Consider the following 56,762-nt stretch of genomic DNA (forward strand, 5'->3'; position numbering starts at 1 on the left):
TCTGTGTTTCTATTCTTCCAGACGAAGGTCGAAGCGTAGTGACCACAAAAAATTTATTCGTGACCAGCATTTTTCGGGCTGCGGTGAGTAGCGCTGAAAGAACTGCCTTTCTCAGGCCGCCTGAACGGGATGCGCCTCGGTCAGAATGGCATAGAGCTTGGCAGGGTCCAGATTGGCCCTGAGCTTGTTGCAGATCGACTGGTCCCGCAACGTGCGGGACACCAGTGCCAGCGCCTTAAGGTGGTCGACGCCCGCGTCTTCGGGCGCAAAAAGCGCAAAGGCGATATCGACGGGGGCCCGGTCCACCGCCCCGAAGTCGATCGGTTTCTCCAGCAGGATGAACACACCCGATACCCGGTCAAGCGTAGACAGGCGGGCATGGGGCAGGGCCACGCCGTGCCCAACGCCGGTTGGCCCAAGGCTCTCGCGTTCCAGCAAGGCTTCGACCGTTGTTTCTGGATTCTGACCAAGTGTGGCGAATGCCAGATCAGCGATCTCCTGAAACAAACGCTTCTTGCTCGAAGCCGTTGAGAATACCCTCACGGCTTCGGGTCTGAGGATGCTTGAAAGCTCCATCTGTGCTTGCTCCACATTTTGTGTCACCGCTTGCGGTGACACCTTTGTTCGTTTCTTGCCTATTACGGATCGATCCAGCCGATGTTGCCGTCTTCGCGGCGATACACGACGTTCAACCCATCTTTGTTCTCGTTCCGAAACACCAGCACCGGGGCGCCCGCCAGTTCCATCTGCATCACTGCCTCACCTACCGACAGGGATGGAATCTGCGTTTCCATTTCCGCCACAATGATGGGTTGCAGCGACGCGGGTTCCGCAGCCTCGCCCGATTCTTCGGAAGCGAGGATATAGGACGATGCTCCGAAAAGTTCAACCGGCTCCGAGCGATCCTTGTGGTGGTCCTTCAACCTGCGCTTGTATCTGCGCAGCTGGGTTTCCATCTTGGCGCAGCACCCCTCAAATGCTGCATAGATTTCAGTGGCATGGGCCTTGGCCTGGGCAGTCAGGCCGGTCGACAGATGCACCGTGGTTTCGCATACATATTCATGCGCCGAGCGTGAAAACACGACATTGGCATCGGTTGGGCGCTGGGCATATTTCTGGATGACCTCGCCAAGTTCCGTCTGCACATGAGTCTGCAGAGATTCGCCAATATCAATCTGTTTTCCGCTGATCTGGTAACGCATGTGATCTCCTTCACAATTCACGCCCGTGTTCACACCGAAAACCGGTGTGTCGTTACTTGCGGGCGGTGGGGTCAGGCATGGCGTGCGGTTCATGAGCGGTTTTTCCCCCGTGGAAGGGACATCTGGAACCCGTGATAAAGCACAGCTCTGCCATGCCCCAATTGAGGCAAGAGACGGGCGGAGAGTCAATGGCAACCGGGTCGAAAAGGGCAGATTTCACCGCTTGATACCAGCAGATTTTCCCAGATCATGTGATGCGGAAGTTCTCGCCAAGGTAGACTCGGCGCACGTTCTCATTGTTGACCACTTCGGCAGGCGTTCCGGACATCAGAACCTGCCCGTCATGCAGGATATAGGCGCGGTCCACGATCTCGAGCGTTTCGCGCACATTGTGGTCGGTGATCAAAACACCGATTCCGCGTTTCTTGAGATCGGCCACGAGGTGCCGGATATCTCCGACGCTGATCGGGTCGACCCCGGCAAAAGGTTCGTCCAGCAGCAGGTATTTCGGTTTGGCGGCCAGACAGCGGGCGATCTCGACCCGGCGGCGTTCGCCGCCCGACAGCGCCAGCGCAGGCGCGCGGCGCAGGTGTTCGATTGAAAAGTCAGAGAGCAGTTCTTCGAGCCGCTCCTTGCGCTTGTGGCCGTGCTTCTCGGCCACGTCGAGTACGGCCGAGATATTGTCCTCGACACTCAGCCCGCGAAAGATCGACATTTCCTGTGGCAGGTAACCGATCCCCAACCGCGCGCGGCGATACATCGGCAGAGTGGTGACATTCTGGCTGTCGATGGTGACGGTCCCGGCCTCGGGAAATACCAGCCCGGCAATGGCGTAAAAGGTGGTTGTCTTGCCCGAGCCGTTCGGCCCCAGCAGGGCCACCACCTCGGAACGGCCCAGCGACATCGAGACATCGCGGATCACCGTGCGCTTGCTGTAGGACTTGCGCAGCTTGTCGATCCTGAGGCCGGATTTGCCCTCGGTCACTGTCAGATCAGCCCGTGCCATCAGTTTCCATCCGGTTTCAGGATGGTTTTGACGCGACCGGCCATCTGCGCCGTTCCGGTCACCAGATTGACCACCATCTCGTTCGAGGTCACCGTGTTCTGGCCCTGCGTCAGCAACACGTCGCCGGTCATGACGATGACACCGGTTTCGATCGTATAGTCGGCGCGGTCGGCCTGCGCCGCATCCGGTCCGCTGACCAGCACTACGTCTCCGGTCGCCTCCATCCGCTGAATGCCGGACTTTTCCTTTTCGTAGATCACCAGAACCCGCTTGGCCGACAGCTTCATTTCGCCCTGCGAGATAAAGACATTGCCGGTGAACTCGGCCGATCCGTCCTCCTGATTGACATCGAGATTGTCGGCGGTGACTTCGACCGGCAGGCTCGGGTCGGCCTTGACCGCGCCAAAGGCGACATTGGCACCCTGCGCCGCAACCGCTGCCCCGAACAGGGCAAATAACACACACAGAAACAGGGTACGAAAATGGTTCACAGCTTATCTTTCGGATTTCTTAGGGTCGTATAACAGCTTAACGCCGTTTGTGAAAAGAACATGGATGGGTCCGCCGTCACTTTTTGGACCCAACTCCATGCTTCCGGCAGTAAATTCCCCGATCGGACCGTGGCCCTCGACCTCGCCCGGAGCGTTGCCGGCCACTTCGCGGGTCGAGGTGCTGAGCAGATCCGTCGTCACTTCAAGCCCGTCAGCGGTGGTGATGACCACATCTCCGGTAAAGGTCGCCATCTCGGTTTCCATCGACAGGTGGCCGGTGTCAGAGGTCAGGTTGATGTGACCGCCATTGTTCAGCGTCAGCCGCGCGCGCAGGTTGCGGGCCTCGGCGGGGTTGTAGGTGCCGCCGGGGCTTACCGAATCGGCGGTGAACTGGATTTCCTCGCCCTTGTCGGTGACGCCGCTGAAAAACGGCTCGGTGATCTGCTGGTCGCGGATGCGTTCGATCACATCGCCTTCGGCGAAGGGGATCGAGGATTCGGGATCGACACTATCTGACAGCAGGAAAAGGGTGGACAACAATCCCAAAGCCGCAAGCGGCAGCAGCACCTTCAAGAGCTGCACCAGACGGGAATGGCTGTCCACTTTGCCGCCCCTCAGCCCAGGCCGACGCGTAGGCAGTCGTGGATGTGCAAAATTCCCCTGGCCTGGCCGTCCTCAGCAGGGTCCACGACAAAGAGGCAGGTGATCTTGGGCGTGGGCATCGTCATCAGCGCCACTGCTTTCTCGGCCAGTTCGTCTGGTCCGATGGTACGGGGGTTTGCAGTCATTACTTCATCAACGGTTAGACCCAATAGCCCCTGCATATGGCGCCTGAGATCGCCGTCCGTTACGATACCCAACAATCGGCCTTGCGTATCGGCCACTCCGACAACGCCAAACCCTTTCTGACTCATCACCAAGAGCGCTTCGCCCATCAGAGTCCCGGATTTGACGATTGGCGCGTCCGCGTGCATCAGATCGCTGACCTTGCTGAGCCGCGCCCCCAGCTTGCCGCCGGGGTGGAAGTCACGGAAATTCTCGGGCCGGAAATCGCGGTATTTCATCAGCGCGATCGCCAGCGCATCGCCCATCGCCAGCGTCAGCGTGGTCGAAATCGAGGGCACGATCCCATAGCCGCAGGCCTCGCCCAGCGACGGGATCAGCAGATGCACGTCGGCCTCTTTCATCAGCGTGCTTTCCGGCTTGCTCGACAACCCGATCAGCGGAATGCCAAAGCGGCGGGTGAAGGCCAGCAGATTGGCCAGCTCCGGCGCCTCGCCCGAGTTCGAGATCGCCAGCACCACGTCTCCCTTCGACAGCATCCCCAGATCGCCATGGCTGGCCTCGGCAGGATGCACGAAATAGGCGGGCGTGCCGGTGCTGGCCAGCGTTGCCGCGATCTTATGTCCGATATGGCCCGATTTGCCGATGCCGCTGACGATCACACGTCCAGTGGCGTCGAGGATCATCTGCACCGCCTGCTCAAAGCGGTCATCCAGCCCGTCGCAGAGCACCTCAAGCGCTTTTGCTTCGTCGATGATGACTTGCCGGGCGGTGGTCAGAAGGGTGTTTGAGTCAGTCATGAATGTGCAAAAATGTCCGTTTCCGGCCACCCGGCCAGATCCAGCCGGGCGCGGGTGGGAAGAAAGTCAAAGCAGGACTGCGCGATGTCGCTGCGTCCCTCGCGATCAAGCCGTTCGTTCAGCCTGTCGCGCAGTTGATGCAGATAGAGAACATCCGAGGCCGCATAGTCCAGCTGCGCATCGCTCAGGGTCTCGGCCCCCCAGTCGCTCATCTGCTGCTGTTTCGAGATATCGACGCCCAGCAATTCCTGACACAGGTTCTTGAGCCCGTGCCGGTCGGTATAGGTGCGGATCAGCCGGCTGGCGATCTTGGTGCAATAAACCGGAGCCGCCAGCGCGCCAAAGGCGTGATACATCGCGGCAATGTCGAAGCGTCCGAAATGAAACAGTTTCAGCACGTTCGGATCGGTCAGCATGGCACAAAGATTGGGGGCCTCTGTCTGGCCCTTCTCGACCTGAATGATATGCGTGTTGCCGTCGCCGCCCGACATCTGAATGACGCAGAGCCGGTCGCGATGCGGGTTCAGCCCCATAGTCTCGCAATCGATGGCCACCACCGGCCCAAGGTCCAGCCCGTCGGGCAGATCGTTTTTATAGAGATGATTTGCCACCGGCAGGTCCTTCGTTACATACCCGGCCCGAGATAGGGTGTTTTGCCCCTGAACTCAACCGGGCCGATCACTGGCGGGCTGGCCCGGACCCGGCAGATGGCGGCCATGATCCGAGATGATCACAAATACATCCGCCCGGTCCAACACCGGGGCCAGCGCGCGTGTGGCCTGGTGGGTCAGTTGGTCGACCTCAGTCCCGGTCAGGGCGCGTGCCGGTGTCAGGTAGATTGCTACCTGATAGGAGCGGCCCAGCTTGCTGAGCGCAAAATCGATCACTTCACCCGGCCAGTCCGCCATTACGCCTCGCAGGGCCCGACGCGCCTTGACCACCTCGGATGGTGGTGCGGTGGCCCCGGCCAGTTCGGCCAACCCGCTGGTGAAGCTGGTCCAGTAGGTGGTGATGGCAAAGCCACACAGCAACATGACGATCAGCGAGTCCCCGATTGGTGTGATGGGGGCAAGCACGCTATCACGCAAATAATAGACACCGATCAGGCCAATCCCCGCCACCATCGTCACCGCCCCGTCAAATGCGGCAGAGCTGGCCTCGATCCGCAGCATGCCGCTGACCTTCCCGCCTTTGCGCCACGCCATATAGTGAAACGCCCAGAGCGCCAGACATGTGGCACTAATCCCCAGAAAATAGATGATGACCGGCCCCATCTGGACCTCGGGGATGGGTTTGCCCATCAGATAGGCATAGATCCGCGTGGCCGCCCCGAGGATGGCGAAGATCACCACACCCAGCAGCGACAGGGCACGGAAGGTAGTAAAGATCGCCTCGTCCGCCGCATAGCCCCAGGGGCGGTGCCGGTCCGGTATGGCATCGACGCGCTTGCGGATGCGCAGGGCGAAATAGCCCGCAACAAAGCCCACCAGCGAAAACAGCCCGTCCACCAGAATGGCCTGCGAGTTCGACAGCACCGCTGTGATCACTCCGGCGGCCCCCATCAGCAGGTTCGCGGCCATGCTGAGGCGAAAGGCGCGGGCCTCGCTGTGCGCGGCGCTCGTGGCGTGTGACATCGGGACCTCTCTTTTGGGCGGGTTTGCCCGTATCAATCCGCGAAACGCACGCTTGGTCAATCGGATAGCACGTCTGACGGGCCACATGATCACGCAAGAATGATGTTGAATTGCGCGGCTATCTGCCGATGATTGCCCCATTCCGCTTGAGCCGGTTGCGGTTCGGCGTGATATAACGAGGCAGAAACATAGTCCCGCGCCGAAAAGTGGCGCACCGAGCAGAAAGTGACCGTTCCCATGAAAAGCGTAAAGATTACCGCAGCCGTTGCCCTTGTTGCCCTGGGTGCCTGTACCGATCCGGCGACCCTGGCCTCTCAGACCGATCCGAACAAGAACACCAAGCAGGGCGCCCTGATCGGCGGGATCGTCGGGGCGGGTGTCGGCGCGATCGCCAATGATTCTGATCCAGGCCTTGGCGCCCTGGCCGGGGCCGCGATTGGCGCAGCCGCCGGTGGCATCGCTGGCAACCAACTGGACAAACAGGCCGCCGAACTGCGCCAGCAACTGGCCAATGACGGCATCACCATCGTCAACCAGGGCGACCGCCTGCTGGTTTCACTGCCCAGCGACATCACCTTTGACACTGACAGCGCCACCGTGCGTCCCGCCTTGCGGAGCGAAGTGAACAAGGTGGCCCAGAACCTGCTGCGCTACCCAGACTCGACCATTCAGGTGGTCGGCCATACCGACAGCGACGGCGATGCCGGGTATAACCTGAACCTGTCCGAGCGGCGCGCAAACTCGGTCGCCGATATCCTGCAGGCCGGTGGCGTGACCTATAACCGGATCACCATCATCGGACGCGGCGAAGAGGTGCCTATCGCCTCGAACCTGACGGCGGGCGGCAAGGCGCAGAACCGGCGCGTCGAGATCTATATCATTCCGCGCAAATCCTGATCGCGGCTCTGCAATTCTCAACATCTGATGCGCGCGGGCAGGGCTTTGGCCTTGCCCGTCTTCGCGCTAGATCAGGGCAAACGCATCTGATGGAGATTTAGCATGTCGACCCCCGTTCTTGTTGGTATTTCCGGATCGCTGCGGCGCGAGGCCACCAATCGCAAGCTCATGCGCGAGGCGGTGCGGCTGTTTGGCCCCTCCGAGTTCATCGAGGGCGATCTGAATCTGCCGCTCTATGACGGTGATCTGGAAACCGGAGAGGGCATCCCCGACTCGGTACAGGTGCTGGCCGATCAGATCGCGCGGGCCCATGCCATCGTGATCGCGACCCCGGAGTACAATAAGGGTCCTTCCGGCGTGCTGAAGAACGCGCTGGACTGGGTGAGCCGGACCAAGGGCAACCCCTGGGCCGACAAACCGGTCGCGGTGATGTCTGCCGCCGCGGGCCGCGCTGGCGGCGAGCGGTCGCAGATGATCCTGCGCAGCTTTCTGGTGCCGTTCCAGCCGCGTCTGATCACCGGTCCCGAGGTGCATCTGGCCAGCAGTTCGGCCGAGTTCCACGACGATGGTCGTTTGAAGAATGAACGCTATGAGAAATCGCTGCAGGCGTTGATGGAGAAATTGCGTGCCCAGATTGGCTGATTGCCCTTGTTAGGTCCTTTTTTCAGGTCTTCCGGCCTCTAAAGTGACTTTTCGGGCTGGAAATCCTCGGGGATGTGGTCTTTGCCCTCCAGCATCAGATCGGCCATCACCTGCGCCACTTTCGGGGCCATGCCAAAGCCGATCTTGAAGCCACCATTGGCGATGAACTGACCATCATGCAGCGGATGCGCCCCCAGCATCGGCGCGCGGCTGCGTGACCGGGGCCGGACACCGGCCCAACGTTCGATCACCTCGGCCCCGTGCAGGACGGGCAGGGCGCGTGTGGCCCGGTCCAGCACCTCGTCCAGCGCGGCATCGGTCGTGCCGGGGTCGTCATAGTCCCGTTCCGAGGTTGACCCGATGGCCACCGTGCCATCCGCATGGGGCACGATATGCACCGCATCGGCAAAGATCTGCGGCACCTCACCTGCATTGAACCGCAACAGCGCGGCCTGCCCCTTGACGCCATTTCCCACCGTCTTGCCAAAGGCGCGGCTTAACTCCTCCAGCCCGTGAACGCCGGTCGCGTGCAGAACCTGACCGGAATCCTCGGCCTCAGTCACGACCTGCGCGCCCAATGCGGTCAGCGCAGCGCTCAGGGCGGCGCAGGCGCGGCGGGGGTGCATGCGGGCGGTCAGCGTGTCGTGGATCACGTAACCGGTGGGCGAGGCAGGCGCCCAGTTTCCCACGTCGGACACCGGGCGCACCGACCATTCAGCCTTGCCTTGCCAGAGCTCCCTGGCCGAAGCTTCTCGCGCGCGTGCCAGATGCAGCGCTTTGTCATCGGCAATCGGCTGCAACCGCCCCAGCCGTGCATAGCCCGGCGATACCCCGCCAGTCGCCTCGACATCGCGCCAGAACGGATCGGCCAGCAACAGACTGTCGAGTTGAAAGGCTTTCTTGGCGTTCCAGTTCTCGGGCACATGCGGGGCAAGCGCCCCGACCAGCCCACCCGACGATCCTGCACCCGGGCCGTTCGGGTCCACCACCCGGACATGCGCGCCGCGCCGGGCGCAGATCCACGCAATCGACAGTCCGAAAATGCCCGCCCCGCGAATGGTGATATCGATGCTTGCCAAGATCGCCGCCTTTCTCCAGTGTCGCGCCGTTGCGGACAGCTCCTGAGCGCAATCCGAAAAGTGGGAACCGGTTTTCGGATCAAATTGCGCGCCAAAAGATTTATGCGCAATCCAGAAACGGTGAAACGGTTCTCGGAACAGACGGCGCGTCAAGGAACGGGTAGATCATGCCATGAATGACCAGCGCGCGGAACTCAGCTGGACCGAGGCCGGGGTGCCGGTGTCGGAGCGTTTCGACGATCCCTATTTCTCGCTCCAGAACGGGTTGGAGGAAACGCGCCACGTGTTTCTGTCCGGCAATGATCTGCCAGGGCGCTTTGCACCGGGGTTTCACATCGCGGAACTGGGCTTTGGCACCGGGCTCAACATGTTGACCGTCTGGTCCGAATGGGAGCGCAGCGGGCAAACCACGCCGCTGCACTTCACCAGTTTCGAAGCGTTTCCGATGGAGCAGGCGGAAATGGCGCGCGCGCTCGCCGCCTTTCCTGAAATCGCGCCCTGGACGGACCGGTTTTTGAACGGTTGGGACGGGCAGTGTTGCAAACTGGACACCCTGCACCTGAATGTCATCCACGGCGATGCGCGCGAAACGCTCGGCGCGTGGACGGCGCAGGCAGATGCCTGGTTCCTCGACGGGTTCTCTCCCGCGCGCAATCCTGAGCTGTGGCAGCCGGACCTGATGGCGCAAGTGGCAAAGCATACGCGGATCGGCGGCACGGCGGCGACCTATACGGCGGCAGGTTTTGTCCGACGTGGGCTGGAAGATGCGGGATTTTCCGTCACTCGTACCCAAGGTTATGGCCGCAAGCGACATATGACCCGCGCGGTGAAGGCATGAGTCAGCAAAACAACGTCCCTGCGGGCATCGCGCTGATGCTTGCCGCGACGGTGATCTTTGCCCTGCAGGACGGGATCTCGCGCCATCTGGCGGGGGCGTACAACACCTACATGGTGGTGATGATCCGCTATTGGTTCTTCGCGGCTTTTGTGGTGGCGCTTGCGGCGCGGCGATCCGATGGCGTGCGGGCGGCGGCACGCACCGAGCAACCGGGCTTGCAGATCCTGCGGGGGTTGCTTCTGGCTGCCGAGGTCTGCGTGGCGGTCTTCGGGTTCACCATTCTGGGCCTGATCGACAGCATGGCGGTCTTCATTTGTTATCCGCTCATCATCGCGGCCCTAAGTGGGCCAATTCTGGGCGAACGGGTCGGCTGGCGGCGCTGGATGGCGATTGCAGTGGGCTGCATCGGTGTTCTGATCATCCTGCAACCCGGTAGCGGCGTATTCAATATCTGGGCGGTGATCCCGCTGATTTCGGCCCTGATGTTCGCGCTTTATGGCCTGCTGACCCGCTACGCCGCGCGGCGCGACAGCACCGAGACCAGCTTTTTCTGGACCGGTGTCTCGGGCGCGGTTGCGATGACCTGCGTCGGGCTCTGGTTCTGGCAGCCCATGGCTCCTTCGGACTGGGGCTGGATGGCCACGCTTTGCGTCAGCGGCGCGCTGGGTCATTGGGTGCTGATCAAATGCTATGAGATGGCCGAAGCCAGCGCGGTGCAGCCCTTTGCCTATTTCCACCTGCTGTGGAGTTCTATCCTGGGCATCACCATCTTTGGTGAGCACCTCAGAACATCCGTGGTTATCGGCGCTGCGCTGATCGTTGCGGCGGGGCTGTTCACCTTATGGCGCGAACGCGCTCAGGGTCGAGCCCGATAGCTCGGCAGAGAATGGCACCGGCAGCGGGTCCTGCCCCAGCCGCGCCCGGTAGACCGGCAGGCTTTCGGTGACACGCATGACGTAATTCCGGGTTTCCTTGAAAGGGATGTGTTCGATCCAGTCCACCATGTCCACGGAACTGCGCCGCGGATCGCCGAAGCGCCGCATCCACGAGATCGGGCGGCGCGGACCGGCATTATACCCGGCGGCCATCATGACGACATTGCCGTTGAAATCACCGGCAAGACCGGCCAGGTAATTCGCGCCCAGCTTGGCGTTGTATTTCCAGTCCGACGTCAGCCGGTCGGTCCGGTGCCCGCCCAACACGCCCAGATCCTTGGCCACCAGCTTGGCCGTGGTGGGCATCACCTGCATCAGCCCGCGCGCACCTGCGCCGCTGATCACCACCGGATCGAATTCGCTTTCCCGACGGGCAATGGCAAGGGTCATTTCCTTGGCCATCGGCAGGTTCAGTTTGGCGACCGGATGCACCGGATAATAGGCCGAATGCAGCACCTGACCGGTGCGCGCCGCACGTTTCGAGATCATCACCGCCAGATGCGATTCACCCTTGTCGATGGCCATCTCGCCCAGTTGCGCCGCCTGCACCGGGTCGAGGCTTTCAGCCAGATGGGTCAGAAATCGCTCAGCCAGGTCCCGCTCGCCGATCTGTTGCAACAGCAGACCTGCCTCCAGCACGCTGGAATTGGTGAATGCGGCATCCTGCCAGGGCGGATGATTGGGCGGATTGGCCAGATCAGCGTCGAACGGCCGCCCGATCTGCTCGGCTGCCAGCAACCCGTAGAACGAGGTCTGGTACTCCGCCCCCATCGCATAGGCCTCATGCGCCTTGTCAGTATCGCCAGCGGCGGCATAGGCCCGCCCCTTCCAATAGCCCGCGCGCCCTTTCGAGATCGGTGACCGGATCGCCGCATCGAAACGCTCGAAATGCTGTGCAGCGGTGTTGGGGTCGTTCAGGCGACGCAGGGCGATATAGCCCGCAAGCCATTCCAGATCGGCATAGGCATAGCCCATATCCGGCGTCATGTGATGGCGCGCGGCCATACGATAGGCGCGTTTGGGGTCGCCATTGCGCATCTCCAGCCGGGTCAGGCGGCGGCGGCGCTCGGCCCATTGATCAGGCTCTCCCAATGCGTCCGCACTGGAGGAGCGTTCCAGCATCAGATCAATGGCGCTGTCGTCCAGCTCTTTGCGGTCGCGCCAGACGAACCGCTCATAAGCCAGCCCCGGTGAATCCGTCAATTCTGCGGGGATCGCCTTGATCTTGCCGTCCACCCCGGGCGCCATGTCGCGCAGGGCGATCCGTGCCTCGGCCAGCTTCTGCTGGCCGGACCCGACCAGCGGCAACATCCGCTTGGCGCTGACCATATGCCCGTCCCAGAGCAACCGGTCGAGCCGCGCGCTGTGATGCGGTTTCAGCAGGCGGCCGAAATTCTCCAGATAATCCTTCTGCAAGCCGCTGCCCATCGGCATGGTGCGCCAGGCCTTGACCAGTTCCGCCTCGGCATCGCCCTGATGCCCCGTCGCTTTCAGCGCCACGGCATAGTTCAGCGCCCCTTCGGCGGTCTGCGGTGGCTTTCCGGCATAAAAGCTCAGCACCCGATCGGGATCACCATTGGTGAAGCTGGGCTCGCTCTTGCGGCGCAGCCAGTCCAGCCCCGGCCAATCCGCGCGGCGGTCCAGAAACACCAGCACATCACCGGAACTGCCGAACCCGCTGCGCAGCCAATGCCAGACGATGACATCGCGCGACGCCGACCCGCGCCGACCCGAAACCCGCAGCGCTTCGTTCCAGTCACCCTTGCGCATCTGCGCCAACCCGGCACGCAGATCACCGGCGGAATCCGCCCACAAAGGCCCCGAAGCCGAGAAACCAACGCCAATTAGAACGACAAGAGCAGACAGAACGCGTGAGATCACTTGCATTTCCCGACAAACCAAGGCTAGAGCCTTTCACGATAAGCCGTGCGCCGCCGGGATCAACTCCCATTTGTGCCGGTGCGCTTGATTGGCGCGCATTCCGTGCGTCGTGACCGAATTCTAGGGAGCGTTCCATGTTCAAAGGCTCAATGCCTGCCCTCGTCACCCCGTTCCGCAACGGCGAGCTCGATCTGGAAACGCTCAAACGTCTGGTCGAGTGGCATATCAGCGAGGGATCGACCGGTCTGGTGCCCGTGGGAACCACCGGCGAAAGCCCAACGCTGAGCCACGACGAGCATGAATCCGTGATCGAAGAAGTCGTCAAAACCGCCGCAGGCCGTGTTCCGGTCATCGCGGGGGCGGGATCGAACAATACGATCGAAGCGATCCGCTTTGTCGAGTTTGCCGCGCGCGTCGGTGCGGATGCGGCGCTTGTGGTCACACCCTATTACAACAAGCCAACCCAGCGGGGCATGGTGGCGCATTACACCGCGCTGCATGATTGCGCCGATGTGCCGATCGTCATCTACAATATTCCCGGCCGCTCGATCGTTGACATGACGCCCGAAACCATGGGCGAACTGGCGCAACTGCCGCGTATAATCGGCGTCAAGGACGCGACCGGCGATCTGGCGCGTGTCAGCCAGCAGCGTGCGAGTTGCGGCAAGGATTTCATCCAGCTCTCGGGCGAGGATGCCACCGCGCTGGGCTTCAATGCCCATGGCGGCGTCGGCTGTATCTCGGTCACGGCAAATGTCGCGCCGCGCCTGTGCGCCGAGTTCCAGCAGGCCACGCTGCGCGGCGATTACGCTGCCGCGCTCGACTATCAGGACAAGCTGATGCCGTTGCATGAGGCGATCTTCATGGAACCCGGGCTGGTCGGCGCGAAATACGCCATGAGCAAGCTGGACCTCTGTTCCGAAGAGGTGCGTCTGCCACTCACCGACCTCGAAGACAGCACCAAAGCGGCCATTGATGCCGCCATGACACGCGCGGGTCTGATCTAAGGTCTCTAAGGCCGAGGGGGGAACTTCCCCTCCTCAACCGTCTTCAGCGCTTGCCGTAATACAGCCCGACCACATGTTCGGCCTGTGCAAAGAACAGCCAGCGCGAGGTGGCGACGCCCGCCAGATGCGATAGCACTGCCATCAGCGCAAAGAGATGGTTGAACGGCAGCAGCAACAGCAGCGCCGGCAGCACGAAGGCCAGTCCAAAGGCGATGATCCGCAACCTGTCGCTATGCTTGCGGCCCACCACATGCACGAATTCACGCAGCAGATAATTGGTGCCGGTATGCGGTGGCTCGAAGGCACGAACGCGGCCACGCGCGCCCAAGCCGGTTGCGGTGCCCAGATCGGTGCCCGAGGCCGCCAATGCCCGGTCGCCCATCTGCCAGTAGCCCAACTGCACCAACGCCGCGATCAGCAGCAAGGGAAACGCGAATCCGACCTGCCCGGCCAGCAACGCCCCGCCTGCCAGACTGAAGGACAGGAACATGGCTGGTGTCAGCTTCATGTTCCAGCGCGGGATGGTGCGCAACTGCGTATAGATCATCGAGGTGGTGAAAACGGTCAAAGCCGAAAAAACAGAGCCTAACAGGCCCAATAAGCCCCATCTCTGACCCAGAAATACCACACCCAGCGCATAGAGGCCCATCAGAACCAGCGCAATCACCGCGCACCAGCCCTCGCGGCTGAGCCAACTGGACCTCCATTGCGTGAAGGCCTTCATCGCCCGTTCGGGATGTCCAAGATGGAAGGTCGACGCCATGAGCCCGCCTACTGCCAGTGCATAAGCGATGGCAAAGAAGGTAAAGGCGACCCAACCGGTGACATCGGGCAGACCGAGACCCAGAAAGAACAGCAGGCCAAAACCCAGACCCGAAAGTGTGGTGAAGACGATAACGGACGGTGCGGGATGCATCAGCGAGATCCTCCGGGCATTTTGTCGAGGGCCTTGTCGAGCCAGCCAAGGAACCCACTTGCCTCATCTGCAACCGGGGCCAGCAGTGGCGCAAGAATGTCGATCTGTTCGTCGATCTGGTCCTTGGGGCGTGGGGGCAGGTACTTGTTCACCGGTTTGGTGCCCATTTCCGGCATCAGATCCATACCGCCGCGTTCGGCGCTCAGTTTGCTGACATTGCTGTCGGGATCAGCGAAATCGCCGAAATGCCGCGCGCCCGCCGGGCAGGTGCGCACGCAGGACGGCACGCGATCTTCCTCGGGCAGGTTGTCGTTGTAGATGCGGTCGACGCAGAGCGTGCATTTCTTCATCACGCCCTCGGCCTGATCCAACTCGCGTGCGCCATAGGGGCAGGACCAGGCGCAGAGGCCACAGCCGATGCAGTCGCTTTCATTGACCAGAACGATCCCGTCCTCGACCCGCTTATAGCTGGCGCCGGTCGGACAAACGGTGACGCAGGGCGCATCCTCGCAATGCAGGCAGGATTTCGGGAAATGGATCAGCTGCGCCGGGCCAGACTCTGGTTGTACCTCATAAGAATGGACCCGGTTCAGGAAGGTGCCCGACGGGTCGGCCCCATAGGGGTCCTGATCACTGAGTGGCGCGCCGTAATTCTCGGTATTCCATCCTTTGCAGGAAATCACGCAGGCATGGCATCCGACGCAGGTGTCCAGGTCTATGACCAGGCCCATCTTGCGCTTGGTATTGGTGGGTAACTCGGTCATGTGCCTGGCTCCATCTCAAAACAGTGTCGGGCGAAGTGTGTAAGGTCGGCATTGAAGCGATCGGGCTCTTCCCAGAACGGGCTGTGGCCACAATCCTCATAGATCAGTGCCTTGGCCGTGGGGATCGCCGCTGCCGCTTCTTGTCCGACCAGCGGCGGCGCGGGTCGATCATGCGCGCCCCACAGGACCAGCGCCGGGACGCGCATCTTGCCCAGATACGGCCGGTAATCCTCGTCCCGTTGCCGCGCGGCTTTGCGGACATGTGGCGGGCAGAGCATGTTGAACCCGACCATGCTGGCCAGGTCATCCGCATCGGGTTGTTGGTGGAAACAGGCTCTGACAAAGGCCAAAGTGGCCGAAATATTCGCGCCCTGATCGCTTGTCGTCATTCCGGCGGCCACAACGGCGTCATCCGCAAGGCGGGCCTTGCGCGCCTCAGCGGCCATATGTGAGCCAGTCGTGACAAAGGAATCCACAAGGCAAAAGCCGGAGATCATCTGATCGCCGAAATGCTTGACATAATCTCCGGCCACCGCGCCGCCCATGGACCAGCCAACCAGCAGGGGACGGTCCAGCGACAGCGCGTCGATGATTGCCGCCACATCCTCTGCCCAAGGCGTCGAATGGTTATAGGCGGCGGGCGTTTCGGGTTTGTCCGAAGCGCCATGACCGCGCAGATCCGGCGTGATCAGCCGGAATTCCTGCGCCAGCGGGTATTGCCGCACCCAGCTCAGGTGATGCTGCGACCAGCCATGTATCAGCAGGATTGGCGGCGCGTCTTCCGGGCCGAGGTCAAAAACCTCCAGCCCGACACCCCCATGCCCGGTGATCCGGTGCTGCCTCATTTTCCGACTTTCCAGGCCAGCGCGTCCGGCCCCTGACCGACCGGAGATTTGATCGGTGCAAATTCAGGCTGGCTCTGCGCGTCGCTTGGAGCTTCGGCCTTCTCGATCTTTACCTTCAGGTCGAACCAGGCGGCCTGCCCGGTGATCGGATCGGAATTGGCCCAGCGCAGCCCGTCGCCTTTGGGCGGCAGCAATTCGTGGATCAGGTGGTTCAGCAGGAACCCTTTGGTGGCCTCGGGCGCATCATTCGAGAGTGCCCATGCCCCCTTGCGCTTGCCGATGGCGTTCCACGTCCAGACGGTGTTTTCATTGAGCGAGGCCATCTCCATCACCGGTACGGTGATCGCGCCATGGGGCGAAGACACCCGCGCCCAGTCGCCATCGCTGAGCCCATGATCGTGCATCAGCTTGGTCGGCACATAAAGCGGGTTGCGCCCGTGCAATTGCCGCAGCCAGGCGTTCTGGGTCCCCCAGGAGTGATACATCGCCATGGGCCGCTGGGTCAGTGCGTTGACGGTATAGCCCTCATTGCCGGTCTGATCGGTCTCGTACCAGATCGGCAGCGGGTCCAGCGTGGTCTTGATTTGGTCGCGCAGATGATCGGGGGGTTGACGTTCGCCATGGCCCTCGGCGGCCAGTTGGAACTTGCGCATAGGCTCTACATAGAGCTGAAACAGGTAAGGCTGCGGGCTGTCATAGATGCCCATGCCCACCGCCCAGTCCTGATAGGCGCTGTTCCACGGCTTGTAGTAATCCGCACCATCAGGGATATGCGAGACATAGAAGCTGCCGTTTTCGATATAGCGGTTCATCTGGTCCGGGTTGACCGCGCCGCGCCCTTCCTGATCACCGTTTTCGCCCCGAAATCCGGCCAGCGGGCCGATGCCCGGCTTGCGCTCGTGATTGACGATGTAGTCTGCGTAGTCGGTGTATTTGGCCGATCCGTCCTCGTTGGTGAACCCCGGCAGCCCCAGCTTGTTGGCCAATTGCACCAGCACGGTCTGAAACCCGCGCACATCGCGGTCGGGCTCAACCACCGGCCAGCGGATCGCATCCGCCGCCGCATCCGCCTCGCAGATCGGGCGATCGAGCAGCGAGATGCAATCATGGCGTTCCAGATAGGTGGTGTCGGGCAGGATCAGGTCGGCATAGGCGACCATTTCCGAGGAATAGGCATCGGAATAGATGATCCGGGGGATCACATAATCGCCGTTCTCATCTTTGTCGGTCAGCATCTCCATGACACCTTTGGTGTTCATGGAGGAGTTCCACGACATGTTGGCCATATACATGAACAACGTGTCGATCTTATAGGGATCGCCCGCATGGGCGTTCGAGATCACCATATGCATCAGCCCATGGCTGGACATCGGATTTTCCCAGGTGAACGCCTTGTCGATCCGCGCCGGGCTGCCATCTTCTTTCAGAGCCAGATGCTCGGGCCCGCGCACAAAACCCAGATGCGGCCCATCAAGAGGCTGGTTTGCCGTCACGCCCACATGCGGCACCGGATGGGCCTCGACCGGTTTGGGGTAGGGCGGTTTGAACCGGAACCCGCCGGGCACCTCGACCGTGCCGAGGATGATCTGCAGCACATGCAGCGCGCGGCAGGTCTGGAACCCGTTGGCATGGGCCGAAATCCCGCGCATCGAATGCATCGAGACCGGGCGGCCGATCATCTTGGAATGGGTCTCGCCCCGGAAGTCGGTCCATTCCTTGTCCAGCTCGAACGCTTCGTCAAAGGCCACGCGGGCCAGTTCGGCGGCAATGGCGCGGATTTTTCCCGCCGAGATACCGCAGCGCTCGGCAACCGCCTCGGGGGCGTACTCGTCGCTCAGATACCGTTCGGCCATCTGGTGGAAGACCGGGCGATGGGTCACGCCGTCTTTTTCATAGGTGGCCGAAAGGTCCGGGCGCACGCCTTTTTGGTCGAACGGCGTTAGCTTGCCGGTGATGCGGTCAATGACCAGCGGTTTGCTATCTGAATCGCGCAAAAACAGACCCTGTTCAGGGCCTTCTGCGGCATTTACCAAGACCGGTGCATTGGTGTAGCGGCTGAGATAATCGAGGTCGATCTTGCCCGCTTTCATCAGCACATGCACCAGCGCCAGGATGAACAGCCCGTCGGTGCCGGGCGTGATGCCCACCCAGTCATCGGCAACCGCGTTATAGCCCGAGCGGATCGGATTCACTCCGATCACCCGCGCGCCACGGGCCTTGATCTTGCCGATACCCATCTTGATCGGGTTGCTGTCATGGTCTTCTGCCACGCCGAACAGCATGAACAGCTTGGTGTGTTCCCAATCGGGCTGGCCGAACTCCCAGAACGCGCCGCCCATCGTGTAGATGCCCGCAGCCGCCATGTTGACCGAGCAGAACCCGCCATGGGCGGCATAGTTCGGCGTGCCGAAATTCTGTGCCCAGAAGCTGGTGAAGCTTTGCGACTGATCGCGACCGGTGAAAAAAGCCAGCTTCGAGGGATCATCCTTGCGGACGGGACCCAGCCAACCAGCGGCGATCTCCAGCGCCTCGTCCCAGCTGATCTCTTCGAATTCGCCTGATCCGCGCGGGCCGACCCGTTTCAGCGGCGTGCGCAGTCGCGACGGCGCGTTGACCTGCATGATCCCCGCCGAGCCTTTGGCACACAGCACGCCCTTGTTGACCGGATGGTCGCGGTTGCCTTCGATATAGGCAACTTTCCCGTCTTTCATGTGCACATTGATCCCGCAGCGGCAGGCGCACATGTAGCAGGTGGTCTTGCGCACCTCGTCAGAAACCTTCGGCGACGTGTCGAGCACTGGCTGGTTCATTTTGGATCCCTGTCGGCTTTTGGTCCGATCATTCCCATGTTTCGGTTATTTTCGGAACATCTAATTCGCTTTTGCCCTGCGTTTTGCGCATTTGTTCCGGGTCTAAGCGTTTTGTGCCTGCACTGCGGTGACGGCAATCATATGGAGCACATCCTCGGCCGAGCAGCCCCGCGAGAGGTCATTTGCAGGCTTTGCCAGCCCTTGCAGAACCGGTCCGATCGCCTCGACCCCGCCAATGCGCTGGGCGATCTTATAACCCAGGTTGCCCGCATCAAGGTTGGGGAAGATGAAAACATTCGCCTGGCCGCGCAGCGGGGACGCGCCTGCTTTCTTGGCGGCAACCTCGGGCACGAAAGCGGCGTCGAACTGCAACTCGCCGTCGATCAGCAGATCGGGATCGGCGGCCTTGGCGATCTGGGTCGCCTCGACAACCTTTGAAACCTTGGGGTGGTTGGCGCTGCCCGAGGTCGAGAAAGACAGCATCGCCACGCGCGGAGCCTCCTGTGTCAGCGCTGCAAATGACGCCGCAGATGCGCGCGCGATTTCGGCCATCTCCTGAGCGTTCGGATCGACCACCAAGCCGCAATCGGCAAAGATATGCGCACCGCGGACCTCGTGGTGATCCTTGCAGTGGAGCATCAGGAAAAAGCTGGAGACCATGGCGGCACCCGGCGCCTTGCCGATGATCTGCAGGGCCGCCCGCACCGTGTTCGACGTGGTTTCCACCGCGCCGCCGACGGTGCCGTCGGCAAGTCCCTGACGCACCAGCATCGCGGCATATGTCAGGCGTTGCGTGATTTGCTGGCGTGCCTGCTCCGGCGTCATGCCCTTGTGTTTGCGCAGCTCATGCAGAGCCGTCGCAAATCCTTCGGCATGCGGAGAATGCGCCGGGTCGTGAACCTCGATGCCTTCCGCATCAGCGCCGCCGCGTTCCGCCAGAAGCGCGGTGACCTTATCCCGATCACCCGCCAGGATGATCCGCGCCACCCCGTCGGCGCGGGCCTTCAGGGCGCCATCGACGACGCGCGGATCATCGCCCTCGGCGAGGGCGATGATCTTGTTGGAGCTGGTCGCAGCCCCAAGAATCGCGCGTAGGGGTTTCACGCGATCAGGCCCCGGCCTGCGGCTGCATGTCCGCTGCGTCGATACCAGCCACGCGGACCGGCTTTTTCATTGCATCGCGACGGAACGGATCCCCCAGTTCCTGGTTGATCATGGCTTCGATCAGCGTGGTGATGCCGTTTTTCTGATCGATGATCGCCTGGTTCAGGGCGGCGGTCAGTTCGTCCATGGTACGGGCCACGACACCTTTCAGACCACAGGCCTGCGCGATCCCTGCATAAGAGACTTCGGTGTCCAGCTCGGTACCGACGAAGTTGTCGTCGAACCACAGGGTCGAGTTCCGCTTTTCCGCGCCCCACTGGTAGTTGCGGAACACGATCTGGGTGATGGCGGGCCATTCACCGCGACCGATGGCGGTCAACTCGTTCACCGCAATGCCGAAGGCGCCGTCACCTGCGAAGCCCACAACCGGAACGTCAGGCTGGCCGATCTTGGCGCCGACAATGGCGGGCAGGCCATAGCCGCAGGGGCCGAACAGGCCCGGCGCCAGGTATTTGCGGCCTTCCTCGAACGCGGGATACGCGTTGCCGATGGCGCAGTTATTGCCGATGTCGGACGAAATGATCGCCTCTTTCGGCAGAGCGGCCTGGATTGCGCGCCATGCCATGCGGGGGCTCATCCAGTCGGGCTTGGCCGCACGTGCGCGCTCGTTCCAGGTGGTACCGGGATCGTCCTGCTCGTGGGTCAGCGAGGTCAGTTCCTGCGCCCAGGCGGATTTCTTCTGCGCGATGTTGGCCTTGCGAGCGTCGCGGCCTGCATCTCCGGCGGTGTCCGACAACTGCGCCAGAATACCGTTGGCCACCTTGGCGGCGTCACCGACGATGCCGATGCTGACCTTCTTGGTCAGACCGATCCGGTCGGGGTTGATATCAACCTGAATGATTTTGGCATCCGCAGGCCAGTATTCGATGCCATAGCCCGGCAAAGTCGAGAACGGGTTCAGGCGGGTGCCGAGGCACAGGACCACATCCGCTTCCTTGATCAGCTCCATACCGGCTTTCGAGCCGTTATAGCCCAGCGGACCTGCAAACAGCGGATGGTTGCCCGGGAAGGCATCATTGTGCTGATAACCAACGCAAACCGGTGCGGTCAGACGTTCGGCCAGCGCTTTGGACGCGTCGATGCCGCCCTGCGCCAGAACCACACCAGCACCGTTCAGAATGACCGGGTTCTTGGCGTCGCTGAGCATCGCAGCCGCTTGCGCAACCGAGTTTTCGCCGCCCGAGGAGCGTTCGAATTCGATCGGCTGCGGGATTTCGATGTCGACAACCTGAGTCCAGAAGTCGCGCGGAATGTTCAACTGCGCCGGGCCGCTCAGGCGTTTGGCCTGTGCGATCACGCGGGCCAGAACCTCAGCCACGCGGGTGGGATCACGGACCTCTTCCTGATAGGCGACCATGTCTTCGAACAGCTTCATCTGTTCGACTTCCTGGAACCCGCCTTGACCGATGGTCTTGTTGGCGGCCTGCGGGGTCACCAGCAGCAACGGAGTGTGGTTCCAATAGGCGGTTTTCACGGCGGTCACGAAGTTGGTGATGCCGGGGCCGTTCTGGGCGATCATCATCGACACCTTGCCGGTGACACGGGTGTAGCCATCGGCCATCATCCCGCCCGAGCCTTCATGTGCGCAATCCCAGAAGGTGATACCTGCGTCTGGAAAGATGTCGGAGATTGGCATCATTGCAGAGCCGATGATCCCGAACGCGTGCTCGATGCCGTGGGACTGCAGTGTTTTGACAAAGGCTTCTTCGGTCGTCATTTTCATGGGATACGCTCCTGATGGCAAAGAGAATGGGCAGCATGGCGCCGCGAATTGACGTTGGGTTTAGGCCGTCTTGAGAAACCCCGTTAGGGCCAGAACCCAACCCCGGTTAGGTCCAAAATCGCAATCAATTGCAAAATAATGATAATATCGGTCTCAAAAATCGAATAATTCAGTAGCTTCGGCAATGTACCGGATGCCAGTAGCGACTTTATCCCTCGCAATCGAGGAATAACCCAGCCGATAATACTCAGTCGGTTCATCCGGACCGCTGAAAAAGACCTTTCCGGGTTCAATCAGAACGCTGCGGTCGATCAACCGGCGCGACAATTCATAACTGTCGACTCCCTCCGGGGCTTTCATCCACAGCGAGGACCCGCCATAGACGCCGCGTCCGGCAATGGTCAGGCCATGCTCGGCGATGGCCTTCTCCATCGCTTCGCGCCGTTGCTTCAGCGCCGCAGAGACCCGGCGAATCTGCGTGTCATAATGCCCGAGCGACAGAAAATAGGCCGCTGTGCGCTGAATATGCCCGGGCGGATGGCGCAGGGTCAGCATCCTGAGCGCGCGCACCTCGCGGATGAACGGTTCAGAGCCGACGATGTAACCGATCCGCAGCCCCGGCGACAAAGACTTGGAGAAGCTGCCGACATAGATCACCCGACCATCGGTATCCAGCGACTTGAGCGAGGGCGAGGGCGCACCGGCAAAGGCCATCTCGAAATCGTAATCGTCCTCGACGATCATCGCGTCGATCTCATGCGCGCGCGCCAGCAGGTTCCGACGCCGCTCCAGCGGCATGGTCGCGGTTGTGGGGCTTTGATGGCTGGGGGAGGTAAAGATCACGTCGGTTTCGTCCGGTACCAGGTCGGGCGGCAGCCCGTCGGCATCGACATTCAGCGGCGTGATCTGGCAGGGCAATCGTCTGAGCATTTCGCTCAGCGCATAATAGCCGGGGTTTTCGATCGCCGCCCGGCGGCGGTGGTTCAGCAACACCTGCGCCGCCAGCCACAAGGCATTCTGCGCACCAAGGGTGATCAGGATTTCCTGCGGCCGTGCGGTGATGCCGCGCCGGGGCAGGGTGTGACGCGCGATGAATTCGATCAGCAGCGGATCGTCCTGATCCGCGTAATCGGCGGTGAGCGAGGCGAAATCCTTCTGCCCCAGTGCCCGTACTGCACATAGCCGCCAGTTGGCATGGTCAAACAGGGTCGGGTCGGTCTGCCCGTAGATGAACGGATAGCTATAGTCGCGCCAGTCATGCGGTTTCAGCAGCATGTCGCCGCCCGAATAGCGCCGGGCGATCGCGCGGCCCCAGTCCACTGTCTCTTCGGCGCGCTCCGGCGGCGCATAAGAGGGCGGGACCGGGGCGTTTTCCGACACGAAATATCCAGACCGCCCGCGCGAGGTCAGGTAATCGTTCGACAGAAGCTCGGTATAGGCCAGGGTCACCGTGATCCGGCTGACGCCCAGATGTTCGGCCAGCTTGCGTGACGAGGGCAGTTTCTCTCCCACGCGGAACCGGCCCAGCAGAATGCCTTCGGCGATCATCTGCTGTATTTGGGCCTGCAAGGTTCCCTGCGCATCGGGCTTCAGAAAGAATGTGTCTACGGCGATCCCCATAGCGCGACCCTAAACTGGACCGAGCGCGGGTGCAATCTGGACTTAATCACTGGATTTGCTTCTTTTTTTCCAGATCGCCAGCGGCCCGTTCAGGCAATCCATGTCGGGATAGCAGGCAAGGTCCTCGGCCAGAGGCGCGATCACATAGGCACCGGGTCTGAGCGTTTCGACCATCCGTTCCTCCAACTGCCGCTGGATCTCGGGTACCCGGATGGGTCGGTAGGAAAAGGTCACGTCATAAGGTGCGTAGTCGAAACTCAGGGCATCGGCGACAAAGATATCATCCTCCAGCCCCAGCGCCTGTTGTCCGCGACGGATCAGATTGACGTCCAGATCGAACCCCGAATAAGCGGACCCGTTCAGCAGCCCCGACAGTTTCGCGATCAGCAGATTGCGCCCGGTGGCGCAACCGATCTCAAGGAACGAAACCGGGCGATAGGGTTCGCCCGGGGCAAAGAAGTCGGGGTCGTGGGGCAGCATCTGATCGACGGTAATCAATTGCCGTACAAAGCCGTCCAGCGGGTGCGGGATGTAACTGTGCGATTCCTCGGGCAGCACGAAATCGTTTTGCCTGTCATCCTCGGGCAGGGCGCGGACACGCTCGTCGATCAGACCCTGCAGGGTCTTCTGCAGCGCTGCCGCCATCTGCCGCTGGGTGCTACGCTCGACCTCCAGCGAGGCCTCGCTGCGGTTATGGGAGTGCAGCAGGTCCTCGAACCCGTCCAGCCGGGCGCGCAGGGCTTTGAGCCGATCTTCGAACACCCGCTGGAACCCGGTCAGCGTCTGCTGCAGCGACCGGAACTTGTGCCGGGTCGAAACCAGCAGGCTGTTCGAGGCAATCCCTTTCTGGCCCAAGGCCGACGTGATCAGTTCGGTGATCTGCTTTTCCTGCTTCTGCAACTTGGAGCGGGTTTTCTCCAGATCCTCCTGCGCCGCCTGCAGCTTTTCCAGCGACTCGTCCATGCGCAGCGCCGCATGCAGCAGTTTGAATGGTCTTTCGCTCGGCATCTGATCCTCCGGCCCTCAACTCTCTGTGACGTTACAGGAAATCCGGATCATTCAAAGCCCTTGGTCATAAAGGGGCATAGGGGGCTTGACTGCGGGTGGTGGCAAATATAACTACAAAACTAGTTTAATGGAGATTCGGATAATGTGGGAAACAGCAGCGACCGGTTTTGCCGCGATGGGGTCCGAGGCCCGATTGAAGGTCCTCAGGACCCTCGTGCGGGCGGGCGAGACCGGTTTAACCGTGGGTGAGATACGTGACAGGACAGGAATTGCTCCGTCGACCCTGGCCCATCACCTGAAATTCCTGGCCGCAGGAGGTGTGGTGGAACAGAAGAAAATGGGCCGAAACACCATAAACAGAGCCTGTTATGACCAGTTACGAAACCTCGCCGACTTCATTCTCGCCGAATGTTGCGCGGACGATCTGAAGAAGGCGGCAAATGATGGCTGAGCTTACGCAGAGCCCGCGTCCCGGACGCCGTATTCGGCTGCAGCACCTGAAAACGCCGTGGACGCTGATCGTGCTGATCCTGCTTGCGGTTCTGGCGCTGGACCCCGGCAATTTCGAGACCGTGATCCGGTTTGCCGGCGGCGCATTGGCAAATACCGCGCCTTACATCCTGTTTGCCGTGTTGCTGCTGGCCTATCTCAAGGCCACCGGGGCCGAGGTGCTGGTGGCGAGGGCCTTTGAGGGGCGCGAAACCCGTATGATTTTGCTGGCAGCCTTGTTCGGCGGTCTTGCGCCCTTCTGCTCCTGCGAGGTCATTCCCTTCATCGCGGGTCTGCTGGCGCTGGGCGCGCCACTGTCTGCTGTGATGGCCTTCTGGCTCAGCTCGCCCTTGATCGACCCGCCCACCCTGCTGATCACGGCGGGCGCGCTGGGCTGGCCTTTTGCGATTGGCAAGGCTGTCGCTGCGGTGGCGCTGGGCCTGTTCGGCGGGTTTGCAATCAAGGCCCTGGTGCGGACCGGAGCTTTTGCCCAACCGCTCAGGAACTATACACCACCCGGCTGCGGATGCGGCTCTAACAAAGCGGAAACTCCCGTCTGGAAATTCTGGCAGACAGCAGAGCGCCGGGCACGATTCCGCTCGGAGTTTGCCACCAACGGGCTGTTCCTGCTGAAATGGCTGTCGCTGGCCTATGTGCTTGAGGCTCTCTTGGTCAGCTACGTACCCGCCGATCTGATCGCTCAGGTTGTCGGCGGCGAGGGTGTGATCCCGATTGCCACGGCGGCCCTCGTGGGCATGCCCGCCTACCTCAACTCCTATGTCGCACCGCCGCTGCTGGCGGGGCTGATGGAGCAGGGGATGAGCACCGGGGCTGCGATGGCCTTCATGATCGCCGGGGCGGTCAGTTCCATCCCGGCGATGGCGGCAGTCTGGTCTCTGGTCAAGCCACGGGTCTTTGCCGCCTACCTGGGCCTTGGTGTTCTGGGCGCAATCCTTGCGGGGGTCTTGTTCCAGATGGTCTGAGGCCGCGCAAGGAAACAACTGAAAAGGGCGCCACAGGGCCCAGCCCCTGACGGTAAATGTTGAAATAAAGACTTCGGTTGGCCATAAAGTGGCCAATCTACCCCTTAGAAACCCTCTTGAACGGCCCCTTTGGGGGGATTTTGGAGGGTTTCCATATGAACGACCTCTCGAAGATATCTTCGACAGACCTCGGCCTTGAGCGCCGACTGCCTCTCCCCTTCGAGGGTGTTGATGTCAATTTCTGCCGGAACCCGCAGTGCTCAGGGCTGGGACTTTCTCCAGATCCCTACAAGCGGCCTTTGGGTAGCCCGGCGGCACCGCCCGGAGCAATTCGTGGCGTGGTTGCTGGCAGTCGTCACAGTGAGTTTTTTACGTGTCCGACATGCAGCACCAATCACCGCCTGAAGAACAACAAGGCGATTTTCGAAGAATACAACAGACTCAAGGATTTGCAACAGGTCGATCCGATTGCGCCGGGGTGCAGGAATCCTGAGTGCGAGAACCTGGGGAAATCACTGGCGGCGCACCCGGATCAATACCGAAGCTTTGGAAAGACCGCTGGCGGCGACCCCAGACATCAATGCAAATGCTGCAAGAAGACCTTTTCCATCGGCCGGGCCACGCGACGCCAGAAGCGCAGTGATAAGAACCCTCTTCTCTATCGCATGATGGTCAATGGCGTGCCATTCCTGAAGATGTGTTCCATCGCTCAGGTGTCGTATCACGACATCTACCGGAAGATCGACTTCATCTACGATCAAGTCCGCGCCTTTCGGGCTGAGCGTGAGGTCTTTGACGACATCGACTGGATGAAAGTCGGTTCACGCTTCGCAACAGACTCCCAATCTCTCAAGATGAACTGGCCCACCAAACGGGAGCGCACCCAGATCATCGTTCAGCATTTATGCACCGCGCATGCCCGGAGCGGATTCATCATGGAGGCCGCCCTGCAATTTGACGACAAGGCCAGTCATGACAAGGTCGAAGCCGAGATGGCATTGGTCGGCGATGACCTTCTTTCAAAGTGCTTCCGTGAACATGGCCGACTCTGGTCCAAGACCGAGTTCGAGGACTACATTTCGAAGCTCCAGAAGCAGAAGCGGATCAAGGAAGAAGAGCTCTACCAGCTCCCGCACAGCGGGGCTCTGGTGCGCTACGACATCATGCAGTTTGCACATGCCTTGCGCCTTCGAGACATGGTCGGAGAGGCGGAGGGCAAGTTCGTTTTCGTGACGGATGGTGATGCCGGTCTGAAGGCTGCGTTCTGTGCGGCGATGGCGGATTTGATCAAGCAGGACAGGGCTGACATCGCCCTGGTGTTCTTCAACAAAAAGATGAACAACGACCTTCGGAATGCCGCCTGGTCAGCCGGGCGCAGCATCCTGGCCGGCCAGACAGGACTTAGCGTCTCGCAGATCAATAAGCTCTCTGATGAGGATTATGCCGACCTGGTAGATACTGAAATTGCTGCATCACTCGTCGGCCATGATCTCAGGATGGGGTTCCATTGGCCATACCACACCAAATCAGAGCCAGACCGGCGCATAGAGCTCCTCACAGACCGTCCTGGGCGGGACTATAGAGCAACCGCCCGACTGCTGCGTTTGGCCACCCTCCGCAGCGTGGATTCCTATTTCAACAAGTTCCGGAGCAACCTCCGGTTCGCAGCCAGGCCACAGGTCTCGGAAACCAACGCCCGCAAGGCCTGGGACAAGTATTATCTCTACAAACCCGAGATCATGGTGAAGCTGACCGAGATCTACCGCTTCCACCACAACTGGGTTGGATACGGCTCAAAAGAAACGCCCGCGATGAAGCTCGGTCTTGCTCGCGGGCGTATTTATGAACGGGATTTTCTGTAGCCTATGACGACAGTTGCTCCAGCGACAGAAGTGCCGGAAAGACGTCAGCGATGCAGAGTGATCCGATGGATCAGCCGGAGATCACCTGCTTCACACTCAACCGAGACTTTGGTTCCATTCTTCATGACGAAGTCTTCGCGCACCAGATCCTGAATATCCGTTACTGCGTCAAAGAAGGACTCGTGGAATGAGAACTTCTTTTGCTCCCGGCCATACCAAAGACAAGTCAGCTCGGCTTCGTCGATGTAGCGAGATTTCTTGATCCCCTCGAGAAGTGGTTCGGCGAATACTTCAGGGTGAGTATCGAAACCGAAGCGATCAAGCTTGATCAGGGCAGCAGCAAAATCAGCCATCCGCATACCACTAAACGCGTAAGCACTTTTGTCCCGCACACGGGGCCGCTGATAGCGTGACAGTGTCTTGACATCCAAGATCTTGATCAGATTGTCGACGTGCATATCGAACACCATCCCGCCGAGGTTTACATCAAGCTGATCGAGCCAAGTCTCGAAACTCTGCGTGCTGATGATTTCGTCTCGCGCCAGTTCCTTTGCCTTTGTGCGCGCCTTTGCAGAAACAGAGGTAGGACGAGCCTTTTTCAAGCCTTGGTAAAGAGCCTGCATAGCGCGCTGCTCGAGGTGACCTTCCGGCAGAGGCGCTTCCTTGGGGCGAGGAGCTGGAGCAGATGGCGTTACGGTTGTATTTTGGATGGATGTGCTCAGCGTATCAGCCGCTGAGAATACAGAGTTCATCCGCCCCCAGCTTTGCTCACCATGGAGGCGGGCAATGAGCTCGAGAGATTGACTGTGGCCGATCTTATGATCTGGCTTCAAAGCGGTGCGCAGACGTTTGGCCTGCGCTTTTGCGATGTCGGGATTTTCCGGGAATCCGGGTGTAAATTGAGACATGTTTTCTTTTTTCCATTGCGGATCTTTTTTGTGTCGGGGCTCAGTCCGTTGCCGCCACAAAGACCCTGATGGAAAAGGAAACTCTGTCGCAGATTAGATGCGTATGTTCTTCATGGGGCAAAGCCCTGGACCGGAATGGCCATACGCGGCGCAAGGGGAATATAGGTCTCTTCTTCAGATTGAGAAGTGTTTTTTGGATTTTCTTGCAGAAGGATTCCGGAAAAATTGAAATGGCTGTTGCGCAAGAGTTGATCCGAGCGTGTTTGCCCTATATCCGTTTGGAAATATTGCTTTTTGAGGGATTGAACATGGCAAAGACCGGGGTTGGTCAATAGTGCTGCCGGATAGTTTGGAGCACCATGGAGTCAACTATGGTCTGAAACATCTCCATCAATATCACCGCGAATTTCCTTGGCGTTGCCAAGATGGGGCTGAAGCGACCTTCAGGGTCCGTGTCCGATACAGCAATCACTGTGTCAGCGAAGAATTGCATGGTAATGCACCTGATGGCGCATGCTGCTTTCTCGACCATAAGCAAGTCATGCGCGTTTTTGATCCAGATCGTTATCAATGGTCGTTGGAGCTTCCGAGTGTAGTCGAGGGTCTATTCCTGAAGCCTACCACTAAAATAAAAATGACAACCGAGGGCAATTGGTATCACTTTCGGCTTCAGATGAAGCACCCCCTTCCAAACGGCGAGAAATACTACTGCTTTGTGAGGCTTCGCTATATTGAAAAATTGAGCAAGAATCCCGTTCGGCATCGCATCAGTATGTATGTTGAAAGCGCATATTCCCGACAGACGCCGCCGCTTACTCCGCACCATCAGGCAAACACAATGTTTGGTAGGTTGGCTGAGGGATTAGCGTCCAAGAAAAACTAAAGGGCGGCAAAGCCGCCCTGGAGTAGTCTACTCGACTTACCAAACCCGAGGGCCCACAGCCATAAGCAAGTGCGCGAATTGCTCCGCGGGGTCAGTGCTGTCGGGCTCTCGCCCTCAGTCGATCCGTCACTGACAAGAAGAATATAGGTCAAGTAGCATTAGTCTGCAAGAGAATTCGAGAGACAGTCGAACGCAGCGCTAACAGAACATTAAGCGTCAATCATGAATGACAGGTATTGATTGCCTGATAGCAATAAAAGGAAACGGCCTGCCAGTAGTTTGGCAGGCCGCTGGTGTGTTTTGCTACGTGAGAACCACAGCCTCAACATTTACGATCAGGGGCTGGGCCACAGGGCGCCCTTTTTGCATTTGATATCAGGGGGTTTCAGGTCCACAATTGGCGGGCACGTCGATCTACCAATCCAAAAAGGGATGATTTTCATGAGACGCTTGAGTTCACTTGCCGCAATTCTGTCTCTGTGCCTCTGGTCCGGGTCGGGACAGGCGCAGGGGCTGATCGACAAGGGCTTTGTGCATGGCTGGAACGTGATGGTCGATCCGGCTTTTGGAAATGGCTGCCTGATCCAGACCGTCTATCAGGATCTCTCAATCGTGCGGCTGGGCTATGATGCGACCCAAAACCGGGGCTATTTCACCGTGATCAGCAAGGATTGGGGGCAGATCAACAAGGGCGAGACCTATCCTATCGAGTTCGATCTGGACGGGCAGAAATTTGACGCCACTGCGATCGGCATGAAGACTGACGGCATTCCCGGTGCGGTGGTCTTCTTCACCGACCGCAGCTTTGTCGACGCCATCGCCAAGCGCAAGGTCATGACGGTCTATGGCGCAACCGGGCAGGAGGTGATGGCGATTGATCTGGCCGGGACCGACAAGGCGCTGGAATATGCGCGCAAATGCCAGGATCAGCAGGGTTGAGATCAGCGAATCGGGTCGAACTGCGCGTCCTTGGCACGGCAATCGCGGATCACGTCGCGGCCACAGGGAACCGGGTCGAGCAATTTCGACAGGCACAGGCGTGCTTCCTCGATATAGCCGTCGCGACAGGTGATCGTGATCATGTCGCGCTCCAGCGCCGGGTTGGCTTGCAGGAAGGCCTCTTCCACCACTGTGGCGGGCAGGGTGACCGATTGATCCAGCTTGCGAAAGACCGGCGGGCGGGTGACCGCCGCGTAAGCCTGCCGGGACAGATCAAAATACTCTGACGCAGGCAGGCCCGAGCAGGTGCCGTGTTTTTTCCACTGATGCCAGGCCAGCCCGGAACTGCCTTGAATATCTGACATTTCCCGCGTCATCCCGCGCGACGGCGGCGCGTGGCTGGTACGGCAGTAAGATGGCCAGCCGCGATGGAATTGCGGCCAGAGTCCATGCAGGATCCAGCCATGATCCTGCGCCGCGCCGCATTGATCGGCCCCACGCGCATCGCCCTCGCGCGCGCACCAGTTCGGCGACCAACTCAGCGACAGGACATAGTAGTCGAATTCCCCCGCTTTCTCACCCTCGGCAAGCAGCGGAACGGCGCTCAGGCACCAGACGAGAAACCAGCGCATTCGGCTCTTCCCTTATTGCAATGTCGCGACTATATACGGGCGAAGTTCCCCGACAACGGAAACCTGCCCAAGGGCAACCTGGGCCGCCGAATTCCGGCGACGGGACAGATGTATTCTAAGGAGACAGGCTCATGTCGAAACCCCTGATGGCCAAGGCAACCGCCGTATGGCTGGTGGACAACACCACGATCAGCTTCAAGCAGATCGCGGATTTCGTGGGCATGCACGAACTGGAAATTCAGGGCATCGCCGATGGCGATGTGGCGGCGGGTGTCAAAGGCTTTGACCCGATTACCAACAACCAGCTGACCCAGGCAGAGATTGATACCGCGCAGTCGAACCCGATGCACCGGCTCAAGCTCAAGTTCAACCCGGCAGCCAGCGGTGAAGAAAAGCGCCGTGGCCCGCGCTATACCCCGCTTTCCAAGCGTCAGGATCGCCCGGCTTCGATCCTGTGGCTGGTCAAGTTCCACCCGGAACTGAGTGACGGGCAGATTTCCAAACTGGTCGGCACAACCAAGCCGACCATCCAGGCGATCCGCGAGCGGACCCATTGGAACATCTCGCAGATTCAGCCCATCGACCCGGTAGCACTGGGCCTGTGCAAGCAATCTGAGCTGGACAAGGTCGTGCAGAAAGCCGCCGCCAAGAAAGTTGCCGAAGGTGGCGTAATGAGCGATGACGAGCGCCGCAAGCTGGTCTCGACCGAACAGTCGCTTGAGATGGAGGCCGAGCCACGCATCCCGACCGCGATCGAAGGGCTGGAAACCTTCACGCTGGGCAGCGCCCCGGAAGAGAAAGAAGAGCCGATCGTCGATGCTGACAGCTTCTTCAACCTTCCCAATAGCGACGAGGACGAAGAAGAAGACAACAGCGACGATCCGCGTTACTGACGCTCTGACAGAGACGTAGGAAAGGCCACCGGACATACCGGTGGCCTTTTTTGTTGCCACCACACCAGGGGTGGTTTGGCAGGTGGCAACCTGAGCGCATTCCTCTGGCTTGACCCACGCGGACGCATGCGGTGAACTGCCTTCGAATTGCAACGCATCGCGGGAAACCGCCGTCACGAGGAGGCAGAGAATGACAAGTGCCAGACTGTACAAGGGTCTGATTGCAGGGTTTGCGGCAGCGATGCTGGCGGTGGTTCCAATCTCGGAGGCGCAGGCGGATCATAAGAAAAAGACCGATGACGCGATCAAGGGTGCGCTGATCGGTGCGGGCGTGGGCGCGCTGATCGGCAAGGGTCGGGGCGCTGCGGCTGGCGCTATTTTGGGCGCCGTGATTGGCGCCAACGCGAAATGATCTGGCCGGTTGCGGCCCTAACCTATGCATTTAAGCTTGGGAGTTTTTCCGTGATGTCCAGAAACAGATTTACCAGCGCGGCGCTTGCCGCCCTGCTGATAGCCCCGGTCTCGGCCAGTGCCGATGACGCGGCGGACGCGATGGTGCAGGACGCGCTGCCCATCATGTACCACAGCTGCGCCAGTGTCGTGGAACAAGGCCATGGCGACGAGGCCTTTGTCTATGACGTGGTCGAGAAAATGACCGCCGTGTCGCTCTATAACCGGCAGATTGACATCACAGTGTTTTCCGACAGCGACGCGGACGAAGCTAGGCTGCACGCCGCCTTTGTCGAGGCGCTGAAGGCCGGGTGTTCAGCGGATCAGAACGCCTTGCTGGCCGGGGTGGTCGACAATGCGGTGAAGGCGGCGCTCGGGCTCTAAGCCTGAGGAGATCAAAACAAAGAGCCCGCCAAATAGACGGGCTCTTCTTGTTTGGTCAGCAGGGTTGTGGGCTCGCGTCAGTGCACCACGGCATCATCCGGGCGCGGACGGTCGGACGTGCCCAGCCGATCACCGATGATCAACCCGTCAGGGCCTGCGGTGACCGGGACGGTGTCGCCATCCTTGATCTCACCGGCCAGCAACGCCTCGGCCAGTGGGTTCTGCAGCGCGCGCTGAATTACCCGCTTCAGCGGACGTGCGCCGAAAACCGGGTCATAGCCTTCGTTGGCAAGCCATTCCCGCGCGCCCTCATCCATGGCCAGCTCGATCTTGCGGCCTGCCAGACGTTTCTTGAGCCGTGCCATCTGGATATCGACGATCCCGTCCATATCAGCCCGCTTGAGCCGATCGAAGATGATCGTCTCGTCCAAACGGTTCAGGAATTCGGGTCGGAAATGTGCCCGGACCGCGTCCATCACATCGCGCCGTGCCTGCGCGCTGTCCGCGCCATCGGGCAACTGGCTGAGCGCTTGCGAGCCGAGGTTCGACGTCAGGATGATCAGCGTCTGCTTGAAGTCCACGGTGCGGCCCTGACCGTCGGTCAGCACGCCATCATCCAGAACCTGCAACAGCACGTTGAACACGTCCGGGTGCGCCTTTTCGACCTCATCGAACAGCACGACCTGATAGGGGCGGCGCCGCACGGCTTCGGTCAGCACGCCGCCTTCGTCATACCCGACATAGCCCGGAGGAGCCCCGATCAGACGGGCGACCGCGTGCTTTTCCATGAACTCGGACATGTCGATGCGCACCATCGCGTTGTCGTCGTCGAACAGGAAGTTCGCCACCGCCTTGGTCAGTTCGGTTTTCCCCACGCCGGTCGGCCCGAGGAACAGGAACGAGCCCAGCGGGCGGCCTTCGTCGTTCAGGCCAGCGCGCGCACGGCGCACGGCGTTGGACACGGCTGTGACCGCCGCATCCTGACCGATGACGCGCCCATGCAGATCATCTTCCATCCGCAGCAGTTTCTCTCGCTCGCCTTCCAGCATTTTCGAGGTCGGGATACCGGTCCAACGTTCGACAACGGAGGCGATCTGTTCCGGGCGCACGGTTTCCTCGGCCATCATCTGGCTGCTTTCGGAATTCTCGGCCTCGGTCAGCTTTTTCTCAAGCTCGGGGATGACGCCATAGGACAGCTCCCCCGCCTTGGCGAGATTGCCCTCGCGCTTGGCAATCTCCAAATCGGCGCGCGCCTTGTCGAGCTGCTCTTTCAGATCGCGGTTCCCGGCAAGCTTGTCGCGTTCAGATTGCCATTGGGCGGTCATCTCGGCAGATTTCTCCTGCAGATCGGCCAGGTCCTTTTGCAAGGTCTCCAGGCGATCCTTGGAGGCCGCGTCATCCTCAAGCTTCAGCGCCTCTTCCTCGATCTGCAACTGCAGAATCTGACGATCCAGCTGGTCCAGTTCCTCGGGCTTGCTGTCCACCTCCATCCGAAGGCGCGACGCGGCCTCATCGACAAGGTCGATGGCCTTGTCGGGCAGGAACCGGTCGGTGATATAGCGATGCGACAGGGTCGCCGCCGAGACCAGCGCCGAATCCGAAATGCGCACGCCGTGGTGCAGCTCGTATTTTTCCTTGATGCCGCGCAGGATGCTGATCGTGTCCTCGACGGTGGGTTCAGCCACCAGAACGGGCTGGAACCGGCGCGCGAGGGCGGCGTCCTTTTCCACGTATTTGCGATACTCATCCAGCGTGGTGGCGCCGATACAATGCAGCTCACCCCGGGCAAGCGCAGGTTTGATCAGGTTGGCGGCATCCATTGCACCATCAGATTTCCCGGCCCCGACCAACGTGTGCATCTCGTCGATGAACAGGATGACCTCACCAGCGGCTTCGGTCACCTCGGTCAGAACGGCTTTGAGGCGTTCTTCGAACTCACCGCGGTATTTCGCACCGGCGATCAGTGCGCCCATGTCGAGCGCGAGCAGCTTTTTGTCCTTCAGCGATTCCGGCACATCCCCATTGATGATGCGCAGGGCCATGCCCTCGGCGATCGCGGTTTTACCGACGCCGGGTTCCCCGATCAGCACCGGATTGTTCTTGGTGCGACGCGACAGAACCTGCATCGAGCGGCGGATTTCCTCATCCCGCCCTATAATAGGGTCGATTTTCCCTTCGGCGGCCGCCTCGGTCAGATCGCGCGCGTATTTCTTGAGCGCGTCATAACCTTCCTCCGCTGATGCGGTGTCGGCGGTGCGACCTTTGCGGATGTCATTGATCGCCTCGTTCAGAGACTGGGCCGAGACATGCCCGGCTTCCAACGCCTCCTTGGCTTTGGATTTCACCATGCAAAGCGCCATCAGCACCCGTTCGACCGGCACAAAGCTGTCGCCCGCTTTCTGTGCGATCTTCTCGGCCTCGGCCATCACCTTGCCGGTCTGGCCGTCCAGATAGACCTGCGCGGCATCGCCGCTGACCTTGGGCTGTTTCGACAGGCTGAGCTCCAGCGCCTCGGCCACACGGCCGGGATTGCCGCCGGAGCGGGTGATCAGGTTGCTGGCAAGCCCCTGGTCGTCATCCATCAATGCCTTGAGAATATGCTCGGGCGTCAGCCTCTGGTGACCTTCGCGAATGGCAATGGTCTGAGCGGCCTGCACGAACCCTCGTGCCCGCTCGGTGAACTTGTTCAAGTCCATATTGTTCTCCTTTCAAAGCGCCCGGTTCGATCAGCGCCCGCTGGGCGGCACGCTACGGTGTGGGCCTCGGCAAATATTTGGGAACACTGGGCCGCAACCGCAAGAGGGTCCAGAGTATTTCCTCGGCATTTACGGGAGGTTGCGGAAGATGCGCTTGGTGGACATTGCGTCGCGCTCCGGTTAGCTAGGCGCAACATCCACATTCCTGAGGTATTGCATGTCCGATGACCGCCTGATTGTCGCCCTTGATGTTCCCGATGCGCTGGCCGGGCTGAAACTGGCCGAGCAGATCGGAGATGCGGTGTCATTCTACAAGATCGGGCTGGGGATGCTCACCGGCGGCGGGCTGGCTCTGGCCAACGAGTTGAAGCAGGAGCATGGCAAGCGCATCTTTCTGGACATGAAGCTGTTCGATATCGGTGCGACGGTCGAAAACGCAGTGCGGGGTCTGGCACAGTTCGATCTGGATTTCCTGACCGTGCATGGCGATCCCTACGTGGTGCGCGCCGCCAAGGAAGGCGCGGCGGGCAAGGATTTGAAAATCCTTGCCGTCACCATCCTGACATCGCTGGACCGGAACGATCTGGACGGCGCGCTGCTGAAACCGGGCGCGGTCAGCAACATGGTTGTCGAACGCGCCGCAAACGCCTTTGCTGCGGGCGCGGATGGCGTCATCGCCTCACCGCAGGAGGCTGCGGCGATCCGCGCGCTGCCCGAGGCGGCGGGGCGCCTGATCGTGACCCCGGGTGTGCGCCCCGCCGGTGCTGATCTGGGCGATCAGAAACGGGTGGCGACACCAGCGAATGCGGTGGCGGACGGTGCCGATCACATCGTGGTCGGGCGTCCGGTCTGGCAGGCGGAAAACCCGAAACAGGCGGTTCAGGACATCCTGTGCGAACTCAACAGCCCACAGGCCCAAACACCCAATCGCCAGGCATCCGCCACCAAAGTATGATGTGCCCGGAAAGGCACATGCCCGAGGCTCATTTGCACCGCCTGCAATATTCTGCTTGGGAAATCGCGCATTCTGGGCGACTCTCAGCTTGAGACACTCCCCAACGGACCTTCATCTTCCTGTGGTTCGTTACCTCCCCCCGCCAGCTTCGCGGGGGGTCTTTCTTGAGGGGGGTCAAAACGACGGGGTGAAAAAACCTGTCTGCGTCTCTGTCAGGTAATCCTGCAGCCGCGTCTTGAAAAGGGAAATGCCCATGGGATGCGAAAGATAGGTCTCTGGCGCCATCATGCGCCAGCTTTGCCCTTCATCTCCCAGCCGAATGTCGGCAATCCGCTGTTTGCCCAGCCGCGTGACAAAGAACCAGTTGGGGCCGTATTGCCGCGACCAGATCAAATCGCTTGCCGACAGGGACAGGTTCACTTCTTCCCGCGTTTCCCGCAGCGCGCAGGCTTCGGGCGTTTCGTTGCCTTCCCTGCCGCCACCGGGAAAATCCCAGCAACCCGGATAGGGGATATGGGCATAGTCGTCGCGCTGAATGACAACCAGATCCGGACCCAGAAACAGGGCCAGTTTTGCACCGCGAAAATTGGACATTGCTCGCCCCCCCTTTGCTAACCGTGCCAACCTGACACGGGAAAAGACGCGCGCCAACATCTTCCACCGCTGCGCTGACAAGAGTAGGTTACGCCCATGCCTGCCCTGTGCCGAGATTGTCTGTCCATGCTGAATAACCAGCGTCGCTGCCCGGATTGTGGCAGCCCGAGGGTCAAGGTGCATCCAGAGCTATTCGATCTGACCATCGCGCATATGGATTGCGATGCGTTTTATGCCTCGGTCGAAAAGCGCGACAATCCCGAACTTGCCGACAAACCGGTGATCATTGGTGGCGGCAGGCGGGGGGTCGTTTCCACCGCATGTTATGTGGCGCGCATCCGGGGGGTCCGGTCGGCGATGCCGATGTTCAAGGCGCTGGCGCTCTGTCCCGATGCGGTGGTGATCAAGCCCCGCATGTCGGCCTATGCCGAAGCCTCCAAGCAGATTCGCGCGATGATGGATGAGCTGACGCCGGTGGTCGAACCGCTGTCGCTGGACGAGGCGTTCATGGATCTCGGCGGCACTGCGCGGCTGCATGGTGCGCCGCCTGCGCTGATGCTGGCGCGTCTGGTGAAGCGTATGAAAGACGAGCTTGGATTGACCGGCTCGATCGGGTTGAGCCACAACAAGTTCCTGGCCAAGGTGGCATCTGATCTGGACAAACCACGCGGGTTTTCGGTGATTGGCAAGACTGAGACAGCCGAGTTTCTGCACGACAGGCCGGTGCGGCTGATCTGGGGGATCGGTCCGGCAGGACAGGAATCGCTGGAAAAGGCTGGTATTCGCACCTTTGCCGACCTGCTGCGCTGGGATCAGGAGGCGCTGACCGCGCGGTTCGGGTCGATGGGATACCGGTTGTGGCATCTGGCGCGGGGGCAGGACAAGCGCCGGGTCTCGGCCCATGATCCAATCAAGTCGATCAGCAACGAGACGACGTTTTTCGAGGACACAGCCAACCCGGACGTGCTGGACGGGCATTTGTGGCGGATGGCCGAGAAGGTTTCGGGCCGGGCCAAGGCGCGCGGGTTGGCGGGGCGCGTGGTGACGCTGAAGCTCAAGCAGTCGAACCACAAGCTCCTGACCCGCCGCATATCGCTGCGTGACGCCACCCAGATGGCGGATACGATCTATCGTCAGGCGCGGGCGCTGTTCGACCAGCTTGGCGATCACGGCCCGTACCGGCTGCTGGGCTGCGGGCTGTCGGATCTGTGTTCCGAGGACGAAGCCGACAAATCCGGCGATCTGCTGGACCCCGGCGCCACACAAAGATCGGGGGCCGAGCGCGCCACGGATGATATCCGCAGACGGTTCGGATCGGATGCGATCGTCAAGGGCCGCGCGCTGCGGTGATTCAATCCGCGCCGAGGTCTTGCAGGCCAAGCACGCGATAGGCATCTACCGGATTGGCGATTCCCTTCAGCGTCAGGCCGCCCACCGGTTCCACCGACAGGTGGCCCTCGACATCCATGAAGGCCCGCTGGCTGATCAGAATCTCGTCCTGTGCAGCAGCGTCGCACAGGCGTGAGGCAATGTTCACTACGCCGCCAACGGCAGTGTAATCGGCGCGCCCCTCGCGGCCAACCAGCCCCATGGTGGCGTGACCGCTGGAGATGCCCAGCCCGATCCCCACCGCGTGGCCCATGCGCCGCCAGGGTGCGCAGATCTCGGCAAATTCCGCACGGATGTTCAACGCCAGTTGAACCGCGTCACCCACCGGTGCGTCGCAGGGAATCGGATCGTTGAAATAGATCATCAGCCCATCGCCCGAGCGAAATCCGATCGTTCCGCCACTGGCCGCCGCCAGCGTGCCGCTGCGGTCGTGATAGCGTTGCAGGATGTCGATGACGTCTTCGGGGTCCAGCGCTTCGGACAGGGCGGTGAAATTGCGGATATCGCAAAACAGGCAGGCGATATAGCGGCGATGGGTGCGCAGCAGATCCTCGCGTCCGCCATCGACCACCACCTGTGCGATCTGCGGTGCGAGAAACTCCTTGAGCCGTTCCAGCCGGCTGATCTGACCGGCCTGCCGCTCGACCTTGGTTGCCAACCGCGCATTCAGCTCGGAAATCTCGGCGGTCTGGGACCGGACCTTGCGGTTGAGCACCCGCAGCAGGAGGTTCTGATTCATCAGCGTGGCGATGATGAGCAGAACATAGGCCAGGGCCTCGAACCGGTGATCATAGTGAAAGTAAAGCGTCGCGATCAGCACGATATCGGCAAGACCCGCGATAACAAGGGGCAAGTCGCTGCCATGCCGGTCGCGGTCCCGGAACACAAACCCGGTGGCGACAAGCGCCAGCGCCCACATCAGCACCGCCTGCAGATGCGGGTTGAAGGCCATGCCCTCGATCCCGAACAGCGCCTCCAGCGCCACTCCGACGTAACAGGTCACCAGCGAGGCAAAGGCGGCAATCGTCGCGGCCCCGCCCGCGGACATACCTGCGCGCACCCCCACCGCCGCGCCCTCGGGCGCGCTGGAAGTCGCTGTGCCGGTCATGGTCTGTCGGGATTTCAAGATTGCCCCCTGACTTCAGGTCAGGTTAGGCCGGAACCGGGCATCGGTCAAAACCGCGCCGTGCGGGTCATTCCGCCGCCAATTGTGTCCTGTCGGTTCCAATGGCGGCGATATCGGCGATCACGCCACGCAGGACGCGGCGAAACGCGGCGAATTGGTCATTGGGACGGATATGCGCCTCGTCCATGTAGAGCGAACGGTCGATCTCGACCTGGATGGCATGTTGCTGGCGCGACGGGCGGCCATAGGTCTGGGTGACATAGGCACCGGCAAACGGCGTGTTGCGCGACACGGTCAGCCCTGCGGCGATGAACGCCGCTTCGACCTGATCGACGATATCGCTGCTGGCGGAGGCGCCGAACCGGTCGCCCAGAACGATCTCGGGGCGCGGCTGCCCGCGTCGGGCGATCCCATCCAGTGCTTCGCGTGGCATCGAATGGCAATCGACCAGAATCGCCTGCCCGAACCGGTCGCGTGAGTCCTCCAGCAGCGCTTGCAACTGTGCATGATAGGGGTGCCAGTGACATTCGATGCGGCGCTGCGCCTCGAGATAGGGCAGCTTGCCGCGATAGATCGCCCGGCCATTGGCGACGACACGGGGGATGACCCCCAGACCCGAGGTGACGCGTGGATTATGGCCCTGCCGCCTGGCGCCTTCGATCACCGCCGGGTCCAGTTCGTCCACGCCACGATTGAGGTCGATGAAGGCGCGCGGCGCCGCCGCCTTCAGCAACGGCGCGCCAAGCTCTGGTGCCGCATCAAAGAGAAGATCGACATAGGCATCCTCGGAAGACCGAATCGCATGCCGGTCCAGAACCGACTGCCGCAGGAAGTCCGGGGAATAGTCGCTGCCGCTATGCGGCGAGGCAAAAACGACGCAGGACGAGCGGTATTCGGGCTCGGAAAGGTAATATGCTGTGTCGTTCATCGGCGCTCCTTGTTACCGAATACATAAACCGTAAAAGAGTTCTTTCAAAAGCCCTTGATCCCTCCGACGACTCCTTTTATAGACCCCGCTACCGGCGCGGGTTTCCGCGCCCCATTTTGTTATGGGGACAGACACGCGACGGTATTCATGGGCGCTTAGCTCAGCGGTAGAGCACTTCGTTGACATCGAAGGGGTCACAAGTTCGAACCTTGTAGTGCCCACCATGAATTCACTGTTCCGGTTATCCGGGGCACCCGCAAACCCAGGCGCTGGCCCGCGCCGCAGGAATTGGAGACAGACCATGAAGGTCAAGAACTCGCTCCGCTCGCTCAAGAACCGGCACCGTGATTGCCGGGTCGTGCGTCGCAAAGGCCGCGTCTATGTGATCAACAAGACGCAGCGCCGGTTCAAAGCGCGCCAGGGCTGAGCCCCTCGCACATTGAATAAAAGGCCGCGCCTTCGGGCGCGGCTTTTTTTGTTCTTGGACGAATTTGTTTTGATGTTTGCGTGAAAGCCGCCAAGCATCAGCGTACAGATTGCTGACCAACGAGGACCGCATGAGCGCCAAGCCGAACGTTATCCTGATCCTTGCCGACGATCTGGGCTTTGCCGATCTTGGCTGCACCGGCTCGGAAATCCGCACCCCCAACATAGATACGCTGGCCGAAAATGGCAGCTTGCTGACCGCCATGTACAATTGCGCCCGTTGCTGTCCGACGCGCGCATCGCTGCTTACCGGGCTATATCCGCATAATGCCGGGATCGGGCATATGGGGGCCGATCTGGGCACGCCGGCCTATCAGGGGTTCCTACGCAATGACGCGGCCACCATCGCCGAACATCTGCGCGCTGCGGGCTATCGGACCTGCATGTCTGGCAAATGGCATGTCGGCGGCGACTTCATGGCGCGCGAGGTTGATAGCTGGCGGGTCGGGGATGTGGACCATCCAACGCCCCGGCAACGGGGATTTGACCGGTTCTACGGCATCGTCGACGGGGTCACGCATTTTTTCTCGCCGCATTACATGCTGGAAGATGACAGCCGGGTCGAAACCTATCCCGATGATTTCTACTTTACCGACGCCATCACCGACAAAGCGATCGGGATGATTGAGGAATCGGTCGATCTGGAGCAGCCATTCTTTCTCTATCTTGCGCATACCGCCCCTCACTGGCCCTTGCACGCACATCCCCAGGACATTGCCCGGTATGACGGTGTGTATGACAAGGGGTGGGATGCGGTCCGGACCTCCAGACATGAGACCATGAACGCGATGGGCCTGTTTCAGACCAACTGGCAGATCAGCCCGCGCGACCCGGATGTGAGACCGTGGGACGCGGAAGGCAACCACGATTGGGAAGCGCGCAAGATGGCGACCTATGCTGCCATGGTCGACCGGATGGATCAGTCAATCGGGACACTGATTGCCGCGCTGAAACGGATGGGTCAGTTCGAGGATACGCTGATCCTGTTTCTCAGCGACAATGGCGGTTGCGCCGAATTCATGGCCGAAGATGGTTGGGCCAAGTTCTTCCCGGACATCACCCATGACGGGCGCAAGATCGAAATGGGCAACCGCCCGGATGTGATGCCCGGCGATGCGCAGACCTATCAGAGCTATGACAAGCCCTGGGCCAATGTCTCGAATGCGCCATTTCGGCTGTTCAAACACTATGTACACGAAGGGGGGATCTCGACCCCGTTGATCGCGCATTGGCCCAAGGGGTTCGGGTCGCAATCGCCACGCCACGCACCTTGTCACGTTATTGATATCTTGCCGACGATCTTGGAAGTCACTGGCGCGCCGTATCTGAGTGAGCTTGGCGGGCAGGCACTCCAGCGCCTTCAGGGCGAAAGCCTGCTGGCAGCATTGCGTGGGAAAGACTGGCAGCGCGAGCAACCGATCTTTTTCGAGCATGAAGGAAATTCTGCCATTCGTCTGGGCCAGTTCAAACTGGTACGCCTGCACGGGCAGGATTGGGAACTTTATGACATTGAAGCGGACCGCACAGAGTTGAACGATCTGATCAGCGGTGAGGGGGCACGCGCCCAATTGCTAGTCCGTCAATACCAGGACTGGGCGGACAAGACCGGGGTGCTGGATTGGAATGTCGCCCTGCCACGCTTGCTGGCGGCTTGGGATATGGACAACGCAGAGGGTTAGCTTGCGGCCAATTGTCCAACTAAATTTGTCGGAATTACTTGCATCTCTTAAGGATTCGTTTAATTGAGCAAATCAGTCGGGAAATTCCCGTGCGCTGATAATTCTGGAGCACAACATGCTGAAATCTTCATCTGCCATTGTCGCCGCGCTGGTCGCGACGCTGACCTCCGCCGCAGCGGCTGAGGGTGAACTGAACCTTTACTCATCGCGTCACTACGACACCGACGAGCGTCTCTATACCGATTTCGAAGAGGCGACCGGCATCAAGATCAACCGGATCGAAGGCAAGGCGGACGAGTTGATCGAGCGGATGAAGGCCGAGGGTGCGAATTCTCCGGCGGATGTGCTGCTGACTGTCGACACTTCGCGTCTGGAGCGTGCCAAGGATGCAGGCGTTCTGCAATCCATCGACAGCGCCGTTCTGGAAGAGCGTATTCCGTCGAACCTGCAGGACAGCGACAACCAGTGGTACGGGTTCTCGCAGCGTGCCCGCATCATCTTTTTTGACAAGGCCGAACTGGATAACCCGCCCGCCACCTATCTCGATCTGGCCAAGCCAGATTACAAGGGTCTGGTCTGCATCCGCTCGTCCAGCAACACCTACAACCAGACTCTGCTGGCCTCGATCATCACCAATCACGGTCCCGAGGCGGCCAAATCCTGGGCCGAGGGTGTGGTTGCGAACATGGCGCGCGAGCCGCAGGGCGGTGACACCGACCAGCTGCGCGGCATCGTCTCGGGCGAGTGCGAGATTGCTGTCTCGAACTCTTATTACTTCGCCCGCGCCATGCGCAAAGACGTCAAGGGCCTGAGCGCCGAGATCGACATGATCGGCGTGCAGTTCCCGGCGCAAGAGGCCGAAGGCGCGCATATGAACCTGTCGGGCGGCGGCGTTGCGGCCCATGCGCCCAACAAGGACAACGCGGTGCTGTTCCTGGAATACCTCGCCAGCGATCAGGCGCAGCAGTATTTCTCGGCCGGCAATGATGAATACCCCGCAGTCGACGGCGTCGCACTGGCCGAATCGGTCCAGAACCTGGGCGAATTCAAAGCCGACGAGGTGGATCTTTCTGCCGTGGCCAAGAACATTCCCGAAGCCCAGAAGATCTTCAACGAGGTTGACTGGAAGTAAATCCCTCCTCCGGGATGCAAACGGCGCGGGTCATTGGTCCGCGCCGTTCTTTTTTGCAAAGACCCGCTGCGACATTGCCCGGCGGCGGGAAAGCCTGATAGTGTCGTTCCAATACCAGCAAATTGGAGCGTCGGGTCGTCCGATACTGAACTGTCATGGCCAAGGCGTGTGTTCTGATTTCCGACATCACCGGCAGCACCAAGCTGTACGATAGCGTCAGCCAGCGCGAGGCGTTGGATCAGGTCAGCCAGGTTCTGGCACGGATGCGCTCCATCATCGAAGCACATCAGGGTCGCTGCGTGAAATCGCAGGGCGACGACACGCTCAGTTTCTTTGCCCATCCCGATCAGGCCTTTCTGGCCGCCAAGCAAATGGTCGAAGAGGATTACGCGCATGGCATGTCGGTCCATGCGGGCCTGTTCTTTGGCGAGATCTTGAGCATGGACAATGACATTTACGGCGATGCGGTGAACACCTCGGCCCGGCTGGCCGCGCTGTCCAAATCCGGAGAGCTGCTGATCGGTGACGAGGGTTATGACCGGCTGTCACCCGACCATCAGGCGCATTTCGTGTCGATGGGCGGGCTCAAGCTGAAGGGCAAGAAAGAGGCCACGCGGGTCTATTCCTACATGGCCAGCCAGATCGCGACCCAGACCGTTGTGTTTGGTGCGACAGGACCGCAGATCGGGCGACGGACCGAGAGCGCCGAGATCGTGGCAAACGGGCAAAGCTGGTCGATCACCGAAGGTGAGAGCCTGACGGTCGGTCGCTCCGAGGATTGCGACATCACCTTGCCGCATGGCTGGATTTCGCGACAGCATGGCAAGCTGGAATTGCGGGGCGCGCAGTTGGAATATACCGATCACAGCTCTTCGGGCAGTTCGGTGTTGACCTCGGATGGGCAGGAATTCGATGTCCACCGGCGCGCCACGTTGCTGAACGGCGAGGGCCGGTTGCTTTTTGGGACACGAGACCGCGCGATCACGGATTCGGCGCTGACCTATGCGACCAACGATCTGATCCCCGACTAAGCGCTATCTGCGCCCAACCTGTCGGCAGATCAGGATCACCGGCAATAGCCCCACTGCCACAATGACCAGCGAGGGCACCGCCGCACCCTCCAGCCGTTCGTCCGAGGCCAGCCGATAGGCCTGTACCGCCAGCGTATCGAAGTTGAACGGGCGCATGATCAGCGTTGCGGGCAGCTCTTTCATCACGTCAACAAAGACGATCAGCAAGGCCGTCAGCAGCGAGGGCGTAAGCAGCGGCAGATGTACGCGGCGCAATGTGCCCAGAGGCGATTGGCCCAGCGACCGCGCGGCGGCGTCCATATTCGAATGCACCATGCTCTGCCCGCCCTCATAGGCACTGAGCGCGGCAGCCAGGAACCGCACCATGTAGGCCGCCACCAGCAACCAGATTGTGCCGGTGACCAGCAACCCGGTCGAGATATCGAATGTCGCCCGCATCCAGGCGTCCAGCGCGTTGTCGAAGGCGGCGAAGGGCACCATCAGGCCAACTGCGATCACGCCACCCGGCACCGCGTATCCGAGTCGCGCCAGATAGGCAGCGCTGGCGCTTTGCCGCCCCGGCTTGACCCGCTTGTAGAACCCGATGCAGGTTGCGGCGGCCACCGTGAGGATCGCGGCGGCCCCGGCCAGTGTCAGCGAGTTGCGGATGAAGCCCAGATAGCGGCGCGACAGCAGGTCCTGCTCCGACTCCAGCCCCATCTCGACCAGCACCAGCACCGGCAGCAGAAATCCGAAGAACACCGGAACCGCGCAGAGCAGAAAGGCGAACAACGCTTTGCCACCTTTCAATTGCGTGGCCGGGCGCGCGGTCTGGCGCTGGCCAGTCTGGTAGAATTTCGATTTCCCACGCTGCATCCGTTCGCTCACCGCCAGCAGCAGCGCAAAGCCCAGCAAACACAGGGCAAGCTGCGCTGCTGCAGCCCGGTCGCCCATCGAGAACCAACTGGTGTAGATGCCGGTGGCAAATGTCTGCACCCCGAAATAGGACACCGTGCCAAAATCGGCGATGGTCTCCATCACTGCCAGCAACACGCCTCCGGCAATTGCGGGCCGGGCCATGGGCAGCGATACGCGGTAGAACGCCCGCCACGGGCTGGACCCCAGCGCGCGCGCGGCCAGGAAGGCAGCAGCACTTTGCTGCAGAAACGCAGCGCGCGCCAGCAGGTAGACATATGGGTACAGCACCAGGATCAGCATGATCGCTGCACCCTCGGTCGAGCGGATCTCGGGGAACCAGTAGTCGCGCGGCCCCCAGCCGGTCACCTGCCTGAGCGTGGTCTGCACGATGCCGGGATGATCCAGAATGAACGTATAGGCATAGGCCAGCACATAGGCCGGAAAGGCCAATGGCAGCACCAGCGCAACTTCCAGCAGGCGCACACCGGGAAACCGTGTCATGGTCACCAGCCATGCGGCCCCGACGCCAAGGCAGAACGTGCCGACCGCCACGAGGGCGACCAGCAACACCGTAGTTCCCAAATACCGGGGCAAGACCGTTCCGGCCAGATGCGTGACTGTGTCGGTGCCGCCGGTCAGGGCAGCCAGCACCACCGCCAGCATCGGCAACAGACATGCCGCAGCGATACCATAGGACAAAAAGCCCAATAGCCTTGTGCCCCGCGCATGGCGGTGCCGAGAGCCATCTTCCGAATATTCGATGTCTGCCATGTGGTCCGGTCAACAAAGAGGGCGCGCGCCGAAAGACGCCCCGCTTCTATTGGTCAAAATGGCGCAAAACGCCAGAGCGAATGCTCAGTCGTAGTTGCGCTGGTCCTCGATCACCAAGCCGTCACGGGGCAGGGAACCGGGCGTGACCACTTCGATCGCGCCTTTGAGTTTCAGAACCTCGGCCACCGATTTCGCATAGGCGCGGTCATCGCCCCCGGCGCTTTCGATCTGCACCGTCATCACGTCCATCTCGCCCTGCCGAGCGGCAATTACCCTTGCCTTGACGATCTCGTCATGTTTTTCGACCAGTGCTGCCACCTGTTCGGGCCGCACGAACATGCCCTTGATCTTGGTGGTCTGATCGGCGCGGCCCATCCAGCCCTTGATACGCAGATTGGTGCGTCCGCAGGGGCTGATGCCGGGCATCACCGCGCTCAGATCGCCGGTGGCGAAGCGGATCAGCGGGTAATCCGGGTTCAGCGTGGTCACCACCACTTCGCCCACGTCACCGGGGGCGACGGGTGTGCCGGTGCCAGGTGTGACAATCTCGACGATCACATGTTCGTCGATGATCATCCCCTCCATCGCCGCGCTTTCATAGGCGATATTGCCCAGATCGGCGGTGGCGTAACATTGCAGGCAGGCGATGCCGCGGTCCTTGTATTCCTGCCGCAGGCTCGGGAACAGTGCGCCACCACCAACTGCCGCCTTGGTAAAATTGAGCGTGACGCCCATCTCCTCCGCCTTGTCGAGGATGATCTTCAGATAGTCCGGCGTGCCCGCATAGGCCGTACAGCCGATATCGCGCGCGGCTGTCACCTGCAGCTCGGTCTGGCCGGTGCCCGCAGGCAACACGACAGCGCCGACAGCGCGCGCTCCGCTTTCAAAAATCATGCCAGCGGGCGTGAGGTGATAGCCAAAGCAGTTCTGGACGATATCGCCTTGTCCGATTCCCAGCGCATGCAGGAACCGCCCCATCCGCCACCAGTCATGTCCGGTGCCGCCCGGTTCATAAACCGGCCCGGGGGACTGGAAGACATGATGAAACCCGCTGGCTGGTTTCACCGTAAACCCGCCAAACGGGCGTTGCTCTGCCTGCGCTTTTGTCAGGTCGGATTTACGCAGGACCGGCAGCGCGGCCAGCTCTTCGATCCCGGTGATCGCCTGTGCGTCGACATCCGCAAGCTGAGCCGCATATCCCGACGCTTTCTGAGCATGCGCGATCTGTTGCGGCAGCGCCCGTGCCAGATCGGCGGCGCGCTGGTCTGCTGAGCGGGTTTCCAGGTCGTCAAAATGTGTCATGGTCTGATCCCTCATCAGCTCAGCCACCGCTTGCGACGACGGTAGGAGCGCACATCGCGAAAGCTCTTGCGCCCTTCCTCGGACATGCCGAGATAGAATTCCTTGACGTCGGGGTTTTCGCGCAGCTCCGCTGCCGGGCCGTCCATCACCACCCGGCCGGATTCCAGAATATAGCCGTAATGGGCAAAGCGTAGAGCCACATTTGTGTTCTGTTCGGCCAGCAGAAACGACACGCCCTCTTGTTCGTTGAGGTCCTTCACGATGCCGAAAATCTCTTCGACCAGTTGCGGCGCCAATCCCATCGAGGGTTCGTCCAGCAGGATGGTCTCGGGCTTCGACATCAGCGCGCGGCCAATCGCGACCATCTGCTGCTCACCCCCCGAGGTGTAGCCCGCCTGACTTTTGCGGCGCTCTTTCAGGCGGGGGAAATAAGTATAGACCAGCTCAAGGTCCTGCATCATCTGGGTCTTGCCGGCTTTGCGGGTGTAATAGCCGGTCAGCAGGTTTTCCTCGACCGTCAGATGTTCGAAACAATGGCGACCTTCCATCACCTGAATGACGCCGCGCCGCACCAGATCGGCGGGGTCCGAGCCGTGCACCACATTGCCACGATATTTGATCGAGCCTTTGGTGACCTCGCCGCGTTCAGAATGCAGCAGGTTGGAAATCGCCTTGAGTGTTGTCGTCTTGCCCGCCCCGTTGCCGCCCAGCAGCGCGGTGATCCCACCCTTGGGGACATTCAGGCTGACGCCTTTCAGCACGAGGATCACGTGATTGTAGATCACTTCGATATTGTTGACCTCAAGCAGGGTCTCGGTCTGCACCTCGGTCTGTGTCGCTGTATCCAGCATCAGAGCGTCCTCATGCGATTATCGGGTCTTCAGGCGGTTGGGAAAGGTGCGGCGGCGGACCGCCGCACCAGTTGGTTCAACAGTTCGGGTCGATCTTGTTTTCGCCCGCATAGGCACTGGAATCTTCGTCGACCAGCGGGTTGATGACGTCGTCATCCGTCGGCTGGAAATCTGAAATAACCGACCAAGTCTTGTCTGTTGCACTCCATTGCGCAACACCGACGAGACCAGGGCCGCCGTGGTTTTCACAGCTGACTTTGAACTCAGGACCAAAACCTGACATTCCCAGATCAGCCATCTTGGCTTCGGTGATATCCAGAGCCTCCATGCCGTCGCGCATCTGGCCAGAAGTGATCTCTGCTGTGCCGTGGATTTCTTGGGCAGTGCGGGCCGCTTCTGCTGCCAACATCGCCGCATAGAGGCCGCGATTATACTGAACAGACCCTAGTTGGTCGCCTGCACCAGCGGCCTTGCCGGTGTCCACAACATATTTTTTGAGATCATCGTAAATCGGATAGTCGCTGCCTAATCCGGTAAAGGTCAACGCTTTGTATCCGTCTGCTTTGTCACCTGCGGGTGTGACGTCATGTTCCGCGCCGGACCACCAAACGCCGATAAAGTTCTCCATCGGGAAGCGGATATTGGCAGCTTCCTGAACCGCAGCCTGGTTCATCACGCCCCAGCCCCAAAGAACAACATAATCGGGCTTGTCGCGTCGGATTTGCAGCCACTGCGATTTCTGCTCCTGACCTGGTGAGTCGACGGGTAGCAGGACCAACTCAAAACCGTGTTTCTTGGCCAGTTCTTCCAACGTGCGGATCGGTTCCTTGCCATAGGCCGAGTTATGGTAGACCAGCGCGATCTTCTTGCCGTTCAGGTCGCCACCATTCTCACCCAGAAGGTAGTTCACCGCGCCGGACGCGCCGTTCCAATAGTTTGCAGGATAATTGAAGACATGACTGAACACATCGCCATTCTTGGCAGAGGTCCGGCCATAGCCCATTGAATGGATAGGGATGTCGTCTGCGGTGGCTTTGGGAATCAACTGGTAGGTTATGCCCGTTGATAGCGGCTGATAGACCAACGCGCCCTCGCCCTTGGTCGCCTCGTAGCATTCAACACCTTTTTCGGTGTTATAACCGGTTTCGCATTCGGGCACCCGAGTCTTGACCCCGCCAATGCCTCCGTCACGCTCGTTCAGCAGGGTGAAGTAATCGGCATAGCCATCAGCAAAGGGAATGCCGCCTGCCGCAAAGGGTCCGGTTCGATAGCTGAGCGACGGAAAGACAAGATCCGCCATGGCCGGTCCGGCGGCCATCATGGCGCCAAGTGCCAATGTGGTGAGTTTGGTTTTCATCGGTTGGTTTCCTCCCTGGTATTGTCCGATGTTTCTGCGCCCCGGTTCCGGTCGGGGCCATCCGTGGGGCGGGGCCCGCACCCCGCCATCGTATCAATGCGGGAACGGCCACAGCCGCAGTTTCTCTTTCGCCACGCGCCAGAGCTGCGCCAGCCCGTGCGGCTCGAGGATCAGGAACAGGATGATCAGCGCGCCCACGATGACCAGCTGCAAATGCGCCACGATGTCGGTGGGCCAGCCCAGCATGTCGGCGCCCACAACTTTCAGCACCACGGGCAGCAGCACAAGGAAGGCAGCCCCCGCGAAAGAGCCAAAAATAGACCCTAAACCGCCGATAATGACCATGAAGAGCACCAGAAACGATTTCTGGATGCCAAAGACCTCACCCACCTCGACCGCGCCAAGATAGATCGCGAAGAACAGCGCGCCCGAGATGCCGACGAAGAACGAACTGACGGCAAAGGCGGACAGCTTGGCCTTGAGCGGGTTCACCCCGATGATCTCGGCCGCGATGTCCATATCCCGGATCGCCATCCATGTGCGACCGACCGTACCGCGCGTCAGATTGCGCGCGATCAGCGCACAGATGCTCAGGAAGATCAGGCAGAACAGATAGGTGGCCCAGGCCGGTGCATTGGGACCGGTGATAATGATGCCGAACACATCACGCTCCGGAGAATTGATCTGCCCGGACGCCGAGTAGTTGTAGAACCACGGCACCCGGTTGAAGAGCCAGACAAGAAAGAACTGCGCGGCCAGCGTGGCCACCGCCAGATAGAACCCTTTGATCCGCAGGGATGGCAGGCCAAACAACACGCCCACCACAGCGGTGATCCCGCCCGCCAGCAGAACATGGATGAACATGCTGACATCCGGGAAGGCGGTCATCAGTTTGTAGCAGGCATAAGCCCCCACCGCCATGAACCCACCGGTGCCCAGGCTGACCTGCCCGCAATAGCCGGTGAGGATGTTCAGCCCGATCGCCGCAATCGCATAGATCAGGAAGGGCAGCAGGATCGCGTTCGCCCAATAGTCGTTGATCAGGAACGGCACCACGCCAAAAGCCACGGCCAGAACCACATAATACCTGTAGCGGTCAAAGCGAATGGGAAAGGTCTGGCTGTCTTGGCTGTAGGAGACTTTGAAATCGCCAGCTTCACGATAAAACATGACTTACTTTCCCCATTCCTGCTGTGCCTTCTCACGGGCAGCGGCGTCCAATCGGCTGGTTCTTCTGGCGCGCCCGCGTGCAAGTTTCACATAGGCGGCAATGCCGGTGACCAGCCCGGCAAGGGCCAGAATTGCGGCGATCACCAATTGAGCGGTGGTCAGATCTTGCGACGTGAGCGCGATATAGCCAAAGGCCCAGAACCCGGCCCAGGCAATGACATTGATGAGGGCGATCAGCTTTTTCATCCGGGCTCTCCGTTGAACGTGGCGGCCTCTCCGGGCCAGTCATCACCTTGCGGGTTCACCAGACAGAATCTGTGCCCGGTGGGGGCCTCCATCACGATCCATGTGCGTACCCGCGCCACCTCGCGCGCGCCCAGAGCTGTAAGCCGCGCGCATTCCGCCTCGAGATCGTCGGTTTCGATGTCCAGATGCACGCGCGGCTCATGATCCACTGCCTGCAGCAACACTTTCGGATAGTCCTGCTGCCCATCAAACGAGGCGTATTTGCCGCGCTCATCCAGCTTGGCCTCTTTGCCAAGCATCGCCGACCAGAACCCGGTGGCCTCGGACAGGTCATCGGTCTTGCAGTCAATGCAGATCACGCCGATACGGGATTTGTGGGCCATGTTCATACCCTCTCGATGATTTTTTCGCCAAACAGGCCCTGCGGCCGGAAGACGAGGAAGATCAGTGCCAACACATAGGCGAACCAGTTCTCGGTGGCACCACCCACCAGCGGGCCGATGGCAAATTCGAACAGCTTCTCGCCCACACCGATGATCAGCCCGCCAACGATCGCACCGGGAATCGAGGTAAACCCGCCCAGCATCAGCACCGGCAACGCCTTGAGCGCGATGAGGCTCAGCGAGAATTGCACGCCCGATTTGGTCCCCCACATGATGCCCGCCACCAGCGCGACAAACCCTGCAACCGACCAGACCATGACCCAGATGAAGTTGAGCGAGATACCCACCGACAGCGCCGCCTGATGGTCGTCGGCCACGGCGCGCATGGCGCGACCCTGCTTGGTGTATTGGCTGAACGCCACCAAAGCGATCACCAGCAACGCGGCCACGATGGTCGCGACAATGTCGAGATTGTCGATAAAGAAGCCGTAGCCGAAGATGTTGAGCGTGGTTTCATCAATCCACAGGTTGATCCCCTGCGGCAGACCCACATCGAGCGATTTGATCTCGGACCCCCACATCAAGTCGGCGACACCTTCCAGGAAATAAGCCAGACCGATCGTGGCCATGAACAGGATGATCGGTTCCTGATTGACCAGATGGCGCATCACGAATTGCTGGACGCACCAGGCCAGCAAAACCATCACCGCCATGGTCAGCAGGATCGCGATGACCGCAGGCACCTGCCAGCCGAATTGGGTGATATGGGAGCCGAATATCGCGTTGATCAGGTGGCTGAACGGTACCTGACCGTTCATTATTCCCACCAGCGTCATCGCCGCAAACAGCGCCATGACCCCTTGTGCATAGTTGAAAATGCCCGAGGCCTTGAAAATCAACACAAAACCCAGCGCGACCAGCGCATAAAGCACCCCGGCCATCAGCCCGTTGAGGATCACCTCCATCGCATAGACAAGTTGTTCAGACATGCCAGTTCCCCTCAAATCTCGCGTGGCGCTCAGTCATGGCTCACCCCCAGATAGGCATCGATAACCTCCTGATTGCCGCGCACCTCATTGGGTGTGCCGTCGCCGATCTTCTTGCCGTAATCCATGACGACGACCCGGTCGCTCAGGTCCATTACAACACCCATATCGTGTTCGATCAGCGCGATGGTGGTGCCGAACTCGTCATTCACGTCCAAAATGAATCGGGACATGTCCTCTTTCTCTTCGACATTCATCCCTGCCATCGGCTCATCCAACAGCAAGAGCTTCGGCTCAGCCGCCAGCGCACGGGCCAGTTCGACCCGCTTCTTCAAGCCGTATGGCAGCCGGGCAACTGGCGTCTTGCGGATGTGTTGGATCTCCAGAAAGTCGATGATCCGCTCAACCGCAGCCCGGTTCTCGGTCTCTTCCGCTTCGGCGCGACCCTTCCAGAACGCCTGTTGAAAGATGTTTGTTTTCATGAAGTTGAGCCGCCCGGTCATCACGTTGTCCAGCACGCTCATACCTTCGAACAGGGCGATGTTCTGAAAGGTACGGGCAATGCCCTGGCGGGCCACCTCATAAGGTTTCATTGGCGGGCGCTTGGTCCCCCGGAACCAAACCTCTCCCTCCTGCGGGATATAAAACCCCGATATCACGTTCAGCATCGAGGATTTGCCAGCCCCGTTCGGGCCGATAATGGCCCGAATCTCGCCCTCGCGAATATCGAAAGAGATATCCTTGATCGCCACCACTCCGCCAAAGCGCAGGGTGATGTTGCGCATCTCCATCACCACGCCGCCGATCTTGCGGCCATCTTCGGTGACATATCCGTCCGAGGTATCAAGCATGGGCCGACCCTTCGCTAATCAATTCAATACGGGATGGCGGGCGGGGCGATGGCCGAAGGCCGAGCGGTGAACGAAATCCCATCATTCCGCCGCCATCTGCCGGGCAATCGGCACTACCGAAGCGTCGCAGATATCCAGCGTCGCGCTGATCGATCCCTTGCGGCCGTCCTCATAGGTTACCTCGGTCACAGTCGAGACACGCTCCGATCCGTCATAAAGCGCGGCGATGATGTCGGCGAATTTCTCCTCCACGATCCGACGCCGCACCTTGCGAGTGCGGGTCATCTCGCCGTCATCGGCATCCAACTCCTTGTGCAGAACCACAAAGCGATGCACCTGGCAGCCCGACAGCATCGGGTCTTCTGCGACCGAACGGTTCACCGCCTCCACATGCTCCTGAATCGTCTCTAACACGCGGGGATTGCCCGCAAGCTCCTGGTAAGACGCATAGGCAATATTGTTGCGTTCCGCCCAGTTTCCGACCGCCGTGAGGTCGATATTGATGAATGCGACACAACGGTCGCGGGTATTGCCGAACAGAACCACCTCAAGGATGTCGGGATAGAACTTGAGCTTGTTCTCGACATATTTCGGCGCAAACATCGAACCGTCCGCCATTTTGCCCACATCCTTGGCGCGATCGATGATCCGCAGATGACCGGATCCCTCTTCGATGAACCCCGCGTCTCCGGTGGCAACCCAGCCCTCGGCATCCTTGGTCGAGGCGGTGGAGTCGGGGTTGTTGTAATACTCGACAAAAACGCCCGGCGAGCGGTAAAAAATCTCGCCACTGTCTTCGATCCTGATTTCCACATCCGGCGCGGGCACACCGACAGTATCGGGCCGGACCTCGCCATCGGGCTGCACGGTGATGAACACCGTGGCCTCGGTCTGGCCATAAAGCTGCTTCAAATTGATGCCGAGCGAGCGGTAGAATTCGAAAATCTCCGGTCCGATCGCTTCGCCCGCCGTATAGCCCACCCGCACCCGGCCAAGGCCCAGAGTGTCCTTGAGCGGGCCGTAGACCAAGGCGTTGCCGATGGCGTATTTCAGGCGATCCGCCAGGTCGACCGGCTTGCCGTCCAGAATCAGCCCGCCAACCTTTTTGGCATGGGACATAAAGTGGTGGAACATCCGCTTTTTCAGGGGGGCCGCATCTTCCATCCGGATCATCACGCTGGTCAGCTGCGTTTCGAACACGCGGGGCGGGGCGAAGAAATAGGTCGGGCCGATCTCACGCAGATCGGTGATCATCGTGTCTGCGCTTTCGGGGCAGTTCACGCAGAAGCCGCACCAATAGGCCTGACCGATGGAAAAGATGAAATCACCCACCCAGGCCATCGGCAGATAGGACAGGATATCCTCATTACTCGTCAGCCCATCGAAATCCGAGGCATTCTTTGCGCTTTCGATCACATTGCGGTTCGACAGGACGACGCCCTTGGGCTTGCCGGTGGTGCCCGAAGTATAGAGCATCACGCAGGTGCTGTCGTAGGTCAGCTTGTCCCGGCGGGTGTGCAGATCGGTGATCCATTCGTCCCGGGCAGCCCGCCCCTGATCCTGCACATGGCTAAACTGGTGCAACTGGTGATGGTCGTATTTCCGCATCCCGCGCGGATCCAGATAGATCAGATGTTCGAACTGGTGCAGCTGGTCCTGAATCTCGATGACCTTGTCGGCTTGTTCCTGATCGCTGACGATCACGAAACGCGCGCCGCAATGGCTCAGCACATAGGCCATCTCTTCGGCCACCGCGTCCTGATAGAGCGGCACCGGCACCGCTCCGACCGATTGCGCGGCGACCATCGACCAATAGAGATACGGTCGGTTGCGCCCGATAATGGCGATGAAGTCACCCTCGCGTACGCCCAGATTGAGCAAACCCAGCGCCAGCGCCTCGATTTCCTGTGCAGTCTCGGACCAGCTCCAGCATTGCCAGATGCCGAATTCCTTCTCGCGATAAGCCGGGGCCGAGGCGAAGGTCTGCGCATTGCGATGTAACAGCGCCGGAAGAGACTGCGCGCCCTCGGCAGCCGTCTGCGTGGTGTCCAAAATTTCCTCCTCCCGATCCGGTCGGTTCGATCCGCCGGAAAGACCGCTTCTTGCGATTCTGCCCCTATAAGGAACGCCGCAAAATCTCGCGGTCAACTTTTTCCTGATGTTTTCCGAAATCTTACGAATTGTAACAGCGCCGCGCCGGCACCGGTTTGCCCCTGTGCCATGTGGCGATCCGGTGCTAGGTCTGTGGCCGGAGGGCGTGTTTTGGATCAGGACGAACGGCGAACGAAACGGATGACGACGGCGGGCCTGAACCTGATCGCGCAGGCACTGTCGATCTATGACAGCCAACTGCGGCTGGTGCTGTCGAACCGGCGCTTTCAGGAAATGTTCGATCTGCCCGATCAACTGGTCACGCCGGGCGCCGGGTTTGCCGATACGATCCGCTTCATCGCCGCGAAAGGCGAATACGGTCCGGCAGACGATATCGAGGCTCTGGTCAAGGCCCGCGTCGATCAGGCGCTCGCGTTTGAGCCGCATTACCTGGAACGTGAACGACCCAATGGGCAGGTCATCTCGATCGAGGGATCGCCGCTGCCGCAGGGCGGCTGGGTCGCGGTCTATACCGATATCACCCGAACCAAGCGGGTCGAGGAATTGCTGCAATCGCGGTCCGAAGAGTTGTCGGATCAATTGCTGGCCCATGCCGAGGAACTCTCCGCGACCAACCGGCAATTGGCGGCCAGCAACACGGCGCTCGAGGAAACCAAGCGGCAATTGACTGAGATTGAGGCGCGCACCCGCCTCACGACCGAGATGATGCCCGCCCATATCGCCCATGTGGATGCGCGCGGGCATTACACCTATTCGAACCGTCGGCTCAGCGCGGTGATGCCGGGGCGCCCTTCGGATATTCTGGGCCTGCACATTTCCGAGGCGCTGGGCCAGGACGCCTTTGCTCGGATCGAACCCTACCTGACTGCGGCCTATGGCGGCGAGAATGCGGTGTTCGAATTTACGGAAAATCACGATTCTCGTCGTATCAGGGTCGCTTTTACCCCAGATCAGAGTGGCGGCGTCTTCATTCTGTCGATGGACATCACCGAAGAAACCCAGGCCCGCGTTGCGTTGCAGCAATCGCGGCGCCGCGCGTTGGCCGCACAGATGACCAGCGGGCTGGCGCATGATTTCTCGAACCTGCTCACCATCATCCTTGGCATGCAGGGCAAGCTGGAAAAGATGGGCCTGCCGCCTGATGCTGCCGAGATGGTGGCGGCCACTCAGACTACCGCGCGCAGGGGTGGGCGCTTGCTGAACCGGATTGCCGACATGACCGGTACCCGCACGCCGCGACCCAAGGCGGTGGATACGGGCGACATTCTGCAGGACCTCAAACTGCTGGCGACACCGTCACTTCCGCGCGGCGTGGGCTTGTCTGTGCTGGATCACACAAAGGGTCTGCACCT

The 56,762-nt window shown here is 60.5% G+C and carries 55 protein-coding genes and 1 tRNA gene (1 of these 56 running past the window's edge); 21 read left to right on the forward strand and 35 right to left on the reverse strand.

The window, feature by feature from the left end; all coding sequences use genetic code 11:
* Window positions 1-111: 111 nt before the first annotated feature.
* The 8 genes from M3P21_RS01865 to M3P21_RS01900 form a co-directional block, all read right to left on the reverse strand.
* Window positions 112-576 (reverse strand): PTS sugar transporter subunit IIA, encoded by a 465-nt coding sequence (locus tag M3P21_RS01865; protein WP_249706345.1) that lies wholly within the window; start codon window positions 574-576, stop codon window positions 112-114.
* Between the two features lie 62 nt (window positions 577-638).
* Entirely contained in the window at window positions 639-1,202 is a 564-nt protein-coding gene (gene hpf / locus M3P21_RS01870; RefSeq protein ID WP_249706347.1) for a ribosome hibernation-promoting factor, HPF/YfiA family, read from the reverse strand.
* Between the two features lie 247 nt (window positions 1,203-1,449).
* Window positions 1,450-2,208: an LPS export ABC transporter ATP-binding protein gene (gene lptB / locus M3P21_RS01875; protein WP_249706349.1), complete on the reverse strand. Its 759-nt coding sequence runs from the start codon at window positions 2,206-2,208 to the stop codon at window positions 1,450-1,452.
* Complete coding sequence (lptA, locus tag M3P21_RS01880; protein WP_249706352.1) at window positions 2,208-2,699, reverse strand: lipopolysaccharide transport periplasmic protein LptA; 492 nt, start codon at window positions 2,697-2,699, stop codon at window positions 2,208-2,210. Before lptA ends, lptB begins: the two co-directional genes overlap by 1 nt.
* Window positions 2,700-2,702: 3 nt before the next feature.
* The gene (locus M3P21_RS01885) at window positions 2,703-3,302 is read right to left on the reverse strand and encodes an LPS export ABC transporter periplasmic protein LptC (protein ID WP_249706354.1); all 600 of its coding nucleotides are present in this window, start codon (window positions 3,300-3,302) and stop codon (window positions 2,703-2,705) included.
* 11 nt (window positions 3,303-3,313) lie between these two features.
* On the reverse strand, window positions 3,314-4,282 hold the full coding sequence (locus M3P21_RS01890) for a KpsF/GutQ family sugar-phosphate isomerase (protein WP_249706356.1): 969 nt from the start codon (window positions 4,280-4,282) through the stop codon (window positions 3,314-3,316).
* Entirely contained in the window at window positions 4,279-4,893 is a 615-nt protein-coding gene (locus M3P21_RS01895; protein WP_249706358.1) for a ribonuclease D, read from the reverse strand. Before M3P21_RS01895 ends, M3P21_RS01890 begins: the two co-directional genes overlap by 4 nt.
* 54 nt (window positions 4,894-4,947) lie before the next feature.
* Window positions 4,948-5,916, reverse strand: a complete 969-nt coding sequence (locus M3P21_RS01900) for a cation efflux transmembrane domain-containing protein (RefSeq protein ID WP_249706359.1) — start codon at window positions 5,914-5,916, stop codon at window positions 4,948-4,950.
* A 237-nt stretch (window positions 5,917-6,153) separates the two neighbouring features.
* Here M3P21_RS01900 and M3P21_RS01905 point away from each other — a divergent pair, with 237 nt between their 5' ends.
* Both M3P21_RS01905 and M3P21_RS01910 read left to right on the forward strand, forming a co-directional pair.
* On the forward strand, window positions 6,154-6,813 hold the full coding sequence (locus tag M3P21_RS01905; RefSeq protein ID WP_249706361.1) for a YiaD family glycine zipper/OmpA-like lipoprotein: 660 nt from the start codon (window positions 6,154-6,156) through the stop codon (window positions 6,811-6,813).
* Between the two features lie 102 nt (window positions 6,814-6,915).
* Complete coding sequence (locus M3P21_RS01910; protein ID WP_249706363.1) at window positions 6,916-7,455, forward strand: NADPH-dependent FMN reductase; 540 nt, start codon at window positions 6,916-6,918, stop codon at window positions 7,453-7,455.
* 38 nt (window positions 7,456-7,493) lie between these two features.
* On the opposite strand, the gene M3P21_RS01915 is transcribed toward M3P21_RS01910, so the two are convergent.
* On the reverse strand, window positions 7,494-8,534 hold the full coding sequence (locus M3P21_RS01915) for an NAD(P)/FAD-dependent oxidoreductase (RefSeq protein WP_249706364.1): 1,041 nt from the start codon (window positions 8,532-8,534) through the stop codon (window positions 7,494-7,496).
* 172 nt (window positions 8,535-8,706) lie between these two features.
* Between M3P21_RS01915 and mnmC2 the strand changes: the two genes are divergently transcribed.
* Both mnmC2 and M3P21_RS01925 read left to right on the forward strand, forming a co-directional pair.
* A complete protein-coding gene (mnmC2, locus tag M3P21_RS01920; RefSeq protein WP_249706366.1) occupies window positions 8,707-9,372 on the forward strand; it encodes a tRNA (5-methylaminomethyl-2-thiouridine)(34)-methyltransferase MnmC2 in 666 nt (221 codons plus the stop codon).
* A complete protein-coding gene (locus M3P21_RS01925; protein ID WP_249706369.1) occupies window positions 9,369-10,247 on the forward strand; it encodes a DMT family transporter in 879 nt (292 codons plus the stop codon). The genes mnmC2 and M3P21_RS01925 overlap by 4 nt, the downstream gene beginning before the upstream one ends.
* On the opposite strand, the gene M3P21_RS01930 is transcribed toward M3P21_RS01925, so the two are convergent.
* Window positions 10,212-12,194: a lytic transglycosylase domain-containing protein gene (locus tag M3P21_RS01930; RefSeq protein WP_249706370.1), complete on the reverse strand. Its 1,983-nt coding sequence runs from the start codon at window positions 12,192-12,194 to the stop codon at window positions 10,212-10,214. The genes M3P21_RS01925 and M3P21_RS01930 overlap by 36 nt on opposite strands.
* A 128-nt stretch (window positions 12,195-12,322) precedes the next feature.
* On the opposite strand from M3P21_RS01930, the gene dapA reads away from it, so the two are divergent.
* Window positions 12,323-13,195, forward strand: coding sequence for a 4-hydroxy-tetrahydrodipicolinate synthase (dapA, locus tag M3P21_RS01935; protein WP_249706372.1), 873 nt, complete (start codon window positions 12,323-12,325; stop codon window positions 13,193-13,195).
* A gap of 43 nt (window positions 13,196-13,238) precedes the next feature.
* On the opposite strand, the gene M3P21_RS01940 is transcribed toward dapA, so the two are convergent.
* From M3P21_RS01940 to M3P21_RS01975, 8 genes are all read right to left on the reverse strand, one after another.
* The gene (locus tag M3P21_RS01940; protein WP_249706375.1) at window positions 13,239-14,111 is read right to left on the reverse strand and encodes a dimethyl sulfoxide reductase anchor subunit family protein; all 873 of its coding nucleotides are present in this window, start codon (window positions 14,109-14,111) and stop codon (window positions 13,239-13,241) included.
* The gene (locus M3P21_RS01945) at window positions 14,111-14,875 is read right to left on the reverse strand and encodes a 4Fe-4S dicluster domain-containing protein (protein ID WP_249706377.1); all 765 of its coding nucleotides are present in this window, start codon (window positions 14,873-14,875) and stop codon (window positions 14,111-14,113) included. The genes M3P21_RS01940 and M3P21_RS01945 overlap by 1 nt, the downstream gene beginning before the upstream one ends.
* Window positions 14,872-15,720: an alpha/beta fold hydrolase gene (locus tag M3P21_RS01950; RefSeq protein ID WP_249706379.1), complete on the reverse strand. Its 849-nt coding sequence runs from the start codon at window positions 15,718-15,720 to the stop codon at window positions 14,872-14,874. Before M3P21_RS01950 ends, M3P21_RS01945 begins: the two co-directional genes overlap by 4 nt.
* The gene (locus tag M3P21_RS01955; protein ID WP_249706381.1) at window positions 15,717-18,530 is read right to left on the reverse strand and encodes a molybdopterin oxidoreductase family protein; all 2,814 of its coding nucleotides are present in this window, start codon (window positions 18,528-18,530) and stop codon (window positions 15,717-15,719) included. The genes M3P21_RS01950 and M3P21_RS01955 overlap by 4 nt, the downstream gene beginning before the upstream one ends.
* A 102-nt stretch (window positions 18,531-18,632) precedes the next feature.
* Window positions 18,633-19,634 carry a phosphate acetyltransferase gene (gene pta / locus M3P21_RS01960; RefSeq protein WP_249706383.1) on the reverse strand — a complete coding sequence of 334 codons (1,002 nt, stop codon included), beginning with the start codon at window positions 19,632-19,634 and terminating at the stop codon, window positions 18,633-18,635.
* Window positions 19,635-19,638: 4 nt separating this feature from the next.
* The gene (xsc, locus tag M3P21_RS01965) at window positions 19,639-21,417 is read right to left on the reverse strand and encodes a sulfoacetaldehyde acetyltransferase (protein ID WP_249706384.1); all 1,779 of its coding nucleotides are present in this window, start codon (window positions 21,415-21,417) and stop codon (window positions 19,639-19,641) included.
* A gap of 153 nt (window positions 21,418-21,570) precedes the next feature.
* On the reverse strand, window positions 21,571-23,037 hold the full coding sequence (gene pdxR, locus M3P21_RS01970; RefSeq protein WP_249706388.1) for a MocR-like pyridoxine biosynthesis transcription factor PdxR: 1,467 nt from the start codon (window positions 23,035-23,037) through the stop codon (window positions 21,571-21,573).
* Window positions 23,038-23,079: 42 nt separating this feature from the next.
* Entirely contained in the window at window positions 23,080-24,045 is a 966-nt protein-coding gene (locus M3P21_RS01975; protein ID WP_249706389.1) for a class I SAM-dependent methyltransferase, read from the reverse strand.
* A gap of 142 nt (window positions 24,046-24,187) precedes the next feature.
* Between M3P21_RS01975 and M3P21_RS01980 the strand changes: the two genes are divergently transcribed.
* The 3 genes from M3P21_RS01980 (at window position 24,188) to M3P21_RS01990 (ending at window position 27,379) form a co-directional block, all read left to right on the forward strand.
* The gene (locus tag M3P21_RS01980; RefSeq protein ID WP_249706391.1) at window positions 24,188-24,496 is read left to right on the forward strand and encodes an ArsR/SmtB family transcription factor; all 309 of its coding nucleotides are present in this window, start codon (window positions 24,188-24,190) and stop codon (window positions 24,494-24,496) included.
* The gene (locus M3P21_RS01985) at window positions 24,489-25,517 is read left to right on the forward strand and encodes a permease (RefSeq protein ID WP_249706393.1); all 1,029 of its coding nucleotides are present in this window, start codon (window positions 24,489-24,491) and stop codon (window positions 25,515-25,517) included. The genes M3P21_RS01980 and M3P21_RS01985 overlap by 8 nt, the downstream gene beginning before the upstream one ends.
* Before the next feature lie 155 nt (window positions 25,518-25,672).
* Window positions 25,673-27,379, forward strand: coding sequence for a hypothetical protein (locus tag M3P21_RS01990; RefSeq protein WP_249706395.1), 1,707 nt, complete (start codon window positions 25,673-25,675; stop codon window positions 27,377-27,379).
* 44 nt (window positions 27,380-27,423) lie between these two features.
* On the opposite strand, the gene M3P21_RS01995 is transcribed toward M3P21_RS01990, so the two are convergent.
* Both M3P21_RS01995 and M3P21_RS02000 read right to left on the reverse strand, forming a co-directional pair.
* Window positions 27,424-28,287 carry a glyoxalase superfamily protein gene (locus M3P21_RS01995; protein ID WP_249706398.1) on the reverse strand — a complete coding sequence of 288 codons (864 nt, stop codon included), beginning with the start codon at window positions 28,285-28,287 and terminating at the stop codon, window positions 27,424-27,426.
* Window positions 28,288-28,397: 110 nt separating this feature from the next.
* Window positions 28,398-28,619, reverse strand: a complete 222-nt coding sequence (locus tag M3P21_RS02000) for a hypothetical protein (RefSeq protein WP_249706400.1) — start codon at window positions 28,617-28,619, stop codon at window positions 28,398-28,400.
* A 2-nt stretch (window positions 28,620-28,621) separates the two neighbouring features.
* On the opposite strand from M3P21_RS02000, the gene M3P21_RS22885 reads away from it, so the two are divergent.
* Together M3P21_RS22885 and M3P21_RS02005 are read left to right on the forward strand one after the other, a co-directional pair.
* Window positions 28,622-29,170 carry a YjaZ family protein gene (locus tag M3P21_RS22885; RefSeq protein WP_505973655.1) on the forward strand — a complete coding sequence of 183 codons (549 nt, stop codon included), beginning with the start codon at window positions 28,622-28,624 and terminating at the stop codon, window positions 29,168-29,170.
* Between the two features lie 441 nt (window positions 29,171-29,611).
* Complete coding sequence (locus M3P21_RS02005; RefSeq protein ID WP_249706403.1) at window positions 29,612-30,109, forward strand: hypothetical protein; 498 nt, start codon at window positions 29,612-29,614, stop codon at window positions 30,107-30,109.
* A 2-nt stretch (window positions 30,110-30,111) separates the two neighbouring features.
* Here M3P21_RS02005 and M3P21_RS02010 read toward each other — a convergent pair whose 3' ends face one another.
* Window positions 30,112-30,741, reverse strand: coding sequence for a ribonuclease T2 family protein (locus M3P21_RS02010; RefSeq protein WP_249706405.1), 630 nt, complete (start codon window positions 30,739-30,741; stop codon window positions 30,112-30,114).
* A 131-nt stretch (window positions 30,742-30,872) separates the two neighbouring features.
* Between M3P21_RS02010 and M3P21_RS02015 the strand changes: the two genes are divergently transcribed.
* From M3P21_RS02015 to M3P21_RS02025, 3 genes are all read left to right on the forward strand, one after another.
* Window positions 30,873-31,634 carry a DUF1013 domain-containing protein gene (locus M3P21_RS02015; RefSeq protein ID WP_249706407.1) on the forward strand — a complete coding sequence of 254 codons (762 nt, stop codon included), beginning with the start codon at window positions 30,873-30,875 and terminating at the stop codon, window positions 31,632-31,634.
* A gap of 190 nt (window positions 31,635-31,824) precedes the next feature.
* On the forward strand, window positions 31,825-32,046 hold the full coding sequence (locus M3P21_RS02020) for a YMGG-like glycine zipper-containing protein (protein WP_249706409.1): 222 nt from the start codon (window positions 31,825-31,827) through the stop codon (window positions 32,044-32,046).
* Window positions 32,047-32,099: 53 nt separating this feature from the next.
* Window positions 32,100-32,468: a YmgD family protein gene (locus M3P21_RS02025; protein WP_249706412.1), complete on the forward strand. Its 369-nt coding sequence runs from the start codon at window positions 32,100-32,102 to the stop codon at window positions 32,466-32,468.
* A 77-nt stretch (window positions 32,469-32,545) separates the two neighbouring features.
* Here M3P21_RS02025 and clpB read toward each other — a convergent pair whose 3' ends face one another.
* Window positions 32,546-35,164, reverse strand: a complete 2,619-nt coding sequence (clpB, locus tag M3P21_RS02030; RefSeq protein WP_249706414.1) for an ATP-dependent chaperone ClpB — start codon at window positions 35,162-35,164, stop codon at window positions 32,546-32,548.
* A 217-nt stretch (window positions 35,165-35,381) separates the two neighbouring features.
* On the opposite strand from clpB, the gene pyrF reads away from it, so the two are divergent.
* A complete protein-coding gene (gene pyrF / locus M3P21_RS02035; RefSeq protein ID WP_249706415.1) occupies window positions 35,382-36,119 on the forward strand; it encodes an orotidine-5'-phosphate decarboxylase in 738 nt (245 codons plus the stop codon).
* 174 nt (window positions 36,120-36,293) lie between these two features.
* Here pyrF and M3P21_RS02040 read toward each other — a convergent pair whose 3' ends face one another.
* Entirely contained in the window at window positions 36,294-36,713 is a 420-nt protein-coding gene (locus M3P21_RS02040) for an NUDIX hydrolase (RefSeq protein WP_249706416.1), read from the reverse strand.
* Window positions 36,714-36,809: 96 nt separating this feature from the next.
* Between M3P21_RS02040 and M3P21_RS02045 the strand changes: the two genes are divergently transcribed.
* Window positions 36,810-38,063, forward strand: a complete 1,254-nt coding sequence (locus M3P21_RS02045; protein WP_249706417.1) for a DNA polymerase IV — start codon at window positions 36,810-36,812, stop codon at window positions 38,061-38,063.
* 1 nt (window position 38,064) lies between these two features.
* Here the strand turns inward: M3P21_RS02045 and M3P21_RS02050 are convergent, their stop codons facing one another.
* Together M3P21_RS02050 and M3P21_RS02055 are read right to left on the reverse strand one after the other, a co-directional pair.
* Window positions 38,065-39,228 (reverse strand): adenylate/guanylate cyclase domain-containing protein, encoded by a 1,164-nt coding sequence (locus M3P21_RS02050; protein WP_249706418.1) that lies wholly within the window; start codon window positions 39,226-39,228, stop codon window positions 38,065-38,067.
* A 67-nt stretch (window positions 39,229-39,295) separates the two neighbouring features.
* Window positions 39,296-40,156 carry an N-formylglutamate amidohydrolase gene (locus M3P21_RS02055; RefSeq protein WP_249706419.1) on the reverse strand — a complete coding sequence of 287 codons (861 nt, stop codon included), beginning with the start codon at window positions 40,154-40,156 and terminating at the stop codon, window positions 39,296-39,298.
* 149 nt (window positions 40,157-40,305) lie between these two features.
* Between M3P21_RS02055 and M3P21_RS02060 the strand changes: the two genes are divergently transcribed.
* From M3P21_RS02060 to M3P21_RS02080, 5 genes are all read left to right on the forward strand, one after another.
* Window positions 40,306-40,380: transfer RNA gene (locus M3P21_RS02060), tRNA-Val, on the forward strand.
* Window positions 40,381-40,457: 77 nt separating this feature from the next.
* Window positions 40,458-40,583, forward strand: coding sequence for a type B 50S ribosomal protein L36 (gene ykgO / locus M3P21_RS02065; RefSeq protein WP_008562923.1), 126 nt, complete (start codon window positions 40,458-40,460; stop codon window positions 40,581-40,583).
* Between the two features lie 130 nt (window positions 40,584-40,713).
* A complete protein-coding gene (locus M3P21_RS02070; protein WP_249706420.1) occupies window positions 40,714-42,321 on the forward strand; it encodes an arylsulfatase in 1,608 nt (535 codons plus the stop codon).
* A gap of 115 nt (window positions 42,322-42,436) precedes the next feature.
* Complete coding sequence (locus tag M3P21_RS02075; RefSeq protein ID WP_249706421.1) at window positions 42,437-43,453, forward strand: extracellular solute-binding protein; 1,017 nt, start codon at window positions 42,437-42,439, stop codon at window positions 43,451-43,453.
* 155 nt (window positions 43,454-43,608) lie between these two features.
* Complete coding sequence (locus M3P21_RS02080) at window positions 43,609-44,484, forward strand: adenylate/guanylate cyclase domain-containing protein (RefSeq protein ID WP_249706422.1); 876 nt, start codon at window positions 43,609-43,611, stop codon at window positions 44,482-44,484.
* A 3-nt stretch (window positions 44,485-44,487) separates the two neighbouring features.
* On the opposite strand, the gene M3P21_RS02085 is transcribed toward M3P21_RS02080, so the two are convergent.
* From M3P21_RS02085 to M3P21_RS02130, 10 genes are all read right to left on the reverse strand, one after another.
* Window positions 44,488-46,152, reverse strand: a complete 1,665-nt coding sequence (locus tag M3P21_RS02085; protein WP_249706423.1) for an ABC transporter permease — start codon at window positions 46,150-46,152, stop codon at window positions 44,488-44,490.
* Window positions 46,153-46,236: 84 nt separating this feature from the next.
* Window positions 46,237-47,454: a phenylacetate--CoA ligase family protein gene (locus M3P21_RS02090; RefSeq protein WP_249706424.1), complete on the reverse strand. Its 1,218-nt coding sequence runs from the start codon at window positions 47,452-47,454 to the stop codon at window positions 46,237-46,239.
* A 14-nt stretch (window positions 47,455-47,468) separates the two neighbouring features.
* On the reverse strand, window positions 47,469-48,305 hold the full coding sequence (locus M3P21_RS02095) for an ABC transporter ATP-binding protein (protein ID WP_249706425.1): 837 nt from the start codon (window positions 48,303-48,305) through the stop codon (window positions 47,469-47,471).
* A 76-nt stretch (window positions 48,306-48,381) separates the two neighbouring features.
* A complete protein-coding gene (locus tag M3P21_RS02100) occupies window positions 48,382-49,662 on the reverse strand; it encodes an ABC transporter substrate-binding protein (RefSeq protein WP_249706737.1) in 1,281 nt (426 codons plus the stop codon).
* Window positions 49,663-49,755: 93 nt separating this feature from the next.
* Complete coding sequence (locus tag M3P21_RS02105; protein WP_249706426.1) at window positions 49,756-50,832, reverse strand: branched-chain amino acid ABC transporter permease; 1,077 nt, start codon at window positions 50,830-50,832, stop codon at window positions 49,756-49,758.
* Window positions 50,833-50,835: 3 nt separating this feature from the next.
* Entirely contained in the window at window positions 50,836-51,078 is a 243-nt protein-coding gene (locus M3P21_RS02110) for a hypothetical protein (RefSeq protein ID WP_249706427.1), read from the reverse strand.
* Window positions 51,075-51,461 carry a VOC family protein gene (locus M3P21_RS02115; RefSeq protein WP_249706428.1) on the reverse strand — a complete coding sequence of 129 codons (387 nt, stop codon included), beginning with the start codon at window positions 51,459-51,461 and terminating at the stop codon, window positions 51,075-51,077. Before M3P21_RS02115 ends, M3P21_RS02110 begins: the two co-directional genes overlap by 4 nt.
* Window positions 51,462-51,463: 2 nt before the next feature.
* Window positions 51,464-52,450: a branched-chain amino acid ABC transporter permease gene (locus M3P21_RS02120; protein ID WP_249706429.1), complete on the reverse strand. Its 987-nt coding sequence runs from the start codon at window positions 52,448-52,450 to the stop codon at window positions 51,464-51,466.
* A 29-nt stretch (window positions 52,451-52,479) separates the two neighbouring features.
* On the reverse strand, window positions 52,480-53,298 hold the full coding sequence (locus M3P21_RS02125; protein ID WP_249706430.1) for an ABC transporter ATP-binding protein: 819 nt from the start codon (window positions 53,296-53,298) through the stop codon (window positions 52,480-52,482).
* Between the two features lie 81 nt (window positions 53,299-53,379).
* Window positions 53,380-55,350, reverse strand: a complete 1,971-nt coding sequence (locus tag M3P21_RS02130; RefSeq protein ID WP_249706431.1) for an AMP-binding protein — start codon at window positions 55,348-55,350, stop codon at window positions 53,380-53,382.
* A gap of 240 nt (window positions 55,351-55,590) precedes the next feature.
* On the opposite strand from M3P21_RS02130, the gene M3P21_RS02135 reads away from it, so the two are divergent.
* On the forward strand, window positions 55,591-56,762 hold the 5' portion of the coding sequence (locus tag M3P21_RS02135) for a PAS-domain containing protein (protein ID WP_249706432.1). The gene runs 697 nt beyond the window's last position; 1,172 of the gene's 1,869 nt are visible here — the first part of the coding sequence; it begins with the start codon at window positions 55,591-55,593; its stop codon lies off the right edge, out of view.

The organism is Ruegeria spongiae (assembly GCF_023502395.1).
Taxonomy (GTDB): domain Bacteria; phylum Pseudomonadota; class Alphaproteobacteria; order Rhodobacterales; family Rhodobacteraceae; genus Ruegeria_C; species Ruegeria_C spongiae.

Bases quoted from the DNA above. Each gene is read 5' to 3' on its own strand.
- M3P21_RS01985 (WP_249706393.1), top strand. From the start codon at position 24,489: ATGGCTGAGCTTACGCAGAGCCCGCGTCCCGGACGCCGTATTCGGCTG.
- M3P21_RS02005 (WP_249706403.1), top strand. From the start codon at position 29,612: ATGAGACGCTTGAGTTCACTTGCCGCAATTCTGTCTCTGTGCCTCTGG.
- M3P21_RS02010 (WP_249706405.1), bottom strand. From the start codon at position 30,741: ATGCGCTGGTTTCTCGTCTGGTGCCTGAGCGCCGTTCCGCTGCTTGCC.
- M3P21_RS02080 (WP_249706422.1), top strand. From the start codon at position 43,609: ATGGCCAAGGCGTGTGTTCTGATTTCCGACATCACCGGCAGCACCAAG.
- M3P21_RS02020 (WP_249706409.1), top strand. From the start codon at position 31,825: ATGACAAGTGCCAGACTGTACAAGGGTCTGATTGCAGGGTTTGCGGCA.
- M3P21_RS02090 (WP_249706424.1), bottom strand. From the start codon at position 47,454: ATGACACATTTTGACGACCTGGAAACCCGCTCAGCAGACCAGCGCGCC.
- M3P21_RS02105 (WP_249706426.1), bottom strand. From the start codon at position 50,832: ATGTTTTATCGTGAAGCTGGCGATTTCAAAGTCTCCTACAGCCAAGAC.
- mnmC2 (WP_249706366.1), top strand. From the start codon at position 8,707: ATGAATGACCAGCGCGCGGAACTCAGCTGGACCGAGGCCGGGGTGCCG.
- M3P21_RS01890 (WP_249706356.1), bottom strand. From the start codon at position 4,282: ATGACTGACTCAAACACCCTTCTGACCACCGCCCGGCAAGTCATCATC.
- M3P21_RS02070 (WP_249706420.1), top strand. From the start codon at position 40,714: ATGAGCGCCAAGCCGAACGTTATCCTGATCCTTGCCGACGATCTGGGC.
- M3P21_RS02055 (WP_249706419.1), bottom strand. From the start codon at position 40,156: ATGAACGACACAGCATATTACCTTTCCGAGCCCGAATACCGCTCGTCC.
- M3P21_RS02075 (WP_249706421.1), top strand. From the start codon at position 42,437: ATGCTGAAATCTTCATCTGCCATTGTCGCCGCGCTGGTCGCGACGCTG.
- M3P21_RS01995 (WP_249706398.1), bottom strand. From the start codon at position 28,287: ATGTCTCAATTTACACCCGGATTCCCGGAAAATCCCGACATCGCAAAA.
- M3P21_RS01990 (WP_249706395.1), top strand. From the start codon at position 25,673: ATGAACGACCTCTCGAAGATATCTTCGACAGACCTCGGCCTTGAGCGC.
- xsc (WP_249706384.1), bottom strand. From the start codon at position 21,417: ATGAAAATGACGACCGAAGAAGCCTTTGTCAAAACACTGCAGTCCCAC.
- M3P21_RS02095 (WP_249706425.1), bottom strand. From the start codon at position 48,305: ATGCTGGATACAGCGACACAGACCGAGGTGCAGACCGAGACCCTGCTT.
- M3P21_RS02085 (WP_249706423.1), bottom strand. From the start codon at position 46,152: ATGGCAGACATCGAATATTCGGAAGATGGCTCTCGGCACCGCCATGCG.
- M3P21_RS02025 (WP_249706412.1), top strand. From the start codon at position 32,100: ATGTCCAGAAACAGATTTACCAGCGCGGCGCTTGCCGCCCTGCTGATA.
- M3P21_RS01900 (WP_249706359.1), bottom strand. From the start codon at position 5,916: ATGTCACACGCCACGAGCGCCGCGCACAGCGAGGCCCGCGCCTTTCGC.
- M3P21_RS01940 (WP_249706375.1), bottom strand. From the start codon at position 14,111: ATGCATCCCGCACCGTCCGTTATCGTCTTCACCACACTTTCGGGTCTG.
- M3P21_RS01905 (WP_249706361.1), top strand. From the start codon at position 6,154: ATGAAAAGCGTAAAGATTACCGCAGCCGTTGCCCTTGTTGCCCTGGGT.
- M3P21_RS01975 (WP_249706389.1), bottom strand. From the start codon at position 24,045: ATGCCGAGCGAAAGACCATTCAAACTGCTGCATGCGGCGCTGCGCATG.
- ykgO (WP_008562923.1), top strand. From the start codon at position 40,458: ATGAAGGTCAAGAACTCGCTCCGCTCGCTCAAGAACCGGCACCGTGAT.
- pdxR (WP_249706388.1), bottom strand. From the start codon at position 23,037: ATGGGGATCGCCGTAGACACATTCTTTCTGAAGCCCGATGCGCAGGGA.
- dapA (WP_249706372.1), top strand. From the start codon at position 12,323: ATGTTCAAAGGCTCAATGCCTGCCCTCGTCACCCCGTTCCGCAACGGC.
- lptB (WP_249706349.1), bottom strand. From the start codon at position 2,208: ATGGCACGGGCTGATCTGACAGTGACCGAGGGCAAATCCGGCCTCAGG.
- M3P21_RS02100 (WP_249706737.1), bottom strand. From the start codon at position 49,662: ATGAAAACCAAACTCACCACATTGGCACTTGGCGCCATGATGGCCGCC.
- M3P21_RS02045 (WP_249706417.1), top strand. From the start codon at position 36,810: ATGCCTGCCCTGTGCCGAGATTGTCTGTCCATGCTGAATAACCAGCGT.
- M3P21_RS01955 (WP_249706381.1), bottom strand. From the start codon at position 18,530: ATGAACCAGCCAGTGCTCGACACGTCGCCGAAGGTTTCTGACGAGGTG.
- pyrF (WP_249706415.1), top strand. From the start codon at position 35,382: ATGTCCGATGACCGCCTGATTGTCGCCCTTGATGTTCCCGATGCGCTG.
- M3P21_RS02120 (WP_249706429.1), bottom strand. From the start codon at position 52,450: ATGTCTGAACAACTTGTCTATGCGATGGAGGTGATCCTCAACGGGCTG.
- M3P21_RS01930 (WP_249706370.1), bottom strand. From the start codon at position 12,194: ATGCAAGTGATCTCACGCGTTCTGTCTGCTCTTGTCGTTCTAATTGGC.
- M3P21_RS02115 (WP_249706428.1), bottom strand. From the start codon at position 51,461: ATGGCCCACAAATCCCGTATCGGCGTGATCTGCATTGACTGCAAGACC.
- M3P21_RS01865 (WP_249706345.1), bottom strand. From the start codon at position 576: ATGGAGCTTTCAAGCATCCTCAGACCCGAAGCCGTGAGGGTATTCTCA.
- M3P21_RS02040 (WP_249706416.1), bottom strand. From the start codon at position 36,713: ATGTCCAATTTTCGCGGTGCAAAACTGGCCCTGTTTCTGGGTCCGGAT.
- M3P21_RS02125 (WP_249706430.1), bottom strand. From the start codon at position 53,298: ATGCTTGATACCTCGGACGGATATGTCACCGAAGATGGCCGCAAGATC.
- clpB (WP_249706414.1), bottom strand. From the start codon at position 35,164: ATGGACTTGAACAAGTTCACCGAGCGGGCACGAGGGTTCGTGCAGGCC.
- M3P21_RS02110 (WP_249706427.1), bottom strand. From the start codon at position 51,078: ATGAAAAAGCTGATCGCCCTCATCAATGTCATTGCCTGGGCCGGGTTC.
- M3P21_RS01950 (WP_249706379.1), bottom strand. From the start codon at position 15,720: ATGAGGCAGCACCGGATCACCGGGCATGGGGGTGTCGGGCTGGAGGTT.
- hpf (WP_249706347.1), bottom strand. From the start codon at position 1,202: ATGCGTTACCAGATCAGCGGAAAACAGATTGATATTGGCGAATCTCTG.
- M3P21_RS01945 (WP_249706377.1), bottom strand. From the start codon at position 14,875: ATGACCGAGTTACCCACCAATACCAAGCGCAAGATGGGCCTGGTCATA.
- M3P21_RS02015 (WP_249706407.1), top strand. From the start codon at position 30,873: ATGTCGAAACCCCTGATGGCCAAGGCAACCGCCGTATGGCTGGTGGAC.
- M3P21_RS01980 (WP_249706391.1), top strand. From the start codon at position 24,188: ATGTGGGAAACAGCAGCGACCGGTTTTGCCGCGATGGGGTCCGAGGCC.
- M3P21_RS01925 (WP_249706369.1), top strand. From the start codon at position 9,369: ATGAGTCAGCAAAACAACGTCCCTGCGGGCATCGCGCTGATGCTTGCC.
- M3P21_RS01910 (WP_249706363.1), top strand. From the start codon at position 6,916: ATGTCGACCCCCGTTCTTGTTGGTATTTCCGGATCGCTGCGGCGCGAG.